Source organism: Butyricicoccus sp. AF18-9LB (assembly GCF_027684505.1).
In the GTDB taxonomy this organism is placed as follows: Bacteria; Bacillota; Clostridia; order Oscillospirales; family Butyricicoccaceae; genus Agathobaculum; species Agathobaculum butyriciproducens.
Map to the genome: position 1 here is coordinate 173,015 of NZ_JAQCWA010000002.1, position 57,671 is coordinate 230,685.

52 protein-coding genes, 1 tRNA gene and 2 riboswitches (2 of these 55 running past the window's edge) are annotated in these 57,671 nt (G+C 55.9%); of the genes, 31 read left to right on the forward strand and 22 right to left on the reverse strand.

The features are described from left to right. Positions 1–2,296 carry the 3' portion of a pyruvate, phosphate dikinase gene (ppdK, locus tag PGY33_RS02735; protein ID WP_118478090.1) on the forward strand. 338 nt of this gene lie to the left of the window's left edge, so only the last 2,296 of its 2,634 coding nucleotides appear in the window; its start codon lies off the left edge, out of view; it ends in the stop codon at positions 2,294–2,296. A 286-nt stretch (positions 2,297–2,582) separates the two neighbouring features. Here the strand turns inward: ppdK and PGY33_RS02740 are convergent, their stop codons facing one another. The 4 genes from PGY33_RS02740 to sigK all read right to left on the reverse strand — a co-directional run bounded on the left by PGY33_RS02740 (position 2,583) and on the right by sigK (position 6,125). Beyond that, the gene (locus PGY33_RS02740) at positions 2,583–4,337 is read right to left on the reverse strand and encodes a 1-deoxy-D-xylulose-5-phosphate synthase (RefSeq protein WP_118753484.1); all 1,755 of its coding nucleotides are present in this window, start codon (positions 4,335–4,337) and stop codon (positions 2,583–2,585) included. 285 nt (positions 4,338–4,622) lie between these two features. Further along, on the reverse strand, positions 4,623–5,087 hold the full coding sequence (locus PGY33_RS02745; protein WP_199667344.1) for a zinc ribbon domain-containing protein: 465 nt from the start codon (positions 5,085–5,087) through the stop codon (positions 4,623–4,625). A gap of 123 nt (positions 5,088–5,210) precedes the next feature. Further along, a tRNA-Gln gene (locus tag PGY33_RS02750) sits at positions 5,211–5,284 on the reverse strand. A gap of 133 nt (positions 5,285–5,417) precedes the next feature. Continuing rightward, positions 5,418–6,125, reverse strand: coding sequence for an RNA polymerase sporulation sigma factor SigK (sigK, locus tag PGY33_RS02755; protein ID WP_110435350.1), 708 nt, complete (start codon positions 6,123–6,125; stop codon positions 5,418–5,420). Positions 6,126–6,470: 345 nt separating this feature from the next. Here sigK and yajC point away from each other — a divergent pair, with 345 nt between their 5' ends. The 11 genes from yajC to PGY33_RS02810 all read left to right on the forward strand — a co-directional run bounded on the left by yajC (position 6,471) and on the right by PGY33_RS02810 (position 15,573). Further along, positions 6,471–6,824 (forward strand): preprotein translocase subunit YajC, encoded by a 354-nt coding sequence (gene yajC, locus PGY33_RS02760; RefSeq protein WP_242988051.1) that lies wholly within the window; start codon positions 6,471–6,473, stop codon positions 6,822–6,824. Positions 6,825–6,884: 60 nt separating this feature from the next. After that, positions 6,885–7,301 (forward strand): TIGR04086 family membrane protein, encoded by a 417-nt coding sequence (locus PGY33_RS02765; protein ID WP_118284649.1) that lies wholly within the window; start codon positions 6,885–6,887, stop codon positions 7,299–7,301. 12 nt (positions 7,302–7,313) lie between these two features. Then, positions 7,314–7,457, forward strand: a complete 144-nt coding sequence (gene scfA, locus PGY33_RS02770) for a six-cysteine ranthipeptide SCIFF (RefSeq protein WP_110435348.1) — start codon at positions 7,314–7,316, stop codon at positions 7,455–7,457. Positions 7,458–7,527: 70 nt separating this feature from the next. Further along, on the forward strand, positions 7,528–8,907 hold the full coding sequence (gene scfB, locus PGY33_RS02775; RefSeq protein ID WP_117751057.1) for a thioether cross-link-forming SCIFF peptide maturase: 1,380 nt from the start codon (positions 7,528–7,530) through the stop codon (positions 8,905–8,907). Positions 8,908–9,005: 98 nt separating this feature from the next. After that, positions 9,006–9,500, forward strand: coding sequence for an NAD(P)-binding domain-containing protein (locus tag PGY33_RS02780; protein ID WP_270477236.1), 495 nt, complete (start codon positions 9,006–9,008; stop codon positions 9,498–9,500). Positions 9,501–9,571: 71 nt separating this feature from the next. After that, entirely contained in the window at positions 9,572–10,105 is a 534-nt protein-coding gene (locus PGY33_RS02785; RefSeq protein WP_270477238.1) for a hypothetical protein, read from the forward strand. Positions 10,106–10,454: 349 nt separating this feature from the next. After that, a complete protein-coding gene (locus PGY33_RS02790; RefSeq protein WP_110435344.1) occupies positions 10,455–10,919 on the forward strand; it encodes a MarR family winged helix-turn-helix transcriptional regulator in 465 nt (154 codons plus the stop codon). Next, positions 10,912–11,862: an AEC family transporter gene (locus PGY33_RS02795; protein WP_270477240.1), complete on the forward strand. Its 951-nt coding sequence runs from the start codon at positions 10,912–10,914 to the stop codon at positions 11,860–11,862. Before PGY33_RS02790 ends, PGY33_RS02795 begins: the two co-directional genes overlap by 8 nt. Before the next feature lie 710 nt (positions 11,863–12,572). Further along, entirely contained in the window at positions 12,573–13,979 is a 1,407-nt protein-coding gene (gene pdxR / locus PGY33_RS02800) for a MocR-like pyridoxine biosynthesis transcription factor PdxR (protein WP_270477241.1), read from the forward strand. A gap of 87 nt (positions 13,980–14,066) precedes the next feature. Next, positions 14,067–14,567 carry an RNA polymerase sigma factor gene (locus PGY33_RS02805; RefSeq protein WP_270477243.1) on the forward strand — a complete coding sequence of 167 codons (501 nt, stop codon included), beginning with the start codon at positions 14,067–14,069 and terminating at the stop codon, positions 14,565–14,567. Next, positions 14,533–15,573, forward strand: a complete 1,041-nt coding sequence (locus tag PGY33_RS02810) for a hypothetical protein (RefSeq protein ID WP_270477244.1) — start codon at positions 14,533–14,535, stop codon at positions 15,571–15,573. The genes PGY33_RS02805 and PGY33_RS02810 overlap by 35 nt, the downstream gene beginning before the upstream one ends. Positions 15,574–15,607: 34 nt before the next feature. On the opposite strand, the gene dinB is transcribed toward PGY33_RS02810, so the two are convergent. Next, on the reverse strand, positions 15,608–16,822 hold the full coding sequence (gene dinB / locus PGY33_RS02815; RefSeq protein ID WP_270477246.1) for a DNA polymerase IV: 1,215 nt from the start codon (positions 16,820–16,822) through the stop codon (positions 15,608–15,610). A 98-nt stretch (positions 16,823–16,920) separates the two neighbouring features. After that, a riboswitch (TPP riboswitch) is annotated at positions 16,921–17,023 on the forward strand. 72 nt (positions 17,024–17,095) lie between these two features. Here dinB and thiS point away from each other — a divergent pair. Beyond that, positions 17,096–17,290 carry a sulfur carrier protein ThiS gene (gene thiS, locus PGY33_RS02820; RefSeq protein WP_199667346.1) on the forward strand — a complete coding sequence of 65 codons (195 nt, stop codon included), beginning with the start codon at positions 17,096–17,098 and terminating at the stop codon, positions 17,288–17,290. Between the two features lie 206 nt (positions 17,291–17,496). After that, positions 17,497–18,132, forward strand: coding sequence for a sulfur carrier protein ThiS adenylyltransferase ThiF (gene thiF, locus PGY33_RS02825; RefSeq protein WP_117751049.1), 636 nt, complete (start codon positions 17,497–17,499; stop codon positions 18,130–18,132). Between the two features lie 47 nt (positions 18,133–18,179). Here the strand turns inward: thiF and mscL are convergent, their stop codons facing one another. Beyond that, complete coding sequence (gene mscL / locus PGY33_RS02830) at positions 18,180–18,593, reverse strand: large conductance mechanosensitive channel protein MscL (RefSeq protein WP_270477249.1); 414 nt, start codon at positions 18,591–18,593, stop codon at positions 18,180–18,182. A 78-nt stretch (positions 18,594–18,671) separates the two neighbouring features. Here mscL and PGY33_RS02835 point away from each other — a divergent pair, with 78 nt between their 5' ends. The 3 genes from PGY33_RS02835 (at position 18,672) to thiC (ending at position 22,499) form a co-directional block, all read left to right on the forward strand. After that, positions 18,672–19,436 (forward strand): thiazole synthase, encoded by a 765-nt coding sequence (locus PGY33_RS02835; protein ID WP_116704713.1) that lies wholly within the window; start codon positions 18,672–18,674, stop codon positions 19,434–19,436. A 211-nt stretch (positions 19,437–19,647) separates the two neighbouring features. Then, positions 19,648–20,838, forward strand: a complete 1,191-nt coding sequence (thiH, locus tag PGY33_RS02840; RefSeq protein WP_442865558.1) for a 2-iminoacetate synthase ThiH — start codon at positions 19,648–19,650, stop codon at positions 20,836–20,838. A 338-nt stretch (positions 20,839–21,176) separates the two neighbouring features. After that, entirely contained in the window at positions 21,177–22,499 is a 1,323-nt protein-coding gene (thiC, locus tag PGY33_RS02845) for a phosphomethylpyrimidine synthase ThiC (RefSeq protein ID WP_270477251.1), read from the forward strand. 241 nt (positions 22,500–22,740) lie between these two features. Here thiC and PGY33_RS02850 read toward each other — a convergent pair whose 3' ends face one another. Together PGY33_RS02850 and PGY33_RS02855 are read right to left on the reverse strand one after the other, a co-directional pair. Continuing rightward, positions 22,741–23,058: an RNA polymerase sigma factor gene (locus PGY33_RS02850; RefSeq protein WP_110435333.1), complete on the reverse strand. Its 318-nt coding sequence runs from the start codon at positions 23,056–23,058 to the stop codon at positions 22,741–22,743. Further along, on the reverse strand, positions 23,036–23,278 hold the full coding sequence (locus PGY33_RS02855) for a hypothetical protein (RefSeq protein ID WP_116704711.1): 243 nt from the start codon (positions 23,276–23,278) through the stop codon (positions 23,036–23,038). The genes PGY33_RS02850 and PGY33_RS02855 overlap by 23 nt, the downstream gene beginning before the upstream one ends. 156 nt (positions 23,279–23,434) lie before the next feature. Between PGY33_RS02855 and spoIID the strand changes: the two genes are divergently transcribed. Next, a complete protein-coding gene (spoIID, locus tag PGY33_RS02860; protein ID WP_270477254.1) occupies positions 23,435–24,394 on the forward strand; it encodes a stage II sporulation protein D in 960 nt (319 codons plus the stop codon). Positions 24,395–24,621: 227 nt separating this feature from the next. Here spoIID and PGY33_RS02865 read toward each other — a convergent pair whose 3' ends face one another. The 10 genes from PGY33_RS02865 to PGY33_RS02910 all read right to left on the reverse strand — a co-directional run bounded on the left by PGY33_RS02865 (position 24,622) and on the right by PGY33_RS02910 (position 38,724). Beyond that, positions 24,622–27,069: a glycogen/starch/alpha-glucan phosphorylase gene (locus tag PGY33_RS02865; protein WP_270477256.1), complete on the reverse strand. Its 2,448-nt coding sequence runs from the start codon at positions 27,067–27,069 to the stop codon at positions 24,622–24,624. Between the two features lie 343 nt (positions 27,070–27,412). Next, entirely contained in the window at positions 27,413–28,849 is a 1,437-nt protein-coding gene (gene glgA, locus PGY33_RS02870; protein ID WP_118478118.1) for a glycogen synthase GlgA, read from the reverse strand. 192 nt (positions 28,850–29,041) lie between these two features. Next, positions 29,042–30,169, reverse strand: a complete 1,128-nt coding sequence (glgD, locus tag PGY33_RS02875) for a glucose-1-phosphate adenylyltransferase subunit GlgD (protein ID WP_118478120.1) — start codon at positions 30,167–30,169, stop codon at positions 29,042–29,044. 15 nt (positions 30,170–30,184) lie between these two features. Beyond that, positions 30,185–31,393: a glucose-1-phosphate adenylyltransferase gene (locus PGY33_RS02880; RefSeq protein ID WP_118478122.1), complete on the reverse strand. Its 1,209-nt coding sequence runs from the start codon at positions 31,391–31,393 to the stop codon at positions 30,185–30,187. A gap of 95 nt (positions 31,394–31,488) precedes the next feature. After that, a complete protein-coding gene (glgB, locus tag PGY33_RS02885) occupies positions 31,489–33,708 on the reverse strand; it encodes a 1,4-alpha-glucan branching protein GlgB (protein ID WP_118478124.1) in 2,220 nt (739 codons plus the stop codon). A gap of 243 nt (positions 33,709–33,951) precedes the next feature. Next, on the reverse strand, positions 33,952–35,181 hold the full coding sequence (locus PGY33_RS02890; protein ID WP_270477259.1) for a competence/damage-inducible protein A: 1,230 nt from the start codon (positions 35,179–35,181) through the stop codon (positions 33,952–33,954). Positions 35,182–35,296: 115 nt separating this feature from the next. Next, positions 35,297–36,466 carry a tRNA uracil 4-sulfurtransferase ThiI gene (gene thiI / locus PGY33_RS02895; RefSeq protein ID WP_117751042.1) on the reverse strand — a complete coding sequence of 390 codons (1,170 nt, stop codon included), beginning with the start codon at positions 36,464–36,466 and terminating at the stop codon, positions 35,297–35,299. Between the two features lie 23 nt (positions 36,467–36,489). Further along, positions 36,490–36,876 (reverse strand): hypothetical protein, encoded by a 387-nt coding sequence (locus PGY33_RS02900; protein WP_117751041.1) that lies wholly within the window; start codon positions 36,874–36,876, stop codon positions 36,490–36,492. 5 nt (positions 36,877–36,881) lie between these two features. Next, positions 36,882–37,556, reverse strand: a complete 675-nt coding sequence (locus tag PGY33_RS02905; protein ID WP_117751040.1) for a hypothetical protein — start codon at positions 37,554–37,556, stop codon at positions 36,882–36,884. Between the two features lie 40 nt (positions 37,557–37,596). Further along, complete coding sequence (locus tag PGY33_RS02910; protein WP_117751039.1) at positions 37,597–38,724, reverse strand: cysteine desulfurase family protein; 1,128 nt, start codon at positions 38,722–38,724, stop codon at positions 37,597–37,599. Between the two features lie 223 nt (positions 38,725–38,947). Between PGY33_RS02910 and PGY33_RS02915 the strand changes: the two genes are divergently transcribed. Next, on the forward strand, positions 38,948–40,231 hold the full coding sequence (locus PGY33_RS02915; RefSeq protein ID WP_118478134.1) for an adenylosuccinate synthase: 1,284 nt from the start codon (positions 38,948–38,950) through the stop codon (positions 40,229–40,231). 421 nt (positions 40,232–40,652) lie between these two features. On the opposite strand, the gene PGY33_RS02920 is transcribed toward PGY33_RS02915, so the two are convergent. After that, on the reverse strand, positions 40,653–41,732 hold the full coding sequence (locus PGY33_RS02920) for a 6-phosphofructokinase (protein ID WP_118478136.1): 1,080 nt from the start codon (positions 41,730–41,732) through the stop codon (positions 40,653–40,655). Positions 41,733–41,924: 192 nt separating this feature from the next. Then, positions 41,925–42,039: riboswitch (ZMP/ZTP riboswitch) on the forward strand. A 76-nt stretch (positions 42,040–42,115) separates the two neighbouring features. Here PGY33_RS02920 and pflB point away from each other — a divergent pair. From pflB to PGY33_RS02960, 8 genes are all read left to right on the forward strand, one after another. Then, on the forward strand, positions 42,116–44,344 hold the full coding sequence (gene pflB / locus PGY33_RS02925) for a formate C-acetyltransferase (protein ID WP_118478762.1): 2,229 nt from the start codon (positions 42,116–42,118) through the stop codon (positions 44,342–44,344). A gap of 182 nt (positions 44,345–44,526) precedes the next feature. Next, entirely contained in the window at positions 44,527–45,225 is a 699-nt protein-coding gene (gene pflA / locus PGY33_RS02930; RefSeq protein ID WP_270477263.1) for a pyruvate formate-lyase-activating protein, read from the forward strand. A 1,090-nt stretch (positions 45,226–46,315) separates the two neighbouring features. Beyond that, entirely contained in the window at positions 46,316–47,134 is an 819-nt protein-coding gene (locus tag PGY33_RS02935; RefSeq protein ID WP_117751035.1) for a P-loop NTPase, read from the forward strand. Beyond that, the gene (locus tag PGY33_RS02940) at positions 47,131–47,571 is read left to right on the forward strand and encodes a NifB/NifX family molybdenum-iron cluster-binding protein (protein WP_110435316.1); all 441 of its coding nucleotides are present in this window, start codon (positions 47,131–47,133) and stop codon (positions 47,569–47,571) included. The genes PGY33_RS02935 and PGY33_RS02940 overlap by 4 nt, the downstream gene beginning before the upstream one ends. Positions 47,572–47,774: 203 nt before the next feature. Then, entirely contained in the window at positions 47,775–49,079 is a 1,305-nt protein-coding gene (locus tag PGY33_RS02945) for a bifunctional folylpolyglutamate synthase/dihydrofolate synthase (protein ID WP_270477266.1), read from the forward strand. A 157-nt stretch (positions 49,080–49,236) separates the two neighbouring features. After that, positions 49,237–49,557 (forward strand): anti-sigma factor antagonist, encoded by a 321-nt coding sequence (locus PGY33_RS02950; RefSeq protein WP_110435314.1) that lies wholly within the window; start codon positions 49,237–49,239, stop codon positions 49,555–49,557. Beyond that, entirely contained in the window at positions 49,557–49,994 is a 438-nt protein-coding gene (spoIIAB, locus tag PGY33_RS02955; RefSeq protein ID WP_118478142.1) for an anti-sigma F factor, read from the forward strand. Before PGY33_RS02950 ends, spoIIAB begins: the two co-directional genes overlap by 1 nt. After that, on the forward strand, positions 49,991–50,698 hold the full coding sequence (locus PGY33_RS02960) for a sigma-70 family RNA polymerase sigma factor (protein ID WP_243022852.1): 708 nt from the start codon (positions 49,991–49,993) through the stop codon (positions 50,696–50,698). The genes spoIIAB and PGY33_RS02960 overlap by 4 nt, the downstream gene beginning before the upstream one ends. A 211-nt stretch (positions 50,699–50,909) precedes the next feature. Here the strand turns inward: PGY33_RS02960 and PGY33_RS02965 are convergent, their stop codons facing one another. Together PGY33_RS02965 and PGY33_RS02970 are read right to left on the reverse strand one after the other, a co-directional pair. Continuing rightward, positions 50,910–51,320: a hypothetical protein gene (locus tag PGY33_RS02965; RefSeq protein ID WP_118478144.1), complete on the reverse strand. Its 411-nt coding sequence runs from the start codon at positions 51,318–51,320 to the stop codon at positions 50,910–50,912. Beyond that, positions 51,317–53,731, reverse strand: a complete 2,415-nt coding sequence (locus tag PGY33_RS02970) for an ATP-dependent helicase (RefSeq protein WP_118478146.1) — start codon at positions 53,729–53,731, stop codon at positions 51,317–51,319. Before PGY33_RS02970 ends, PGY33_RS02965 begins: the two co-directional genes overlap by 4 nt. Positions 53,732–53,856: 125 nt before the next feature. Here PGY33_RS02970 and PGY33_RS02975 point away from each other — a divergent pair, with 125 nt between their 5' ends. Then, positions 53,857–54,231 carry a DUF4186 domain-containing protein gene (locus PGY33_RS02975; protein ID WP_270477269.1) on the forward strand — a complete coding sequence of 125 codons (375 nt, stop codon included), beginning with the start codon at positions 53,857–53,859 and terminating at the stop codon, positions 54,229–54,231. Between the two features lie 81 nt (positions 54,232–54,312). Here the strand turns inward: PGY33_RS02975 and PGY33_RS02980 are convergent, their stop codons facing one another. Next, a complete protein-coding gene (locus PGY33_RS02980; protein ID WP_117489659.1) occupies positions 54,313–54,507 on the reverse strand; it encodes a hypothetical protein in 195 nt (64 codons plus the stop codon). 440 nt (positions 54,508–54,947) lie between these two features. Here PGY33_RS02980 and PGY33_RS02985 point away from each other — a divergent pair, with 440 nt between their 5' ends. From PGY33_RS02985 to PGY33_RS02995, 3 genes are all read left to right on the forward strand, one after another. Continuing rightward, complete coding sequence (locus PGY33_RS02985) at positions 54,948–55,472, forward strand: adenine phosphoribosyltransferase (RefSeq protein ID WP_118753490.1); 525 nt, start codon at positions 54,948–54,950, stop codon at positions 55,470–55,472. Between the two features lie 62 nt (positions 55,473–55,534). Further along, positions 55,535–56,896, forward strand: coding sequence for an NCS2 family permease (locus tag PGY33_RS02990; protein ID WP_227109318.1), 1,362 nt, complete (start codon positions 55,535–55,537; stop codon positions 56,894–56,896). A gap of 229 nt (positions 56,897–57,125) precedes the next feature. Beyond that, on the forward strand, positions 57,126–57,671 hold the 5' end (the start) of the coding sequence (locus tag PGY33_RS02995; protein ID WP_270477272.1) for a prepilin-type N-terminal cleavage/methylation domain-containing protein. Its footprint extends 8,784 nt past the window's final position; 546 of the gene's 9,330 nt are visible here — the first part of the coding sequence; the start codon lies at positions 57,126–57,128; the stop codon falls past the right edge of the window.

Below are 57,671 nucleotides of genomic sequence, written 5' to 3' on the forward strand. Positions count from 1 at the left end.
CGAGATCTGCGAAGCAGTTGCCAAGCTGACCAATAACCCGCGTTTCGCACGCGATTCCTACCGCCGTTTCATTCAGATGTTCTCTGACGTTGTTATGGAGCTGCCTAAGTCCACCTTCGAGCAGTTTATCGACCAGGTAAAGGACAAAAAGGGCGTTAAGATGGATAATGAACTGGACGCGGACGATATGTCCGAGCTGATCGTTCTGTTCAAGGATCACTACAAGAAGTCCCTCGGCGAAGATTTCCCGCAGGACCCGAAGAAGCAGCTGATGGAGGCTGTCCGCGCGGTATTCCGCTCGTGGGATAATCCGCGTGCGAACACCTACCGCCGTATGAACGACATCCCGCACAGCTGGGGCACTGCTGTAAACGTACAGTCCATGGTATTCGGCAATATGGGCGAGACCTCGGGCACCGGCGTAGCCTTCACCCGCAACCCGGCCACCGGCGAAAAGAAGCTGTACGGCGAGTTCCTGATGAATGCACAGGGCGAGGACGTTGTAGCCGGCATCCGCACCCCGCAGCCGATCTCTGCGCTGGCAGATACCATGCCGGAGGTTTATCAGCAGTTTGTTGACATTTCCAGCCGTCTTGAGAAGCATTACGGCGATATGCAGGATATGGAGTTCACCATCGAAAACGGCAAGCTCTACATGCTGCAGACCCGTAACGGCAAGCGCACCGCACAGGCAGCGCTCAAGGTAGCGGTTGATCTGGTGGACGAAGGCGTCTGCACCAAGGAGCAGGCGGTTATGAAGGTCGAGGCAAAGCAGCTTGACGCACTTCTGCACCCGACGTTCGATCCGGCAGCTCTCAAGGCAGCTACGCCGATCACCACCGGTCTGCCGGCATCGCCCGGTGCAGCCTGCGGCGCGGTTTACTTCACCGCAGATGATGCAGCTAAGGCCCACAAGACCGGCATCAAGGCTGTCCTTGTCCGTCAGGAGACCTCTCCGGAGGATATCGACGGCATGGCCGTATCCGAAGGCATCATGACCGCCCGCGGCGGCATGACCTCGCACGCAGCCGTAGTAGCCCGCGGCATGGGCACCTGCTGTGTAGCAGGCGTAAACGGCATCAAGGTTTCCGAAGAGGATAAGACCCTGACCTTTGCCGACGGCACGGTAGTGCACGAGGGTGACGTTATTTCGCTCGACGGCTCCACCGGCAACGTATACCTCGGCGCGATCGCAACGCAGGAGGCTGAGCTGACCGGCGACTTCGGCCGCTTCATGGGCTGGGCTGACGAGATTCGCACCCTGCACGTTCGCACCAACGGCGATACCCCGCGTGATGCAACGCAGGCCCGCAAGTTCGGCGCAGAAGGCATCGGCCTCTGCCGTACCGAGCATATGTTCTTCGAGCCGGCCCGCATCAAGGCGGTTCGTGAGATGATTATTTCCGATACGCTCGAGCAGCGCAAGGCGGCTCTGGCCAAGATCCTGCCTATGCAGCGCGGCGACTTTGAGGCAATTTACCGCGCGATGGGCGGCCTGCCGGTTACCATCCGTCTGCTTGACCCGCCGCTTCATGAGTTCCTCCCGCACGAGGATGACGAGATCAAGGAGCTGGCCGATGAGATGGGCGTATCCTTCGACAAGCTCAAGGGCAAGGTAGAAAGCCTGCACGAGTTCAACCCGATGCTGGGTACCCGCGGCTGCCGTCTGGACGTTCTCTATCCGGAGATCGCCGAGATGCAGACCGAGGCTATCGTATCCGCAGCTATCAACGTCTGGAAGGAAGACGACCTGCATATCACGCCGGAGATCATGGTTCCGCTGGTATCCGAGGTCAATGAGCTGCGCTTTGTAAAGAAGGTTATCAAGGCTAAGGCTGACGAGCTGATCGAGCAGTCCGGTCTGAAGATGAAGTATATGGTCGGCACGATGATCGAGACGCCGCGTGCCGCAGTCACCGCAGGCGATGTGGCCAAGGAAGCGGAGTTCTTCTCCTTCGGCACCAACGACCTCACCCAGATGACCTACGGCTTCTCCCGTGATGACGTGGGCCGCATTCTGGAGACTTACTTCGACAAGAAGATCCTCGAGTCCGATCCGTTCGCTCGTCTGGACCAGAACGGCGTAGGCCGCTTGATCCGCTTCGCTGTTGCAGAAGGCAAGCGCACCCGTCCGGACATCAAGCTCGGCATCTGCGGCGAGCACGGCGGCGACCTGTCCTCCGTCGAGTTCTGCCACAATGTTGGTCTGAATTACGTTTCCTGCTCGCCGTTCCGCGTGCCGATCGCACGTCTGGCAGCGGCACAGGCTCGCGTAAAGGAGCTTGGACTGGCATAAACCTCCCCAAACTTGACATACAGCGCGAAAGGCTTCGGAGCATTGCTCCGAAGCCTTTCACGTTTGGGCTGTCGCGGAACCACGGTTCCGCCGACAAGCAGGAACGGACCGTGAGCCGTTCCAAAGTCGTCCGAAAGTTCCTATTCAGAAACTTTCTCCCTCCAGATGTAAAAAAACCGAACGCTATCCTTGCGCGGCTTTTTTTGGCCGCGCTGCGTGGCGCATGTCCTCGGTTTTCTTGCATTTGCAGAGCAAATGCTATTTTATGCGCGCTTACGCGCGATTTTTAGAGAACCTTCTCCACATCCTCCGCAATCTGTTCTGCGGTGAGGTGATTGTCCTTCAGTACCTCGTCTGCGTCATAGCGGTCGAGGAACTCCTTCTTGAGACCAAAGTTCAGTACCTTCATGTCAGAGTCACCGTAGAAACGCGCAATCTTCTCACCGAAGCCGCCGTCGAGTACGCCGTCCTCGAGGGTGATGACCACATCGTGCTCCGCCTTGAGGCTCTCGAGCAGGTCAGTATCCACGCCGGTGATATAGTACGGGTTGATAAGGGTCGGCTGTACGCCGGTCTTTTTCTTGATGAGCGCCGCCGCCTGCTCGCCGAGCGGGTAGAACGAACCCAGACCGATTACGGCAACCTGGGTACCTTTCTCTTTAACCTCGTAGGTGTTCAGCCTGCCGAAGTCCTTGGTAACAGCCTTTCCGTCCGAAACCAGTGCGCCGCCCGGCATGCGGATAACGACCGGGTGCTCGTTCTGCTCAATGCTCCAGTCGAGCATCGCCAGATATTCTTCCTTGGTAGTCGGCGCCAGATAAACCAGATTGGGGATGTTCGCCAACATCGGAATGTCGTACAGACCGAGATGCGTTACATCGTTCATGCCGTAAACCGAGCCCCACGCAACGGTAATGGTAGCTGCGTTGCTGTTGATGCACAGGTCCTGCGAAATCTGGTCATAAGCGCGCTGAATGAACGTGCTGTACACGCCGTAGACCGGCTTGCCGCCGTTTGCTGCGATACCGGACGCCAGTGCAACCGCGTTCTCCTCGGCAATGCCTACGTCGATGAACTGCCTGCCGGCCTTCTTACGCATCACCTCGGTGAAGCCGAGCACGGTCGGCGTACCCGAGGTGATCATGCACACAGACGGGTCATCCTGCATCTTCTTCATCATAAAGTCGAGCGTAATGCTCTCATAGCACTCGCCGCTCATGTCCATCAGCGGCTCGCCGGTCTCCGGATGGAACGGCGCACAGTAGTGCCATGCCTCCTTGTGCTGCTCGGCAGGCGCGTAGCCCTTGCCCTTCTGGGTGACGATATGCACAATAACCGGCTGCCTGCTGTCCTTTACGGCCTTAAATACCTCGATCAGCGAAGCAATATCGTTGCCGTCGGCTACAAAGCGGTAATCCAGACCCATCGCACGGAACAGGTTGCACTCGGCCTTGCCGCCCGTCTCGCGCAGCAGGCGCAGGTTCTGATACAGACCGCCATGATTCTCCGCGATGGACATATCGTTGTCGTTGACGAGGATGATCAGGTTGCCGTCCAGTTCTGCCGCATAGTTGAGTGCTTCGAGCGCTTCGCCGCCGCTGAGCGAACCGTCGCCGATGATAGCGACCACGTTGCCGTCCTCACCCTTGAGGTCGCGGCCCTTGGCCAGACCGCAGGCCAGACTGACCGAGGTGGAGGTGTGGCCGATGGTGAAATGGTCGTGCTCGCTCTCGTGCGGGTTGCTGTAGCCGGAAACGTCGTCGTAGTGCTCCTCGTAGAGAAAAGCGTCCTTGCGGCCGGTCAGCATCTTGTGCGGATAGGACTGGTGGGAAACGTCGAATACAAACTTGTCCTTCGGGGACTCGAAGACATAGTGCAGTGCGATGGTTGCCTCTACCATACCGAAATTCGGGCCGAAATGGCCGCCGTGACGGCTCAGCTTGGTCAGCAGTGCATCACGTATTTCGGACGCAAGCACGGTCATCTGCTTAATGTTCAGCTTCTTCACGTCAGCGGGACCGTTGATGTTCTCGATATACATAGTTTTCCTCCTGAATATTTTTTCTAGACTCACTCTATCACTTGGAGTGTGCTCCAAGTCAAGCGGTTTTACGAAAAATTATGCAAAAATAAAAGCACCTGATCCCAGGTGCCCTAAGGCAACACCGCACAATTAAAGCGGCGGTGCTTTGCGGAAATTTTGTGTCCTGACTTTGTTGCAGTTTCACGGTAATACATCAAGTATTACCGCAAAACTGGGCCTCGTCAGTACGCAAAATTTACTCGCAAATCACTCTTGTTCAATTATGCGGTATTGCCTTAATGCTCAAATAGATGCGGAAAACGCTTCTCCATTCACCGTCCAGTGCGCTTTTCCGTCCTGCACATACAGCTCGGCGCCGCCGCGTTTGCAGCCGGCGTTCAGAAAAACAGCTGTGCCGTCCGGATTCAGGCGATAGAGATTGTAGCCGAAGTCCTCGGCAGCGCGGTAACGCGCGGTGTGCCCGAACACAAAGCCGACCATCGTGCCGTCGTCCAGAGAAACATAGTTGGTAAAATCAAAGCCCGCATACGGCGTCGCGCCAAGCTCGGACTGCTTCATCAGACCGCGCTCGCGCTGATAGGCAGGGGACTCGAGATAAGCCATACTGTTCGGATACAGCATCGCGTACGAGGGATATTTTTTGCCGGAGGGGACAGCACCTGCGCCGACCTCACCGACCTTTGTGCCGCAGTTCATGCAGAATTTTGCGCCGTCCGGCAGCTGCGTGCCGCAGTTCATGCAAAACATGGTAATCGCTCCTTTACATATACTTTAGTATATCGGGAGAGAGACCGTCTGTCAAATAGCCGTCACAGGAAAACCACGAAAAGGAAAAAGAAAAACCGTCTTTTCAAAAAAGACGGTTTTCGGTGGCAGCCGAAGAAGGATTCGAACCCTCACAAACAGAGTCAGAGTCTGTCGTGCTACCTTTACACAATTCGGCTATTTGTTAAGTTTTGCTGTCGTTTTGATGACTCATCGCTGACGACTTGTTTAGTATATATCAGAATCCGGGATTCGTCAACCCTTTTTTCGAAAAAAATTAAAAATTTTTTCGGAAGGGGACAACCGTCGCTTTTACGGCGGCCGTCCCTCGCGTTCGAGAGCCTCCCGCAGCTTTTCGAGCGCACGCTTTTCAATGCGCGAAACATAGCTGCGCGAAATACCCAGCCGTGCGGCAATCTCACGCTGCGGCAGGGGAGAGGCCAGACCGATGCCGTACCGCAGGCGGATGATCTCGCGTTCCCGCGGAGAGAGACAGCCTGCCAGCGCGCGGTGCATGGCATGGTACCGGTCCTGCTCCTCAACGGCGGACAGACCGCTGTCCTCGCAGCAGATGATATCCTGCAGGGCAAGCGCATTGCCGTCGCCGTCCGATTCGAGCGTGTCCGAGAGCGAAAGCTCGCCCGCACTCTTGCGCTTCTGCCGGAAATACATCAGCAGCTCGTTCTGGATGCATTTGGAGGCGTATGTCGCCAGCCGGATATTCTTATCCGCCTTAAAGGTGTTCACGGCTTTAATCAGCCCGATCGTGCCGATGGACAGCAGATCGTCCTGCTCCGTACTTACAGCGTAATACTTTTTTACAATATGCGCTACCAGTCTGAGATTGTGCTCGATCAGCTTTTCCCGTGCCTCGGCGTCCCCGTCCTGCTGCATGCGGCGCAGCAGAACCGCCTCCTCATCGGGCGTGAGCGGCTTGGGAAACGATCCGTCCGCGCCCTGTACACGCAGCACAAAGAAGAAAAATGCACCGCCGAGCGCAAATAAAGCAGGGAAAAGCATGGTCAGCACCTCGTTTCGATAAGATACTGCTATTTTATGCTGTGAATAGCTTAAGTAGCACAAATAAAGAGGCAGTACCGCATAATACAGCAAGAGCGATTTACGAGTAAATTTTGCGTACTGATTAGGCGCGGTTTCGCAGCAATGTTTTGTGTATTGCAAGAAATCGCGGCAGCGCGGATGGAACTCGCGCAAGGAATCGAGGCCGATATCAGGATACAAAATTTCCGTAAAGCGCCGCAGCTGAATTATGTGGTATTGCCTCCAAAAAGGACTTGTAATTTGACAGAATATCCAGTATAATATAGTGAGTATTTACAGCAAATTGCATAGGGAGGTGTAACCATGGTTATGGCATTGGACAAAATGCCGGCTCTGTCGGATTATGGCGCGATTATCGCGCAGTTTTTGCCGTTTGTAGTTCTGATCGTCGTATTCTACTTTTTCCTGATCCGTCCGCAGCGCAAGCGCGACAAGCAGGAGCGCGATATGCGTAACTCCATCGAGATCGGTGATGAGATTTCCACCATCGGTGGTTTTATCGGCCGCGTAGTCAGCATCAAGGACGACGTTCTGGTCATCGAGTCTTCGAGCGACCGCACGAAGCTCAAGATTTACCGCTGGGCGATCCGCGGTAAGGAGGCTCCGGCGACCGAGACGGTCGAGGCGCCCAAGGAAGCAAAGAAGGACGCAAAGTAATAACCCCATTTCTTGCCGAATAGCATGACATATAAATAAAATTCGGCGGGAGGCTATGAAATGATGAGAAAAACCAATGAGGGTCAGTCACCGGTCGGTATCCTTTTACCGTCGGTGCTTGCCGGATTGCTCGGTACTCTGCTGCTGATGCTGCTCGGTGCGGTGCTCGTTCACCGCGGCACATTGGCAGAGGGTGCAATAGCGCCTTGTGCACTGGTGTTCCTTGCACTCGGCAGTGCGCTTGCCGCACTGGTCGCTGCAAAGCGCGCAGGCGAAAACCAGTTTTTCTGGTCGCTCGGCGCAGGTTTTGCGGTTTTTCTGATCCTGCTGATCGTTGCGGTGCTGCCGCTCGGTCAATCCATTCATTTTGTACGCACGGTGATCAGCCTGCTCTGCTCGTTGATCGCCTCGGCACTGGGCGGTTACGCCGGTGCCAATATGCGGAAAAAGAAGCGTTACAGCCACATCAAAAAATAGGAGGGAAATCAAATGAAGCATATTTCTACCCTGACTTCTGCAACCCTGAAGCAGACTGCAGCACACGGCGGCTGCGGCGAGTGCCAGACTTCCTGCCAGTCCGCATGCAAGACCTCTTGCACCGTGGCAAACCAGAAGTGCGAGCACGCAAAGTAATCACGCTTAAAAGGAATATGCAAGGCGCGCCTGCGGGTGCGCCTTGTTCCTGTATATCGGAGGAAAATAAATGATTCATCGTTATCAGAAAAAAGGGCTGAATTTCGTGCTCGATGTCAACTCGGGCGCGGTACATCTGCTCGATGATATCAGCTATGCAGTGTCCGGACTGCTGGATGAAAACATGGGTGATACCTGTCCGCAGAGCATCATTGACGCCCTGCCGGACTACACCGCGGACGAGATCCGCGAGGCATACGACGAGCTGTACGAGCTGAAAAAGGCCGGTCAGCTGTTCGCGCAGGATGATTACATCGACGTAAGCCGCTACATTCCGGTGAATGCACCGGTCAAGGCCCTGTGCCTGCATGTAGCGCACGACTGCAACCTGCGCTGCCAGTACTGCTTCGCATCCACCGGCGACTTTGGTCAGGGCCGCAAGATCATGCCGCCCGAGATCGCCAAGAAGGCCATCGACTTTGTTATCGCGCGTTCCGGCGTGCGTCACAACATCGAGGTCGATTTCTTCGGCGGCGAGCCGCTCATGGCGTGGGATACCGTTACCCAGACGGTCGATTATGCCCGCAGCCTGGAGGAGAAGTATAACAAGAAGTTCCGCTTCACCATCACCACCAACGGTCTGCTGCTCGATGAGGACAAGCGCAAGTACATCAACGAGAACATGGACAACTGCGTGCTGTCGCTCGACGGCCGCCGTGAGGTCAACGACGAGTTCCGCAAGACGGTAGCCGGTACGGGCAGCTATGACACCATCGTGCCCAAGTTCAAGGCGCTGGTGGACGAGCGCGACCCGAACCTCGATTACTACGCGCGCGGCACGTTCACCTCGCACAACCTCGATTTTGCTGAGGATGTGCTGAGCATCGCGGATGCAGGCTTTGACCGCCTTTCCGTCGAGCCGGTAACGGCTGACCCGGGCTGCGGCTACGACTTGACCGAGGACGATCTGCCGAAGATCGAGGCCGAGTACGACCGTCTGACCGATATCATGCTCGAGCGTAAGAAGGAAGGCAAGCCGTTTACCTTCTTCCACTTCATGGTCGATCTGGATCAGGGTCCGTGCGTTGTCAAGCGTCTGCGCGGCTGCGGCGCGGGCTACGAGTATGTAGCCGTAACGCCGGACGGCGACATCTATCCCTGCCACCAGTTTGTCGGCAAGGATGAGTTCAAGCAGGGCAGTGTGCTCGACCAGTCCTTCAATATGGACATCGCGCAGAAGTTTGCCGGCATGAACATCTATTCTCGTCCGAAGTGCCAGAAGTGCTGGGCGAAGTTCTACTGCTCGGGTGGCTGCTCGGCAGCAAACTACAACATGAACCACGACATGAACGACTCCTACGACCTCGGCTGCGAGATGGAGCGTAAGCGTCTGGAATGTGCAATTTACCTAAAGGCAATGGATAAAATTTGTGCAAATCAGTCGAAGTGATGAATTGTAAAAAGAATCCGTAAAATCCGTTGCGAAACGGACTGTTTGTGCGTATAATTGCTCTTGTATTTGTACTGCCCTGTGAAGGAGATGATATTATGCCGCAGAATGTACTGGTTTCCGTGCTTGGTGAAGGTGAATATCTTCAGAAGCTGATCCGCGCCATCCTGGAGAAGAAGGTCGTACCGCAGCGCAATCTGTTCCTGTCCGCGAAGAATGCGGCGGCCTGCAAGGCTGCAGAGGGCTACGACGAGGTTCGTATCTGCGAGGACGAACTTGCTGCCATGATCAAGAGCGAGATCGTGCTGCTCACCGCTTCCAAGCGTGAAATGCCGACCGAGCTTGCCAAGATTTCCAGCAGTTCGCAGAAGCGCGTGGTAGTTTCCGTGTGCGACAGCGAAAAGGTGGATCTTGCGTACCTGGCTGACCGCATCGCCGCTGCAACCGAGTTGATCGCGGCCGTGCTGCACCGTGACGAGGAAGGCAAGCTGTATGCAACCTACGAGATCAGCAAAAAGGTACGTCCGTTCCTGCGCAAGCCCTGCGAGGATCTTGTGAACGCGATGTGCGAGACGATCAACGAGGAAGGCTAAGTCCGTCTGTTGTTCTAAAAAGATAAAACCGGGAATATGCTGTTCTATGACTTTTCCAAGGGGGAAGACGTATGAACAAACAGCATATTCTCGGTTTTTTTGACGATTTGGTGCGGACGCCGGTGTTCCTGTTCCTGTGTGCGATGTTCCTGTGCGGTGCAGCGGCGGGCGGTCTGACCGGTCTGCGGGCCGGCGAAGGGGACGGCGCGGCAGTGCTTTCCGGTCTGCTGGCTGAATTGCCCGCGCATGTGGTGCAGAGCACGCTGTGCGCGCTCATCTGGGTGCTGCTGCCGCTCGGGTGCGCCTTTCTGCGCCCGAGAGAGCTGCTGCTGAGTGCGGTTGCCGCAGCACGCGGCTTCGTGCTTGCCATGACCGTCGCGGTCAGCGTGGGAGAAGGAAACGCCCTCATCATCGGAGCAGCCGGCGTACCCGCCGTGCTGAGCGTCTCCGCGCTGCTTGCCGCATGCTCTATGGTCTGGCAGGGCGGCGAAGCCACCGGACGGTATTCGCTTCGAACGTGCAGGATGCCGTATTTCCTGTGTATTACGCTCGCCGCGCTGAGTGCCCTCCTGAGGGCCGCGATAGCGGCACTGTGCAATGTGTAAGTCTGTATAAAAATGCACAAATGCACAGTGAAATGATGCAGAATTGAAAATGGCCTATCCTTGCGCGAGTTTCGTTTGTGCTGCGTATGTGACGGTAGCATTTGTTCATTATCAATGGTGCCAATCCGATAGACGGCGGGGTGAGGGCGGGCTGCCCTCACCCCGCCGTTTTCCAAACTATTTGCACACTGATTCACGACCACGTCGATTTTCCATTCTTCATTATTTAGCTCGAAAAATCCTATATCCATTGACGCAATCATTCGATTGCGCCTTTTTTGTTGCAAGCTCGACAATTTTATGCTAATATTTAGTTAGATTAACGAACTAACGGAGGGACAGCGCGAACATGGAAGACGCAGAGCAACTCAATTCCTTTCTGGTCGATGTGTTCGGCCGGATCAACAAAATCGAAGAACGCGCCATGGCGGGCGGACTGGGCAGCGCGGTGTCCATCACCGAAATCCACATCATCGAGAAGATCGGTGACAGGGAACCTGTGCGTATGAGCGAGGTTGCCAGGTCAATCGGCGTAACACTGGCTACGCTGACGGTTGCGTGCGACAAGCTGGTCGCCAAGGGACTGGTGCGCCGTGTGCGCAGCCAGGAGGACCGCCGCGTTGTCAATATCATGCTCACCGACAAGGGTAGGGCCGCCTACGAGTACCACAAGGACTTTCACGAGCGTATGATCGCGTCTTTGGTGGACACGCTCTCGCCCGAGCAGACCGCGCTTCTGGCGCAGAGCTTAGAGAAACTGCAGGACTTCTTCCGCCACGAGGAAGCAGCCGTGGAGGGAGAAACCAATGGATAACCTGATATTCTGTCTGAATGCCACCGTGCCGATTTTTGCGATCATCGTGCTTGGCCGCTGGCTGCGCAGCAAAAACTTTTTCACCAAGCAGACGCTGACCGACATTGACCGTCTGTCGTTCAAGGTGCTGCTGCCGATCCTGCTGTTCCGCGATATCGCACAGGGACGCATCACCGAGCAGTTCGACCCCGTGTTTTTCTTTTTCTGTGCGGGTGCGACAACGGTGTATTTTTTTGCCGTCTGGATCGGCGCGTCCCTCTTTCTTAAAGATAAGAGTATGGTGGGCGCGTTTACACAGGGCGCTTTCCGCGGCTCGCAGGCGATACTGGGTGTGGCCTTTGTGCAGAATCTGTACGGCAATGCCGGTCTTGTGCCGCTGATGATCGTGGCAAGCGTGCCGCTGTACAACATCTTTTCGGTGCTGGTGCTGACTGTCACCGCTCCGGACGCACAGCAGGCGGACCACCGCGGCCTGGTCGGCAAAACGCTGCGCGGCATCATCACCAACCCGATCATACTGGGTATTTTCGCGGGTCTGCCGTTCTCGCTACGGGCAATCGACTTTCCGCCGATGCTGGACAAGGGTCTGTCCATGCTGGGCAACTGCGCAACGCCGATGGCGCTGCTGAGCATCGGCGCGGGTTTTGAGGGCGCAAAGGCAATCAAAAAGCTGGGCCCGACCTGTGCAGCCGTGTTTATCAAGCTGGTGCTGCTGAGTGCTATCTTTCTGCCGATGGGCGTGGCGCTCGGCTTCCGCGAGCAGACACTGGTGGCTATCGTCATCCTGTGCGGTGCGCCGAGCACAGCGTCCGGTTATGTTATGGCGAAAAATATGGGCGGTGATCATGTGCTGTCATCGTCGATCATTGTGCTCAGCACGGCGTTGAGTGCGGTTACGCTGACATTGACGCTGTTCATTCTGCGTTCGATGGCGCTTATTTAACGTAAGTTTTTCGCCTTCGAGGCGAGGGGAACGCCGGCGGTTTCCCCGGCGGTTTCGCCGGGGAAACCAAAAGGGTAGACACCTGCGGTTTCTACCCTCTTGGGACTCCCGTTTCCCTTTGGGAGAGCACGGCGAAATTTGCAGAGCTGAGACTATGGGGGAACGGCCGTACTGTTCATCTTCCGTAGGGGCGGCCAATGGCCGCCCATTTCTCAACCGCAGATGCTCAAGCTGTTTTCTGACTGCTACACAGATCGGCGGCTCTACGCTGGGTGCGGCATAACAGTGCCGCACGAATCGTTAGTCTGGAGATTGTAGACAGCACCTGCGAATATAGACACTTGGTAACATTTATCTTCGTAGGTGCCGTCTGTGATAACACGCTAACGAATTGCGCGACACGGGTATGTCGCGCCTGCTGGAAGTAGCCGGTCTGTGTAGCAGTAAGCTATCCGGGAACTGCGAATATTTTACGAAACAAACGCAAGAGTAACCCGACTGCCGTACCCCTATTTTCGCAGCGGTCGCCGGTCTCTGGTCTGCGCCAGACTATGACAGGAAACGGGTGATTCACAAGAGGGTAGAAACCTTGGTGTCTACCCTCTTGTGCGCCCGCGCGGCGTCAGCGCAGATTTCGTTCGCTTCGCAAGCGATAACTCATAAAATCAGCACAGATTTTGCAAAAGACGCAAAGAAAGGAGCATCCGGCCATGCTGACTTACCATCTCAAACCGTACGACCAACAGCCGCTCTACGAGCAGCTCTACCACGCTGTCCGCGCGGACATCATGTCCGGCGCCTTGCCCGGCGGCACGCGCCTGCCGAGCAAACGCCAGCTGGCGGCCAATCTGCGCGTCAGCCAGATCACCGTGGAAACCGCTTACGGTCAGCTTGCCGCCGAAGGCTACATCGCCTCTGCGCCAAGGCGCGGCTACTTTGTGCAGGAGCAGCTTGCCGTGCCAGTCTCCGAGCCGCAGGAGCCATTTACACCGCCTTTGTCGCCGATTTTCGCCTCTGAGGAGACCTATCCTTACGATTTTCGCACGGATTTTGTCGATAACGGCTGCTTTCCGTTCTCCACATGGGCGCGGCTGTCGCGCAGTGTGCTGAGCGAATACTCGAGTGCACTGCTCCGTGCGACCGACCCATGTGGCGCGGCGGAACTTCGAGAGGAGATCGTGCGCTACCTGCACGACTTCCGCGGCATCAATGTCTCGCCGGACAACATCCTCATCGGCGCAGGCTCGGAGTATCTGATGCACCTTGTCATTCAGCTGCTCGGCCGCGACCGTGTGTACGCGCTCGAGAACCCCGGCTACCGCAAGCTGTATCAGATTTTCGCAGTGAACGGTGTGACCGTGCGTCCGACACCGCTGGACAAGCACGGTCTGCGTGCTGACGCGCTGGCCGCGAGTGACGCATCGGTGGTATACCTTACGCCGTCGCACCATTTCCCACTGGGCACGGTTATGACGGCTGCCCGCCGACTGGAAATCCTTCGCTGGGCGTCGGAAGCGCCCGACCGCTACATCATCGAGGATGATTACGACAGCGAATTCCGCTACGCCTCTCGCCCGATTCCGGCGTTAGGCGAGCTAGATCGGACAGGCCGTGTCGTGTACGTCAACACCTTTGCGAAAAGCCTTGCCCCCGGACTGCGCATCGGCTATCTGGTGCTGCCGAATGCGTTGATGGCGCGCTATCGTGAACGGTTTTCGCGGTACTCATCTACCGTGCCGAGCTTTGACCAGCACACGCTGGCGGCCTTCATGCACACCGGCGGCTTCGAGCGGCACATCAGCCGCAGCCGCAAGATCTATCAGGCACGCCGCGACGCGCTCATGGCCGCACTTGACCGCGAGCTGGCCGACCTGCCGCATGAGGTCTCGCGCTCGGAAGCCGGTCTGCACCTGCTGCTGCACATGCGCAACGGCATGCTCGAGCACGAACTTATTGAGCGCGCAAAGACGGTCGGTGTGCGCGTTTACCCGCTTTCGGCGTACTATACGCCGCCGGTCAAGCCGCCGCGAGCAACACTCGTGCTCGGCTATGCCGGTCTGACCGAACAGCAGATCGACGAGGCGGCAAAGCTGCTCAAGCAAGCGTGGACAAAATAAATGCAACCCGAAGTGCGATAAATTTCTGCGAAAATTTGTAGCACTTCGGGTTTTTATTTCGTATTACCGGTGAAAGGAGGATGGAGCATGACCGCAAAAACACCCGAACAACTCGTCAGCGTCTACGGTGACATGGTATACCGATTGGCGTATGCGCAGACGCGCAGCCGTCACGATGCGGACGATATTTTTCAGGAGGTCTTTCTCCAGACCGTGCGTAAACGACCGGTTTTCGACAGCGTGGAGCACGAAAAGGCATGGCTGCTGCGGGTGACGCTCAATTGCCTGAAAAGCCACTGGCGCATGGCATGGCGGCGGCACGACACACCGCTCGATGATCGCATTCCGTTTCCTGAGCCGGAGGACAGCGCACTGGATGAAGCCCTGCGGCGGCTGACGCCTAAGTACCGCGCGGCAGTGCATTTATTCTACTACGAGGGTTACACCGCAGAGGAGATTGCGCGCATGAGCGGGGAAAAACCGTCCGCGATACGTACACGGCTGACGCGCGCACGGACACAGCTGCGCGAATTGATGAAAGGAGAGTTGGACGATGGATTTTCACAAGCAGTACCGCGGCATGAATGAGAATATCACGCCGAGCGACGCACTGGTGCAGCAGACAATCGCCAAAATGGAGAGCGGCAGGCCGCACAGAGCGCGAAAACCGCTCAAGATCATCCTTGCGGTTGCGGCGGCACTGGCCTGCGTGAGCACCGCCGTAGCCGCCAATCAGGAGGCGGTTCTGCGGGTGCTGTACCAAATCGCACCCGGCATGGCGGAGTACCTGCAGCCGGTCGGGCAGGTCTGTGAGGACCGGGGCGTCAAGCTGGAGGTCGTTTCGGCGGACGTGGAAGGCAGCACGGCAAAGGTTTATTTGTCGCTGACCGACACCACCGGCAGCATGTTCGGCGATGCCGCGCCGGATATGTACGACAGCTGGCATTTGGATTATCCGCGCTTGGGCAGAACTGCACCGCTGTCCTGCGGCTGCTCGACGGTTGACTACGATCCAAGTACCCGCACGGCAACATATTTTCTTCAAATTGACGATTTGGGAGGAGATGTTCCGGCAGGCGCGTTCGAGTTTTCGTTTAACAAGCTGCTGATTGGAAAAGTAGAGCAGGAAGATGTTCCGGTAACGGCGGATTTGTCCGCAGTGATGCAGAATGCACCGACCGAGAACCACGATATCAACGGTCTGAGTGCGTCGGATATCTCGCTGTACGAAACCATGCACGACTATGATTTTCTTGTTCCGCAGGGCACTTTGTGGCAGAGTGAGAATGGGGTATGCGCACTGATTGCTGCCGGATGGCAAAATGGAGAACTGCATTTGCATTATCGCACAGATGGTTCGCTGACGCTGGATAATCACGCAGATTTTTCGACCTTGCACCTTGCGGACGGCACGGAACGGATGTGCGAATACACGGTATCCTACAAGGATTTTGACAATGATATTGATTACACAGAGTACGTTTTTCCGATGGCATACGAGGATGTTGCCGGCTGTACACTTACCGGTGATATCTACACCGCAAGCGACCTGATGGACGGCAGCTGGGCGGTATCCTTCCGGCTGACGCAGTAACGCAAAAATGAGGACATATCCGGCAGATATGTCCTCATTTTTTATCCGTTTTATCCTTTTTCTTTACCGAATGCGCGAACACAACTGATTTATCACCGAATTTCTGCCGCAGCGCGTCAACCGTCTGGTCGAGCTTATGCTGACGGTCGCGCTTCTGGATATCCTCGGCGGCGTCAAACAGCGAAAGCTGCTCGCACGACTGATTTTCCGGCAGCAGATTGGCTGCCGTGACCGACAGCAGGCGCACCGGCTTGTCCATCGGCCAGTGCCCGAGCAGCAGCTGCATGGACAGGTCGATGAGCGCACGCGTGGAATTGGTCGGCCGCTCAAGCGTTACCTGCCGTGAGCGGTTGTGAAATTCCGGGTCGCGGATGCCGAGCTGCACGGTCTGGCACACCATGCCGCGCTTTCGCAAACGTCTGCCGACATTGTCGCACAGCGCCGTGATGCCCATGCGGCATTCGTCCGCGCCGAGCAGATTGTGCGCGAACGTCATGCTGTTGCCGACCGATTTGACCTCTCGTTCCGCGTAAAACGAGCGCACAGGCTCATCGTCCTCGCCTCTGGCGTAACGCAGCAGAAGATCGCCGTTTTTGCCCAGAATGCTGTGGATAAACGCCGGATCGCAGGCGGCAAGTTCGCCGATCGTGCGCACGCCCAGTCGGTTCAGCCGGTCGCTGGCGCGTTTGCCGACATACAGGAGTGTGCTCGCGGGCAAGGCCCATACGCGCTGCTTGAAATTTTCGCGCGAAAAGACCGTCGTGCCATCCGGCTTTTTGTAATCGCTGCCGAGCTTGGCGAACGCGCGGTTGAACGATACGCCGACCGAAATGGTCAGCCCGACCTCCTCGCGCATGCGGCGGCGCAGCTCGTCCGCGATATGCTCGCCGGAGCCGAACAGGTGTATCGAGCCGGTGACATCAAGGAAGGATTCGTCAATGCCGAACGGATCGACAAGATCGGTGTACTGCAGGTACAGCTCGTTGCATTTGCGCGAAAACTTCACATATTCGCTCCGATGCGGTGCTACCAGCCGTAAATCCGGGCATTTTCGTTTCGCCTGCCAGATGGTCTCGGCGGTCTGTACGCCGAAGGCTTTGGCCTTCTCGTTCTTGGCGAGAATGATGCCGTGACGGCTCTCCGGATCACCGCAGACGGCGGTCGGTCCGTCGGCAAGCGACGGGTCGAGCAGCGTTTCCACACTCGCGAAAAACGAGTTGCAGTCGCAGTGCAGAATGGTTCGGTCCATCGGTCATCATCTCCTCCCGAACGAATGTTTGCATCGTATAACTGCATTATATCCGAAAAAAATGTGCTTGACAAGTGGGAGAATGAGGTGCATACTGTATTTGCAAGCAAGGGTGCCGTGATGAGCGGCTGAGAGGGCGAGAGCCTAACCTTTTGAACCTGTTGGTTAGCACCATCGTAGGGAAGCTGTCGCATACACTTGAAATTTTAATGCTCCGGTTTTACCGCATGGTGAGACCGGAGCATTTTTTCTTGCGGAAAAGAGGATATTTGCATGAAAGTAAACGGTAAAGAACGTGCCGTTCCCGCAGAGGGCACGGTTCTGGCACTGCTGAAGGAGTTGGGTCACGACCCGCAGCGTGTGGCTGTCGAGAAGAACGGCACCATCATTCCGCGTGCGCAGTTCGCGGAAGAGCAGCTGACCGATGCCGACCATCTGGAAGTCGTATGCTTTGTGGGCGGCGGCTGATACCGCTTCGCGCCAAACTGCAGTTTGGTGCAAGAGGGGACATGTTGCGTAAAACGCGGATATGTCCCAAAGAAATTTGCGCGCTGCGAGCGGTACACAAATTTCTTACTGGTGTGAAAACCGAGATATATGCTCCCGGTTTTCATGGAAATTGCAATGCAATTTCCGATTAAATGCACGCTGCGCGTGATTACAGGAGAATTCCCATGATTTTAACCAAAGAACAACTGCATGACGCACTGGTGGAACGCCACGGCGCGGATATTCAGGCTAAGCTGGACAAGGCGTGTGTCGGCATTGCGGGTCTGGGCGGGCTTGGCTCCAACCTTGCGATTTTTCTGGCGCGGCTGGGTGTCGGTCATCTCATCCTCGTGGATTTCGATGTGGTGGACATCACCAACCTCAACCGACAGCATTACACGATGAAAGATCTCGGCATTCCGAAAACGCTCGCGCTTGTCGAGCAGCTTGAGGCCATCAATCCCTATCTCACCTACGAGACTTACACCGAGCGGGTCGTTCCGTCCAACGTGGAGCGGCTGTTCTCCGGCTGTGATGTGGTCGTAGAGGCGTTCGACAAGCCGGACCAGAAGGCCATGCTGCTCGAGAATCTGCTTACCAGACTGCCGGAAAAGCCGGTCGTGTCGGGCAGCGGCATGGCAGGCTACGGCTCAGCGAACCTGATCAAGACCGAAAAACGCTTCGGCCATGTGTATCTCTGCGGCGACGGTACAAGCGATGTAGCCGACGGTCTCGGCTTGATGGCGCCGCGCGTAGCGGTCTGCTCGGCACACGAGGGAACCATGGTGCTGCGTCTGCTCATTGGCGAAACGGAGCCGTAAATAGAAAACGGAGAACAGAAGCCGCAGCTTTCATTCTCCACTCTCCATTATTCTTTCGGCTGATCGGAACCGCAGTGTGCACACTTGACAGCTTTGATCGGAATCTCGCTGCAGCAGAACGGGCAGACCTTGGTGGTCGGCTCTGCGGGTGCTTCCGGCTTTTTGCCGAGCGCGGTCAGCTTATTGACTGCCTTGAGCAGACAGAACAGCACGAACGCCATGATCAAAAAGTTGATGATCGAGGTGATGAATGCACCGTAGCGCAGCTCCACACCGCCAATCTTGAGCACGAACGCGCTCAGGTCGGTGCTCCCGGCCGCACCGAGGATCGGGTTAATGAGGTTATCGGTCAGTGAAGTCACGATGCTGGTGAACGCACCGCCGATGATAACACCGATTGCCATGTCCATCACGTTGCCGCGCAGCGCGAAGGCTTTGAATTCTTCGATAAACTTTTTCACTTTTACGTTCCCCTTTCTTATTTATACTATCAGTTTATACGTTTCCCTTAAATGGGTCAAGAAAAAGGAGTTTTTCACATGAAAGATACGCTTGTAATCGGCGGACACGAGTTCCAGTCCCGCTTTATCCTTGGTTCCGGCAAGTATTCGCTCGACCTGATCAACGCTGCTGTGCAGAACGCAGGCGCACAGATCATCACGCTGGCGCTGCGCCGCGCAAATGAGGGCGGCACGGCTAACATCCTCGACTATATTCCGGAAGGCGTAACGCTGCTGCCGAACACCTCGGGTGCCCGCAATGCCGACGAGGCAGTTCGCATTGCGCGTCTGTCGCGTGCGTGCGGCTGCGGCGATTTCGTCAAGATCGAAATCATGCGCGACAGCAAGTACCTGCTGCCGGACAATCAGGAGACTATCCGCGCGACCGAGATTCTCGCAAACGAAGGCTTTGTTGTCATGCCGTATATGTATCCCGATCTGAACGTTGCGCGTGATCTGGTCAACGCGGGCGCGGCCTCCATCATGCCGCTGGCGGCTCCCATCGGTACGAACAAGGGTCTTGCTACCCGCGAGTTCATCAAAATCCTGATCGACGAAATCGACCTGCCGATCATCGTAGACGCAGGCATCGGTCGTCCGTCGCAGGCTTGCGAGGCAATGGAAATGGGTGCGGCAGCCATCATGGCGAACACCGCGATTGCCACCGCAGGCGATATTCCGGCGATGGCTGAGGCGTTCAAGCAGGCGATTGAGGCAGGCCGCACGGCATACCTTGCCGGTCTGGGCCGTGTCCGTGAGACGGCTTCGGCATCCTCTCCGCTGACCGGTTTCCTGCAGGATTAAAGTTCTCGATTGAAACCACGCTTTCAATCGAAAAAGGATATGCCGGGCAAAGCCCGGACATATCCGGCAAGAAAATTTGCGCGTCGTTACACGGCACACAAATTTTCTTCCTTGTATAAAAACGCAGGTACACGCCCCGCGTTTTTATGAAAATTGCGCCGCAATTTTCGATTAAATGCGCGCTTTGCGCGAAAACAGAAAGGTATTTGTCATGGAAAACGAAAAAACGGAGATCATCTCCGCAAAATATATCACTGAACAAACCAATCACATGGAGTACCAGCCGGGTATGGACAACATCGGCTCCGAGGTGCAGGACGAGGTCATTTCCCGCATGAACGCCTATGACGCGGATGCCTATACGGCGGCTGACGTACTGCGTGCGCTTCGCAAGGACGTTCTCTCGCCGGAGGACTTCGGCGCGCTGCTGTCTCCCGCGGCGCTGCCGTTCCTTGAGCAGATGGCACAGCGCGCACAGGCGGAAACGCGCAAGCATTTCGGCAACTCAGTGCAGATGTTCACGCCGCTGTATATCGCCAATTACTGCGAAAATTACTGCATTTACTGCGGTTTCAACTGTCATAACAAGATTCGCCGTGCCAAGCTGGATATGGACGAGATCGAACAGGAGCTGAAGGCCATCGCGGAGACCGGTCTGCAGGAAATCCTCATTCTGACCGGTGAGAGCCGTGCCATGTCGCCGGTATCCTACATCGGTGAGGCCGTTAAGCTGGCGCGCAAGTATTTCCGTGTCATCGGCATCGAGATTTATCCGCTCAACGTGGATGAGTACGCTTATCTGCATGAGTGCGGTGTGGACTACGTTACCGTATTTCAGGAGACCTATGACGACCAGAAGTACAAAACCCTGCACCTCGGCGGTCACAAGCGCATTTTCCCGTACCGCCTGAACGCACAGGAGCGTGCCTTAATGGGCGGCATGCGCGGTGTCGGCTTTGCGGCGCTGCTCGGTCTGTCCGACTTCCGAAAGGACGCGTTTGCGACCGGTTTGCACGCGTATCTGCTGCAGCGCAAGTATCCGCACGCAGAGATCGCGTTCTCGTGTCCGCGCCTGCGCCCGATCATCAATAACGATAAGATCAATCCGAAGGACGTACACGAGCCGCAGCTGCTGCAGGTGGTCTGCGCCTACCGCATCTTCATGCCGTTCGCGTCCATCACTATCTCGACCCGCGAGCGGGCAGGCTTCCGCGATAACATCATCGGCATCGCCGCCACCAAGATTTCCGCCGGCGTAGACGTCGGTATTGGCGGTCACTCCGGCGAGGATAAGGGCGATGAGCAGTTCGAGATCTCGGACGGCCGCTCGGTCGATGAGGTGTATAACGCAATCGTAGAGCATAATCTGCAGCCTGTAATGGCAGATTATCTGTACGTTTAACGACTTCTAAGGGGGACTCTGTCCCCCTTAGATACCGAAAAAGTTCCATAGAAACTTTTTCGGATAACCCCCTCACCTTTGCACGGCAAAGGTGGTTCGGGACACGCGTCCCAAAGTATAGGGAACAAAGTCCGGCAAAGCTGGACTTTGTTGAAGTATTGTAACGGCGCATTGCGATGCGCCGAGGGGGACGGAGTCCCCCTTAGAACAAGGCTTGTCAGCCGCCGAAGTGCGGCAATCTGCTGAGGACAGAGCGCACCGCATGCCACTGCAGATTTATATGAAAACCGCACTCCGGAAGCAATATAAATTTTATTCCGAAGGAGTATCAGTAAGCCATGAGAGATTATGCAACGCAGATGGATGCCGCAAAGCGCGGTATCGTCACGCCGGAGATCGAAACGGTCGCCAAAAAGGAAAACCGTCCGGTCGAGTTCATCATGGAACGAGTCGCAAAGGGTACGATTGCGATTCCGGCGAACATCAATCACAAAAGCCTGTCCGCAGAGGCGGTCGGCGACGGCACCCGCGTAAAGATCAATGTCAATCTCGGCATTTCGGGTGACTGCAAGGACTACGAGATGGAGCTGCGCAAGGTGCGCATGGCCGTTGACATGGGGGCGGAGTCCATCATGGACCTGTCCAACTACGGCAAGACCAACACCTTCCGCAAGCAGCTGATCGACATGTCGCCGGCGATGATCGGCACCGTGCCGATGTACGACGCGATCGGGTATCTGGAAAAGGATCTGCTCGAGATCACCGCACAGGATTTCCTCAAGGTTGTTGAGGCGCACGCCAAGGAGGGTGTGGACTTCATGACCATTCATGCGGGTATCAATCGCCGTGCGGTCGAAGCCTTTATGCGTGAGGGCCGCAAAATGAATATCGTCTCCCGAGGCGGCTCGCTGCTGTTCGCGTGGATGAAGATGACCGGCAATGAGAATCCGTTCTTCGAGTATTACGACGAGGTGCTGGACATTCTCCGCCGCTACGACGTTACCATTTCGTTGGGTGACGCACTGCGTCCGGGCTGCATTGATGATGCGTCCGACGCGGGTCAGATCAGCGAGCTGATCGAGCTGGGCAATCTTGCACAGCGTGCGTGGGCGAAGGATGTGCAGGTTATGATCGAGGGCCCCGGCCATATGGCGATGAATGAGATCGCGGCCAATATGCAGATGGAAAAGCGCCTTTGCCATGGAGCGCCTTTCTATGTCCTCGGGCCGCTCGTCACCGATATTGCACCGGGTTACGACCATATCACCTCGGCCATCGGCGGCGCCATCGCCGCACAGGCCGGCGCGAACTTCCTGTGCTACGTTACACCGGCGGAGCACCTGCGCCTGCCGGATGAAAATGACGTGCGCGAGGGCATCGTTGCCAGCAAGATCGCGGCCCATGCCGCCGATATCGCACTCGGTCTGCCCGGTGCGCGTGACCGCGATAACGCAATGGCGGACGCGCGTCATAAGCTGGACTGGCCCGCGCAGTTCGCGCTGGCACTCGACCCGGAAAAGGCCGAGCGCTTCTATAATCAGGTTCCGCCGACCGAGCGTCATACTTGCTCGATGTGTGGTAAAATGTGCGCCGTGCGTACCACAAATATGATTCTTGAGGGCAAAGAAGTCAAATTCTGCTCGGAAAAGGGCGCATGCTGATGCTTCGGAATGAAAAAGAGCGGTCGGGAGACCGCTCTTTTTTGAAGCTGTCGAAAAACTAACGTTTTTCGAGCCGCCTCTCGATCAAAACCACGCTTTCGGTCGAATTCTGAAGAAAAATCGCGCCTTGCAGGCAGGATTCCGTTTGCTTCGCAAGTGTTCGATCTCGATTCGGCAATCAAACAAACAAAACCGGCACATAAGGAGAAAAAACTCTGTATGTGCCGGTTTTCGCTTGCAGCTAAGAAAAATACTGATGTCTCAGCTCCAGATTGTACGCAAGCAGCGTCCGCAGCCGCTTTTTGCCGCGGGAGCAGTGCCGCGATACCGCCGATGGACTGATCCCGAGCCGTTCGGCGCACTGCTTGCAGGATAATCCCTCCACCTCGATCATCCACAGCACCTCGTACTGCCGCGGTGTCAGCTGCTCGCGCATGGCCCGGAAGAAGGCCGTGCGGAATGCCTGCCGGAAGCCGCGGTCGTCCTCCGCGAGCAGACCGAGATACTGTCGGTAGGCCAGCCGTGTCGCTGTGTGCTCAGACAGCGCGACAGTCCGCATGCGCGTCACCTTCTTCACTGTGGTCGTGGTAGTGCTCCATCAGAAATACGGTCTGGCGGCTTTCGTTGATCAGCGTCTGCAGGAATTTCGCGCGCTGTTTGAGTCGGTAGCGCACCTCCGGCTGACGCGCACGCTTCTGCGCCGCCTGAAGCTGCTTGATACGCAGCTCCAGCAGAGCGACATTTACACGGTATTCCTGCGCCATCTCACATAATTTCATGGCGGCCCCTCCTTACGATATACGAACAAATGTTCGATTCTTTATGTCCCTTATAATACAACATAAAGTATGAGTTGTCAATGAAAAACTATATTTTGTGTTATATTCCCCAAATCTGCATCATACACTGTGGTAGAGAGGGAAGGAGGAGATACCATGCACAGACTGCTGCTGACCGGTGTCGGACTGGTGCTGGTGCTGTATTTGCTGCCGGTATTTTACCCATCGGAAACGGACAAGACGGAGCCGCAGGCACCCACAGAAAGCGTCACAGCGGCAGCAACAGACGGCTTAACCATCACGGTTCTGGTGAACGGCAAGGCGCAGGAAATGCCGCTGGAGACCTATGTGGAAGGCGTGACGGCGGCAGAGATTGCGGACGATTTTCCGGTTGAAGCCATCCGCGCACAGGCGGTCGCAGCGCGGACGTACGCAGTGTATAAGCAGTCGAGAGGACGGCCGGCAGAGCATCCGGATGCGGATGTCTGCGACGATTACAGCCATTGTGCGGCATATCAGCCGGACGCGGTCAAGACGTTCAGCACAGGCTATTCGCGGATACGCAAGGCCGTCAAGGACACGGCAGGGCAGATCCTGACCTGCGACGGTGCACCGATTGCGGCCGTGTTCCACTGCGTCAGCGGTCCGAAGACCGAGTCTGCCGCCGATGTCTGGGGCGAGGATATTCCGTATCTGCAGAGCGTGGTCAGTCCGGGCGGCACGCAGTACGCTGGATACGAGAGCGAGGTGACGCTAACGGCGGATGCGTTCCGCGAAAAGGTCGCGCAGACGCTGCCAAAAGCGGATGTGAGCGGTACGCCCGACCGCTGGTTTGCGTCCTCGGTGCGTTCGGCGGCTGGCGGTGTGAAAACCGTGAAGCTCGGCGGCGTGACCGTCGAGGGAACCGCAGTGCGGGCGCTGTTCGGACTGCAGTCCACGAATTTCACCATCACAACCACCGAGGACAGTATTACGTTTCACACCATCGGATACGGACACGGTGTTGGTCTGTCGCAGTACGGTGCGAAATATATGGCGGAGCAGGGATATGATTATACCGAAATACTTGCGCATTACTACCCGAATACAGAGTTGAGATTGGAGATTGGAGAGTGAGGAGAAGGGAAAATGGGAAGATTGCGAACTATGTTCGCATATAAAATGGAGCGCGCAGCGCGACAAAAAGTCAGGACATGTGCCTGACTTTTTTAACAAACAGAGAAATCCCCCGAAAACCAAGAAGTTTTCGGGGGATTTCTCTGCAATAGCCCTTACAGGCTTGCCTGGCAAGGGCGTTTCTCGATAGAAAGGACGGTTACGTCCTTTCTATCGAAGGCGAAGCCTTAGAAAGCAAAGTTGGTCTTAACTCTCCAGATATTCTGTGCATACTCAGCGATCGAGCGGTCCGCTGCAAAGCGGCCGGAGTTTGCAATGTTGATCAGAGCCATGCGGTTCCACTGATCCTGATCGCGGTAAGTCTGGCTTACGCGCTCCTGTGCTTCAGCGTAGGATGCGAAGTCCTTCAGGCTCATATAGCGGTCAGCCGGGCCGCCGTTGCCGCCGTGCAGCAGCAGGTTGGCAATATCGGTGTAGTCCACGCCGTCACCGAAGCCGTGGATCATCTGATCGAGCACACGGCGGATCACCGGATCGTTCTGGTAGATGACCATCGGCTCATAGCTGCCGGAAGCGGCCAGTGCCTCAGCCTCGGGCGTCTCCATGCCGAAGATGAAGATGTTCTCCTTGCCGACTGCCTCGCAAATCTCGACGTTTGCGCCGTCCATCGTGCCGATGGTCAGAGCACCGTTCATCATGAACTTCATGTTGCCGGTACCGGATGCTTCCTTGCCGGCGATGGAAATCTGCTCGGAAACCTCGGCAGCGGGCATGATGATCTCAGCCAGCGATACCTTGTAGTCCTCGAGGAATACGACCTTCAGCTTGTCGCGTACTGCCGGATCGTTGTCGATCATGCGGGAGATGGAGTTGATCAGCTGAATGGTCTTTTTCGCAACTGCATAGCCCGGTGCGGCCTTGGAGCCGAAAATGAAGGTGCGCGGAACGAAATCCATATCCGGATTGTCCTTCAGCTTGTGGTACAGGCTGATAATGTGCAGAATGTTCAGCATCTGGCGCTTGTACTCGTGCAGACGCTTAACCTGTACGTCGAAGATGGAGTCCATGTTGACTTCGATGCCGTTGTGCTCCTTGATATAGTCCGCCAGACGCTGCTTGTTGTGGCGCTTGATCTCGCCCAGCTTGTCGAGCAGCTCCTTGTCGTCCGCATAGTTGTTCAGAACCTGCAGTTCGGACGGATGGGTGCGGTAGCCGGTGCCGATCTTGCTCTCAATCAGCTCAGCCAGCTCCGGGTTGGCCTCACACAGCCAGCGGCGGTGTGCAATGCCGTTGGTGACGTTGCAGAACTTGGAGGAGTAGATCTTGTAGAAATCGGTGAATACACGCTCCTTGAGGATCTCGGAGTGCAGCGCGGATACGCCGTTGATGGAGAACGAGCCTGCGATAGCCAGATGCGCCATGCGGACGGTATCGTCGGCAACGATAGCCAGCTTGGAGATCTTCTGGAAGTCGTTCGGGAAGTAGTTCCACAGCTCCTTGCAGAAGCGTTCGTTGATTTCGTAGATGATCTGCATAACACGCGGCATCAGCTCCTGAACGAGCGATACCGGCCAGCACTCGAGGGCCTCAGGCATAACGGTGTGGTTGGTGTAAGCAACAGACTGGCTGGTGATGTTCCAGGCCTGCTCCCAGCTCATGTCGTTCTCGTCCATCAGGATGCGCATCAGCTCCGGAATAACCAGAGTCGGATGGGTATCGTTGATGTGCAGGACGTGCTTGTGCGCGAAGTTTTCGAGCGTACCGTACTTGGCCTTGTGCTTTGCGCAGATGTCCTGCAGGGTTGCGGAAACCAGGAAATACTGCTGCTTGAGACGCAGAGACTGACCCTCGCGGTGGTTATCCTCCGGATAGAGGACCATGGAGATGGTCTCCGCCAGCGCGTGCTTCTCCAGTGCCTTCAGATACTCACCGGAGGAGAACAGCTTCATGTCCAGTGCGATCGGGCTCTGTGCTTTCCACAGGCGCAGACGCGCGATGTTGTTGGTGCCGTAGCCGGAGATCGGCATATCATACGGAACTGCCAGAACCGGCGTGTAATCGTGGTAGTTGACAACCAGCTTGCCGTTATCGTCGAAGTAGGTGTCAACCGTGCCGCCGATTTTGACCTCGCGGGTCTCATCCATTGCCGGAATCTGCCAAACCTCGCCGGTAGACAGCCAGGAATCCGGCAGCTCGACCTGCTGGCCTTCTACGATCTTCTGCTTGAAGATGCCGTGCTCGTAGCGGATGGAGTAGCCGGTGCCGCGCACGCCGTCGGTCGCCATGCCGTCCATGTAGCAGGCAGCCAGACGGCCGAGGCCGCCGTTGCCCAGACCGGGATCGGCTTCTTCCTCGAAGATGTCTGCCATCTCGAAGCCCATATCCTTGAGGGCTGCGGTCAGTGCATCCAGCATACCGAGGTTGTAGGCGTTGTTGCGCAGGCTGCGGCCGACAAGAAATTCCATGCACAGATAATGCACCTGACGCTCTCCGTCGCGCTCTACCTCATTCTGGGTTTCGATCATGTGCTCTGTCAGTGCATCGCGCACTACGAGGGCACAAGCCTCGTATACCTGATCCTTGGTAGCGTCCTCTACCTCGCAGGCGAAATGTCGCTGCAGTTTACCTGCAATGGCTTCTTTCAAAGCGGTCTTTGTGTACTGGGTCTTTGGCATGGTCTTTCTTATCTCCTCACATAATTTTGGTAGGCAGTCCCACGCGGTTGCATCGGCGGTGCTTGTCGGAAATTTTGTGCCCTGATTTCGTTGCGGCTTTTTGCAATACACAAAGTATTGCTGCAAACCCGCGCCTCGTCAGGACGCAAAATTTGCTCGACAATCCCTCGCCGCTGAACCGCGCGGGACTGCCTTGGAGGTACTGCTGAGCGATGCGGCTGCCGCATTACTCGTCAGCACCTCTAAGGGTGCCGTAGATTTCAATGGGATGAAAATTACGGAATCACCGGTTACCGTCACCGTACTCCCTCAAATCGGGTGACGGGTCGGGCTGACAGGTCGGTTACTGACCCATCGCGGTCTTGTAAACCTCGATATATTTATCGGCAGAGCTGCCCCAGCTGAAGTCGCTCTGCATACCCTGCATAATCAGCTTGCTCCACGCAGGCTTGTTAAAGCGGAATACGCCGCAGGCCTCGCGGATAACGTGCAGCATGTCGTGCGCGTTGTAGCTTGCAAAGGTGAAGCCGTTGCCCGTGCCGGCGTAATCGACAAAGGCGTGAACGGTGTCCTTGAGGCCGCCGGTCTCGCGGACGATCGGAATAGTGCCGTAGCGCAGTGCGATCATCTGTGCCAGGCCGCACGGCTCAAACTTGGACGGCATCAGGAACATATCGGCGCCTGCATAAATGCGGTTTGCCAGATCGCCGGAGAACATGATGGACGCGGAAACCTTATCCGGCCAGCGGCGCTTGGCCTCGATGAACATCTGCTCATAGCGGTAGTCGCCGGTGCCGAGCACGATCAGACGAACATCATCCGCCAGAATATCCGGCAGGACTGCTTCGACGAGGTCAAGTCCCTTCTGGTCAACAAAGCGGGTAACGATGCCGATGACAGGCGTGTTTGCATCGCCCTCGAGGCCGCAGAGCTTGAGCAGTTCGGCCTTATTGACCTGCTTATCCTGCGGATTGTTCGGGCCGTATTTCTTGAAGATCTTGCTGTCGGTCTCCGGATTGAAGGCATCCATGTTGATGCCGTTCAGGATGCCGTGCAGCTTGTAGCTGTTCATGCGCAGCACGGAATCCAGACGGTAGCCGTAGTATTCGGTCTGAATTTCGTTGGCATAGGTCGGTGAAACCGTGGTGACAGCCGTGGAAGCTACAATAGCAGCCTTCATCAGGTTGACGTCGCCGTCCATCGCCATAAAGCCGGAGCGGAAGTGTGCATCGTCAATGCCGAGCACATACTCCAGGATCTCACGGCCGTAGCGGCCCTGATACTGGATGTTGTGGATGGTGAACACGGTCTTGATGTTCTCGTAGAACGGACGGGAAGCGAACATCAGGTTGTAGTAAACCGGAACGAGGGCGGTCTGCCAGTCGTTGCAGTTGATCACATCCGGCTTCCACTCCAGATCGGGCAGTACCTCGAGTACCGCCTTGGAGTAGTACGCGAAGCGCTCTGCGTCGTCGTACTCGCCGTAGATCTGGCCGCGTGCGAAGTAATACTCATTATCGATGAAATAATAGGTAACGCCGTCTGCCTCATAGCGGAAGATACCGCAGTACTGGTTGCGCCAGCCCAGACGGACGTAAGCGTTTTTGATGTAATAGAACTTTTCGCGCATACTCTGGTCGATCGCAGAATACAGCGGGCAGAATACACGCACGTCATGTCCCTTGGCAGCGAGTGCCTGCGGGAGCGAACCTGCTACATCGCCCAATCCGCCGGTTTTGATGAACGGAGCGCATTCGCTGGTAACATACATGATTTTCATAAAGCCGAGCCTCCCCAACAGAGAGTGCGGAAACAGCGCTGACCGTTTCCGCACCCGTTGTAATTTTATTATACTCGTTTCTGTCTGAATGTAATATAGCAATATTTCACGAACATTTGCGCTGCGGAAAATGCGTTTTTGCTGTGATAGAAACTTCTAAACAGAAGTTTATGCGGATTTAACAGAAAAGGATCAAACGGTTGCGTTTTTTGCGATGGTGATCGGATAATTTTCGTGTCCCATCATGGTGCGGCCATCACGGATAATAACATTGCGGTCGGTGATGACATGACGGAGCGAAGCCTCGGTCATAATGCGTCCGCCTTCCATGATGATGCAGTTATTGACCTCGGCGCCCTTTTCAATCACAACGTCGCGGAACAGAACGGAGTTCTTTACCTTGCCCTCGATGCGGCAGCCGTCGGCGATGAGGCAGTCCTCTACGTCGGCTTCATCGCCGTAGTAGGTCGGAGCCTCGTCCTTGATGCGGGTCAGGATCGGACGGGTGCGCTTGAATACCTCGTTGCGGACATCCTTGTCGAGCATGTCCATGTTGGAGCGGTAGTAGTCGAAGGTGTCCTCGACCTTGACGGCGTACTCGTTGAACAGGTAGCCGGCTACCGTGCCGTCCATCAGGGCACGGGTGAGGAACTCGCGCTCGAAGTGGATGCAGTTATGGGTTACGCAGTCGGACAGCATGTGGATAAGGTACTGGCGGCTCATGACGTAAATGCCGAGTGCCGCATGCTTGCACTTGCCCTCGTTGCAGTCTCCAACGCGGATGTCAACGGCTTCCTTCTTGCGGTTCAGCTCCACATAGGTGGTAAATGGGGAATCCTTCTGCTTCTTGGTGCATACCATGGTCAGGTCTGCGCCGGACTTGATGTGGCGGTCGATAACGTCGTCGAGCGGTACATTGGCAACAATGTCGCCGTCCGCTACGACTACATAGTCTGCACGGTTCTTCTGCAGGAAGTCAACCGCACCGGCCAGTGCGTCGATCTTGCCGCGGTACTCGCCGGTTACCAGCGGAGACGCCTTCTTGGAGTAGGAATACGGCGGCAGCATGGTTACGCCGCCGTTCTTACGGGAAAGATCCCAGTCCTTGGCGTTGCCGATGTGGTCGATAAGGGACTGGTACTTGTCCTTCATCAGTACGCCCACGCGGTAAATGCCGCTGTTTACCATATTGGAAAGCATAAAGTCGATAATGCGATACCGACCGCCCCACTGTACCGCACCGACCGTGCGGTGCTCGGTGATCTCACGGAGATCGCTGTCGGTATCAAATGCAATGATCATGCCTAAAACGCTGTTCATGTTTGTGCCGCCCCCTTACTTTACGTCCGGCAGATCCTTGTCTGCCATTTCCTTAGCGGCCAGCTTTGCGCCGCTGCCGATGCGAACGCCTTCGGCTACTACCGCAACGCCCCAGTTGTCTACGTCGCTGTCGGACGGGCTGCCGCCGACTTCCGCGCCCTTGGCGATAACGGCCTTTTCGGCTACGATGGAGTAGCGCACGGTCGCGCCTTCCTCAACCACAGCACCCGGCATCAGGATGGAATATTCCACCTTGGCACCCTTGCCAATCTTAACATCCGAGAACAGGACGGACTCGGAAACGTCGCCGTAGATCTCACAGCCCTCGGAGAGCAGGGTATGGGTAACCTTAGCCTGCTTGGAGGTGAAATGCGGAGGCGAACCGGTGGTGCGGCCGTAGATCTTCCAGCTGTCATCGGAAAGCTGCAGGCCGGAGTTCGGAGAGAGCAGATCCATGTTTGCTTCCCACAGGCTCTCGATGGTGCCTACGTCCTTCCAGTAGCCCTTGAAGCGGTAGGAAACCAGCTTTTCGCCGTTATTCAGCATCGCCGGAATGATGTCCTTGCCGAAGTCGTTGGAGGACTGTTCGTTGGCCTCATCATTGATGAGGTATTCCTTCAGCTTCTTCCAGGTGAAGATGTAGATGCCCATGGAAGCCAGCGTGGACTTCGGCTCCTTCGGCTTCTCCTCGAATTCGTAGATGGTGCCGTCCGGCTTGCAGTTCATGATGCCGAAACGGGAAGCCTCGGAAAGCGGAACGTCCAGCACCGCGATGGTCGCGTCAGCGCCGGTCTCCTTGTGCTGCTGGAGCATCTTGTTGTAGTCCATCTTGTAGATGTGGTCGCCCGAGAGAATGAGGACGTACTCGGGATCGTAATCCTCCAGGAACTGAATGTTCTGGTAGATGGCGTTTGCGGTGCCCTTGTACCACTCGGTCTTTTTGCTCTCGTACGGCGGCAGAACATAGACGCCGCCGCGCAGGCGGTCGAGGTCCCACGTCTGGCCGGAACCAATGTAAGCGTTGAGCACATGCGGCTCGTACTGGGTCAGCACGCCGACAGTATCAATGCCGGAGTTGACGCAGTTGGAAAGCGGGAAGTCGATAATACGGTACTTACCGCCGAACGGTACGGCAGGCTTAGCGACCTTTTTGGTCAGCACATACAAACGGCTGCCGCGGCCACCTGCGAGCAGCATGGCTACGCATTCTTTTTTCCGATACATGTAAATTCTCCTTTTCACAGTTTGCATCGCTGCAATCTATACGCCGTCTGGCGTATCCCCTCTGTGTATCTCTTTTGCAGCAAACTTGCGCTTGCTTATTTAGAACCGCCGGTTGCGGTTACTGCCTTGTCTGTCGGTACGGAAACCGCCTTTTCGGTGGTTTTCGCAACTGCCTTGGTTCCGGTGCGTGCCACCGCTTTTTCGGTGGTTTTCGCAACTGCCTTGGTGCCGGTGCGTGCCACCGCCTTTTCAGTGGTCTTTGCAACGGATTTGGAGCCGGTCTTGGCTACGGCCTTCTCGGTTGTGCGGGCAACGGCCTTGGTGCCGGATTTCGCAACCGCCTTAGTCGAGCGGGTGCGCTTTACCGGTTTCTTGGCAGCCGCGGCTTTTGCGGCCTCGATCTCTGCCTTGGTGCGGCGCTTGGCTCTTGCCTTGCCCTTGAGGAACAGCACGCCGAAGCGCGGAATCTTCAGAACAATGGACTGTTCCTGACCGTGCATGGGCTTGTTTTCGGTCTTGAGCTTGCCGTTTGCCATGCCGCTGCCGCCGAACTCGGTCTTGTCCGAGGTGAATATCTCTTCATAAGTGCCGGTGATCGGAACGCCGATGCGGTATTCCTGCTGCTCCTCCGGAGAGAAGTTGACAACGACTACGATATCCGAGCCGTCCTTCGCCATACGGCGGAAGGCGATGATATTGTTGCGGTTGTCCTCATGGCTGATCCACTCAAAGCCGCGCCAGTCGGTATCCTGCTCCCACAGTTGCGGAGTAGCAAGGTAGAAGTGATTGAGCGCCTTGACGTACGCCTGCATCTGGCGGTGCGCCGGATAATCCAGCAGCATCCAGTCCAGTCCGCGCTGGTACGCCCATTCGGAGAACTGTGCAAACTCGCCGCCCATGAACAGCATCTTCTTGCCCGGGTGTGCGGCCATATAGCCGTACAGCGCGCGCAGACCGCCGAACTGATTTTCATACGGAGGCGGCATCTTGCTGATGAGCGAGCACTTGCCGTGCACGACCTCATCGTGCGAGAGCGGCAGAATGTAGTTTTCGGAAAAGGCGTACATGAACGAGAAGGTGATCTTGTCGTGCATGTCCTTGCGGAAGAACGGGTCCGCCGAGCAGTAGCACAGCATGTCGTTCATCCAGCCCATGTTCCACTTGAAGTTGAAGCCCAGACCGCCGTCATAACCCGGCTTGGTCACCATCGGCCATGCGGTGGACTCCTCGGCGATCATCATAACGTCCGGATGATCGGTCAGAATGTACTCGTTGAGCAGCCGCAGGAAGTCAACGGCCTCGAGGTTCTCACGGCCGCCGTGGACGTTCGGCCGCCATTCGCCCTGCCGGTTGTAGTCCAGATACAGCATGGAAGCGACCGCGTCCACACGCAGGCCGTCCATGTGGAATTTCTCGATCCAGAACATCGCGGAGGAGAACAGCAGGTTTCTCGTGGAGACCTTGCCGTAGTCGAATACGCGCGTGCCCCATTCCTTGTGCTCCATCTTGAGCGGATCGGCGTATTCGTACAGGTGCGAGCCGTCAAACTCGACCAGTCCGCAGCCGTCCTTCGGGAAGTGCGCCGGAACCCAGTCCATGATAATGCCCAGACCGGCCTGATGCGCCTTGTCGATCAGGTACATCAGATCCTTCGGCGTGCCGTAGCGGCTGGTGGCGGCAAAGTAGCCGATTACCTGATAGCCCCACGAGCCGTCGAACGGATACTCGGTCAGCGGCATAAACTCGATGTGGGTGTAGCCCATTTCCTTGACATACGGCACAAGCTCGTCCGCCAGCTGGCGGTAGGAGTAGAAGTTGCCGTCCTCGTGCATCTTCCACGAGCCGAGGTGGCATTCGTAGATGTTGACCGGATTGGAATACGGCAGGTGCTTTTTGCGCCAGTCCAGCCACGAGGCGTCGCCCCATTCGTAGCCGTCGAGGTCATACGCCTTGGTGGCGTTGCCCGGACGGGTCTCGAAATGGAAGCCGTACGGGTCGGACTTGTCAAACACATCGCCGGACTTGGCCCATACACTATACTTGTATGCGGCATATTCCGGAATATTCGGAATAAATTTCTCCCAGATACCCTGTTCATCACGCGTCATATAATCGGCGTTGCGGTTCCAGTCGTTGAACTCACCCATGACGGAAACCTTTTCGGCCTCCGGTGCATAAACACGGAACAGATAACCCTGTTCACCATCCTGCACGAAAGGGTGGGCTCCCATGTAATCGAATGCGCGACAATCCCGGCCGGAATAGAAAAGCTCGCTTCGCTTTTCCACGGCGGGTGCTGCGGATTTTTTCTTCATACAGCATCTCTCCCTTTACAGCCGCCAAATGAAGGAAAATACGAATATTTTCCAACAGTTTGTGTACTTCGACAGAATTTTGGCGGAATACCCTCACTTTAGTTAGATATAGTATACATCACATAAATAGAAAAGTCCAGCAATTTAGCACAATTACTGGACTTTCTTTACAGAAATTTTGTTTGCTTTCCACATCATTTGAGTGGAAATGACAAAATAACGTACAATTCGATATAAATTTGTTCAGAAAATGTGGCGGCGGATGAGATCAAGCGCCGTAGAAGCGGCCTGCATGCGCACACGGTCGCGGCCGAGCGAGGACTGCATTTTGCGGGTAAAGAACTTGCCGTCGTACCAAACGCTGATATAGACCAGACCGGTCGGCTTGTCCTCGGTGCCGCCGCCCGGGCCGGCAATGCCGGTGATGCCGACGCCGATGTCTGAGCCAAGCGCATTTGCAACGCCGACAGCCATCTGCTCTGCGGTTTCGGGAGATACCGCGCCGACCGTGTCGAGGGTCTCCTTCTTCACGCCGAGCACCTTTTCCTTGACACTGTTGCTGTACGAGCACACACCGCCGAGGTAGTAATCGGATGCGCCTGGGATGTCGGTCAGACGCTTGGACAGCAGACCGCCGGTGCAGCTTTCGGCTACTGCGAGGGTCAGCTTGCGCTCGCGCAGGCCGTCGCCGACTACCTGCTCGAGAGAGTCAACATCTACGCCGTAAACATCGTCTCCGAGCAGCTTCAGGATTTCGTCAACGACCGGATCGAGCATCTTCTCGCATTCTGCCGGGGTGTCCGCCTTGGCGGTAACGCGCGCGAAGCACTCCGAGGTACGGGCATACGGCGCGATGGTCGGGTTTGCGCTTTTTTCCATCATGTCATGCAGGATATTCTCCATGTTGCTCTCACCGAGACCAAATACGCGGATGTTGCGGGATACGATGCAGCCGCCTGCCAGCTTGTACAGATACGGCATTGCACATTCCTGCCACATCGGGTTGCACTCGCGCGGAGGGCCGGGCAGCATGAGAACGTGCTTGCCGTCGGCCTCAAACGCACAGCCGGGCGCCGTGCCCCACAGGTTGGTGAATACGGTGCAGCCCTCGGGCAGCCATGCCTGCTTTTCGTTGTTCTTGGTCATTTCGCGGCCGATGGTCTTGAAAAAGTCGGTCAGACGGTCCATGGACGGCTGATGCAGCACCATCTTTTTGCCGAAAACGGTCGCCAGCGTCTCCTTGGTCAGATCATCAAGGGTTGGGCCAAGGCCGCCGGTGGTGATGATGATGTCAGCACGGTCCTTTGCCTCGCGGACTACGCGCTCGAGACGCGCCGGATTGTCACCGACAACGGTCTGGTAGAATACATTGATGCCCAGCTCGGACAGACCCTGCGAGATCAACTGTGCATCGGTGTTCACGATGTCGCCCAGCAGGATCTCTGTGCCGACTGCGATAAGTTCTGCGTTCAATGAAAGTTCCTCCTTAAATCAAGGGAATTGCTATTTTAATTAGTAATTATGGTGCGGCCGCTGGCCGATATTGGATTATCGCGTAAGCGATACCGCAATTACTCATTCCTAATTATTACGGAAGGTGGATGATCTCCACACCCTTAACCGCCTCGTCCACGAGTGCTTCAACGTCGAGGTGGCTCTCTGCCTCGAGGATCTTCGGCATCTTCGGCTTGGTATTCGGGTGCTTCGGGGTGAATACGGTGCAGCAGTCCTCGTAGGGGAGGATAGAGGTCTCAAAGGTATCGATCTTACGGGCGATCGTGACAATTTCCTCCTTGTCCATGCCGATGCAGGGACGGAATACCGGCAGGTCGCACACCGCGCCGGTAACGGCCATGGCGGGCATGGTCTGGCTGGCAACCTGACCGAGCGACTCACCGGTGATGAGCGCACCGCAGCCGTACTCAACAGCTATGCGCTCGGCAATGCGCATCATAAAGCGGCGCATGATGAGCGTGAACAGCTCCTCGTGGCACTTGTCGCGGATTTCCTCCTGAATGTGGGTGAACGGCACGACCATAACGCTCATGCGGCCGCACCATGCGGTCAGCTTACGGCCCAGCTCAAGCACCTTCTCTTTGGCGCGCTCGGACGTATACGGATAGCTGAAAAAGTGGATGCCGCACAGCTCCAGACCGCGCTTGGCCATCATCCAGCCGGCAACAGGGGAGTCAATGCCGCCGGAGAGCAACAGCGCTGCACGGCCGTTCGAGCCGATCGGCATGCCGCCTGCACCCGGAACCGGACCGGCGTGAACGAAGGCGTACTTCTCGCGCATCTCAACGTGCACGGTCAGGTCGGGATGGTGCATATCCGGACGAACATCCGGGAACAGATCAGCAAGCTCGCCGCCGACGTGCTGGCTGATTTCGGTGGAGGTCATCGGGAATTTCTTGTCGCCGCGCTTGGACTCGACCTTAAAGGTCTTAGCCGCCGCAAAATTGGGTGCCAGATAGTCCTTTGCGGTCGCAATGACACTCTCGAGCGTCTTTTCCGGGCAGACCGCTGCACGGGAGATGGTCGCAAAGCCGAACACACGGCTTGCGCACTCCATAACCGCATCTGCGTCCGCATCGTCCGGAATCTCCACATAAACGACCGACTGGCGCATAGTGATCTCGCAGTCTGCAACGTGCGCCATGCGGCGCTTGAGGTTTTTCAGCAGACGATCCTCAAAGGTTTTGCGGTTGAGTCCCTTGAGGACGATCTCACCGCACTTGAGCAGTAATACTTCTTTCATTTATTGTCTCCTTGATGGTAAATTTATTCGTTTGCGCTGATGATTTCCTTCTCCTCAGCGGTCATCAGGCTGTCGCGGTCGGCGCTGTCCGAGCCGAACTCCAAGCGGGTCTTGACGTAATCATCATCCGGCAGGTTGAACACCTGTGCCAGATAGTTTAAGTAAACGTCCGCCATGATTTCCAGTTTGCCGTAATCGGTCTCCCACGGTACGAGCGACTGCGTGCCGACGCTGACCGTGCCGTCCTCCCGGCGGTCAATTTTGACCGGCAGACTGCATTCCTCCGCACGCTTTTCGGCAGTGTCCGGCAGGCTGTCGTAAAGGCCCTCCATCCAGAAGCGGCATTTGCCGTCATATACGGCGAGCTTGTGCTCCGAGCCGTCCGGTTTGGTGATGGTTTTGTATTCCATATAGATTAAACTCCTTGTTTTTGTTCCTCGTCAATGGTTCCGCGAAAATAAGAAACAAGAACACCGTATTTTTCGCCATCCTTGTTTGCGGAAAAGGCGTAACAGTCGGACTTGTCAGCCGGTTCGGGCGCAGTAAAGTAGAGAGCCTCGCTGTCCCGACCGTCTTTATACGCGGTATTGTTATTGGGATTGACTTTGTAGTAAACACAGTTTGTGTAGCCTGCCTGCTCAACGATATTCTGCGCCTGTGATGCGGTAATCGGGTGGGTAATCAGCAGAAATGCGCCGGTAACACACAGAGCGACTGCCATAGTAACCGTATAAGCAGTGGAATTTTGCTCTCGATATCTTAGCTCGATAATGCTCAACGTAGCCCAAAGCGGCAGGAAAATCCAGTTGTCGAGAGAATACGGTTCCGTGAACAGTATGTACGGAATGGTGCAGAGGATACCGCAGAATATCAGCTGACAAAGCCGTGTAACGATATGATTAGGCGGAAACCATGGTTCTCGTTCCTCGCCTGTACGCCCTGCGGCTGATGCAATAAAAACAGCGCAGGTAGCGCCAACCAGCACAGGATTGTCCAGCAGCATCCGGCCGTACACGAAGAAGTGCAGACCGAAAATCACGGCCGTGCAGATACAGCAGATACCGGCGTTCATAATATGTTTTTTGCTCATAACCCTACCTCCTCGCAATAATTCCTAATTACGAATTAGCTTATCTGCGGAACATTTTCGCGCCCTTTTTGACCGCTGCAACAAACGCATCCACATCTTCCTTTGTGTTGAACGGTGCAAACGAAACGCGCAGCGCGCTGTCCGTGCGCGCCTTCGGCAGACCGAGTGCCTTGAGCACACCGCTCTGCTTGCCCTTGGAGCAGGCTGAGCCGCTGGAAATGTAAACCTCGTCCCCCTCGAGTACATGCAGCATGACCTCGCTCTTGCAGCCGGGCATGGAAAGATTGACCACATGCGGGATATCGCCTTCGCCGTTGAACTGTGCATCGGGCAGCTCGGCGCTGACCTGCTGCTTGAGGTAGTCGGCGAGCTCCTGCACATGGGCGTAATCCTCGTCGAAATGCGCCATGCGAATCTCGCACGCCTTGGCAAATGCTGCGATATTCGGCACGGCCTCGGTGCCTGGACGCATGCCGCGCTCCTGACCGCCGCCGAACGTCAGCGGAGGCAGGCGCAGGCCCTTTTTCACATACAGCGCACCGATGCCCTTGGGTGCGCCGATTTTGTGGCCGGAAACGCTCATCAGGTCGCAGTTCCATTTTTTCGGCGTCAGGCGTACACGGCAAAGACCCTGTACGGCATCAATATGGAACAGCGCCTTGGGTGCCTTGGCCTTGAGCAGCTTTCCGAGCTGTTCGACCGGCTGTACCGTGCCGATCTCGTTGTTGACCAGCTGGCAGGAGAGAAGAATGGTGTCCTCGGTCAGTGCATCGCTCAGCACCTCGGGCGTGATGTGACCGGTTGCGTCCGGCGCAAGGAAAACTACGTCGAAGCCGTCCGCAGCAAGCTGCTTTGCGGTGTTGACGGTTGCCGCGTGTTCGATCTCGGTCGTGATGATACGGCCCTTTTTATGTCGGTTGAGGTGAGCGGTACCGCGCAGGCTAATGTTGGTGCTCTCCGTGCCGCAGGCGGTGAAATATACTTCCTCGGGCAGACAGCCGAGCGCAGACGCGACCGTCCTGCGGCTGTCCTCGAGCAGATGCGAGGCCTCCAGCCCCATGCGGTGCAGGCTGGACGGGTTGCCGAACTCCTCGCACATCGCGTGAACGGCCGCTTCGGCCGCTTCGGGCAGCACGCGGGTCGTCGCCGCGTTATCAAGATAATGCATAGAAAAACGAACTCCTTCATCGGGGCAGACCGCCGTGCGGCCATACTTCCCGCTATTATAAAATATTTTACAACGGCGGGCCGCCTTTTACAAGACAAAAACGTGCAAAACGGCATTGAAAAGTAGAAAAGGGTATGCTATAATTTTAAGGGTATGGCTGTTACCTATTATAAGTATACTGCGTGACAAGAGCACGTTGCAGATAGAAAGGGAGGAAATCCTAATGCCAGGTAAGGTAATTCTCGGCGCCCAGTGGGGCGACGAAGGCAAGGGTAAGTTTATTGATATTTTCGCAGGCAAGGCGGATCTGGTTGTCCGCAGCCAGGGCGGCAACAATGCCGGTCACACCGTTGTAGCCGGCGGTGAGAAGTACAAGCTGCAGCTGATTCCGTCCGGCATCCTGTATCCGGAGTGCGTCAACGTCATCGGCCCGGGTGTTGTTGTCAATCCGAAGGCTGTCCTCGGCGAGATCGACGGCCTGCACGAGAAAGGCGTTTCCACCGACAAGCTGTTCATCGATGCACGCTGCCACTGCATCATGCCGTGGCACCTTGAGCTGGATGCGCTCAGCGAGGCAGAGAAAGCCAAGGAAGGCACCGCGATCGGCACCACCAAGAAGGGCATCGGCCCGACCTACATGGACAAGTCCGAGCGCAGCGGCATCCGCATGCACGATTTTGTAGACGCAGAGCGTTTCGAGGAGGTTATCCGCGAGACCTGTGCCCGCAAGAACCGCGTGATCACCGGCGTTTACGGCGGCGAGCCGATCGACGCGGACGCTGTTATCGCAGAGTACAAGGTTTACGCAGACCGTCTGCGTCCGATGGTGCGCGACACCACCGTTATGACCTATGATGCTATCAAGTCCGGCAAGGAAGTGCTGTTCGAGGGTGCACAGGGCACGCTGCTCGACCTCGACATGGGCACCTATCCGTATGTTACCTCGTCTCATCCGGTAGCAGGCGGCTGCTGCATCGGTTCCGGTGTCGGCCCGACTGCCATCAACGAGATTATGGGTATCTTCAAGTCCTACACCACCCGTGTGGGCGAGGGTCCGTTCCCGACCGAGCTGTTCGATGAAACCGGTGACTACATCCGCAATGCAGGCGGCGAGTTCGGTACCGTTACCGGCCGTCCGCGCCGTACCGGTTGGTTCGACGCAGTCGTTGCACGCTATGCGGTTCGTGTAAACGGTCTGACCGATGTTGTCATCAACAAGATCGACCCGCTGCGCGGCCTGCCGAAGCTCAAGGTCTGCGTTGCATACAAGCTGAAGAACGGCGAGACCGTTACCGAGTTCCCGGCAAACTTCATGGATCTGGTAGGCTGTGAGCCGGTTTACGAGGAGTTCGACGGCTTTACCGAGGATATCACGGACTGCCGTTCCTTCGAGGAACTGCCGGCAACCGTGCAGTCCTACATCAAGGAACTGGAGCGCATCATCGAGTGCCCGATTACCATGCTTGGCGTAGGCCCTGCTCGTGATCAGGTTATGACCATCAAATAATTCGTCCGAAACCACGCTTTCGGACGAGAGGGACGTACCGAGCCAATGGCTCGGATACGTCCTATAAGGGATTTTGCGCGTCCGCCTTGGCGGGCACACAAAATCCCTTTTTTCTTGTAAAAAAACGCAGGCGCTATCCTTGCGCGGCTATGTCCGCGCTGCGCGCGCATGTCCTGCGTTTTTTTGCATTTGCACGGCAAACGCGATTGAATGCCGCCGTGAAACGGCGGTCGTGCACGGCACGGGACAATGACTCAGATTTCTGAACGAAATCCTGTCATGTAGTTGCGGTTTGCAAGCAAACCGGAATTTTATATGTGCTTTCGCACGAAAAAAGGACGCATATTATGCGTCCTTTTTGGAACGGATTAAATAGCTGCGTTCATTCTCCATTCTCCATTTTCAATTCTCAATTCGGCAATCAGTCGCCCATCGACAGTCCGAGCGCTCTTGCCTGCTTAACCAGTTCGCCATCGGGCGGAACGGTTTTCAGCTTGCCTGCGACCTCGGTCAGCGGAACCGGCACGATATGGTTATCCTGCAGCGCGACCATATAGCCGAATTTTTTCTGCGTGATAAGCTGCGCTGCCGCTACGCCGAACCGGCTTGTCAGCACACGGTCGGCCGGGCAGGGAGCGCCGCCGCGCTGGTAATGGCCCGGAATGGTAACGCGAATTTCCTGACCGGTCAGCTCCTTGAGTTCGTCCGCAATGCGGTAGGAGATGGACGGATAGGTCATCGCCTCGCGCGCCGCCTTGAATTCCTTTTTGCTCATTTTCGCCTCGTCTTGACTGATGGCACCCTCCGCGACCGCGATGATCGAGAATCGTTTGCCCGCCTTGGCACGCTTTTCGATCGCTGCGGCAATCTTTTTTGCGGAGTAGGGAATCTCCGGAATGACGATGACATCCGCGCCGGAGGCAATGCCTGCGTACAGCGTCAGCCAGCCGGCTTTATGTCCCATAACCTCTACGATGAACACACGCGAGTGCGAAAATGCGGTGGAATGGATGGAATCAATAACCGTGGACGCAATATCAATCGCGGACTGGAAACCGAACGTCAACTCGGTGCCCCACAGATCGTTGTCGATCGTCTTGGGCAGCGTTACTACGTTGACACCCTTCATGCTCAGCAGGTTTGCGGTCTTGTGCGTGCCGTTGCCGCCGAGGATGACAAGGCAGTCAAAGCCCGCCTTTTTCACCGTGTGCAGCATTTTATCCAGCTTGGTCTCCTCGCTGTCCTCGATGGTCTTGCGCATTTCCTTGAACGGCTGGCGCGATGTACCGAGAATGGTGCCGCCGACGGTTAGAATATCCGAAAAATCCTCGGGCAGCATTTCGTGGTAATCGCCCTCGATCAAACCGCGGTAGCCGTCCCGAATACCATAGATGGTTACTTTATCTCCCAGTTCGTTATACAGTGTTTTCGCTACACCGCGCAGTGCCGCGTTCAGACCCTGACAGTCGCCGCCGCTGGTCAGCATACCAATCTTCAACATACTCGTCTGCCTCCTGACTCTGTTTTCCGCACTCTATATGTGTACAATGCGCAGTATCATATTTTTTACTATACCCTATTTTGTGTAAATTGAAAAGATACTTTACACAGATTCCACCGTTTTTTCACATGGATTTTTTGTGACTTTCGGCAGTTGCATATTGAGCGGCAGATGTGTTATGCTAATGCCAGACAGATTCCCTGCAACTGACGGACACAGGTGGAGCGCAAACCACCGGGGAGCAGGGAGTTCCGTAATCAGATGCACCGTGAAGTGTATCTCAATGCCGACCGTCTGGGCAGTGTCGCAAGTAATACGCGATGCTGTCCTTTTTTGTTACCATAAAAAAGGACAGCAGACAGCACAAACAGGAGGAAAAGAACATGAACGCATGGAACAACTTTAATGGCGGCAACTGGGAAAACGAGATCAACGTCCGCGATTTTATCCAGAAGAATTACACCCCGTATGATGGTGACGGCGCTTTTCTGGCTCCGGCTACCGCACGCACGACTGCGCTGCGTGAGAAGTTCGATGCACTGCTCGCGGAGGAGCGCGAAAAGGGCGGTGTCCGCAATATCGACACCGAGACCGTTATCACCATCACGGCGTTCGGCCCGGGCTATCTCGACAAGGACAACGAGGTAATTGTCGGCCTGCAGACCGATGAGCCGCTCAAGCGTGCATGCAATCCGTTCGGCGGCATGCGCATGGTCCGTGATGCGTGCAAGCAGTACGGCTATGAGGTTTCTCCCAAGATCGAAGAGGAGTTCAAGTACCACAAGACCCACAACGACGGCGTATTCTCCGCATACACCAAGGACGTTCGTGAAGCGCGTCACGTTGGTCTGCTGACCGGCCTGCCGGATGCTTACGGCCGCGGCCGCATCATCGGTGACTACCGCCGCGTGGCACTGTACGGCGTGAACCGTCTGATCGAGGAGAAGCAGAAAGACAAGGATGCGCTTGGCGATGTGCCGACCACCGAGAAGGAAATCCGCTGCGCTGAGGAGCTGAGCGACCAGATCAAGGCCCTCAAGGACATGATCGCAATGGCGGCGTCCTACGGCTTTGATATCACCCGTCCGGCGGAGAACGCAAAGGAGGCCGTTCAGTGGCTGTACTTCGGCTATCTGGCCGGCATCAAGGAGCAGAACGGCGCCGCAATGAGCCTTGGCCGCACCTCCACCTTCCTCGATATCTACTTTGAGCGCGATATCAAGGCAGGTCTCATGACCGAGTCCGAGGCGCAGGAGATCATGGACGACTTCGTTCTGCACCTGCGTATGGCGCGTCACCTGCGTACGCCGGAGTACAACGAGCTGTTCGGCGGCGACCCGATGTGGATTACCGAGGCAGTCGGCGGCATCGGTGAGGACGGCCGTCACATGGTTACGAAGAACAGCTACCGCATGCTCAACACCCTGTACAACCTGAACGCTGCCGCAGAGCCGAATCTGACCGTTCTGTGGAGCGAAAACCTGCCGGAGAACTGGAAGAAGTTCATCGCAAAGGTATCCATCGACACGGATGCCCTGCAGTACGAGAATGACGACGTTATGCGTCCGTACTACGGCGATGATTACGCCATCGCGTGCTGCGTATCCGCGATGCGCGTCGGCAAGGACATGCAGTTCTTCGGTGCGCGTGCCAACATCGCAAAGCTGATGATGATGGCGATCAATGGCGGCCGTGACGAGAACAAGTTCGAGCAGGTCGGCCCGGAGATGCCGGTCATGGACGGCGATGTGCTGGATTATGAGGAGGTTCTGCGCCGCATGGACTTCTACCGTCCGTGGCTGGCTAAGACCTACGTTTCCGCGATGAACACCATCCACTATATGCACGACAAGTATGCCTACGAGAAGAGCCAGATGGCGCTGCATGACACCGAGGTTCGCCGCCTGATGGCGTTCGGCATTGCGGGCATGAGCTGCATGGCAGATTCGCTTTCCGCGATCAAGTATGCCAAGGTAAAGCCCATCCGTAATCCGGAGAACGGCATTATCGTGGATTTTGAGATCGAGGGCGATTTCCCGAAGTTCGGCAACGATGATGACCGCGTGGACAGCATCGCGTGTGAGCAGGTCGAGAAGTTCTATCAGGCACTGACGCAGTTCCCGCTGTACCGCGGCGCAATTCATACGCTGTCCATCCTGACCATCACCTCCAACGTAATGTACGGCAAAAAGACCGGCAACACGCCGGACGGTCGCCGTCACGGCGAACCGCTGGCACCGGGCGCAAACCCGATGAGCGGCCGTGATGTTTCCGGCGCACTGGCATCGCTCAACTCGGTTGCAAAGCTGAGCTACACCTACTGCCGCGATGGTATCTCCAACACGTTCTCCATCACGCCGGGTGCGCTCGGCAAGACCGATGAGGAGCAGGTGAACAACCTTGTTGCCATCATGGGCGGCTACTTCGCGCAGAACGCGCATCACCTGAACGTAAACGTGCTCAATCGTGAAACCCTGATGGCGGCTTACGAGCATCCGGAGCAGTACCCGAACCTGACCATTCGTGTTTCCGGCTACGCGGTCAACTTCTACAAGCTGAGCCGCGAGCAGCAGCGTGAGGTTATTTCGCGTACCTTCCACGAGGCGATTTAACCTCTAAGGGGGACGCTGTCCCCCTTAGATACCCAACCGGTTCCTTGCGAAACCGTTTGGGATAACCCCCTCTCGCCCGCACAGCGGACGAGGACGCGCCGCCGCGGCGCGGGCAGAGGTATGGTTCCGCGGCAAAGCCACGGAGCCATTTATTTTTCCCGAATAGAAAGGAAAGTGGCAATATGATCGGAAACATTCATTCCATTCAGTCCCTCGGCGCGGTGGACGGCCCCGGCGTGCGATACGTCGTATTTATGCAGGGCTGCCCGCTGCGGTGCGTCTATTGCCATAATCCCGATACTTGGCTGACCGAAGGCGGCACACCGACCGACGTGGACGAGCTGGTCCGCAAGGCTCTCCGGTTTCGTCCGTACTGGAAGAATGGCGGCGGCGTAACCGTCACCGGCGGCGAACCGCTCCTGCAGGCCGAATTTGTTGAGGAGTTTTTCGCCAAGCTGCATGAGCACGGCGTACACACCGCGCTCGATACCTCCGGCGTGGGCAATCTCTCCAAAGCGGAAAAGGTGCTCGCGCACACGGATTTAGTCCTGTGCGACCTGAAATTTCTCACTAAAGCGGATTATCTCAAGAACTGCCGCGCGGATTTCGACCAGATTGAGCGTTTTCTGCAGCTGACCGCGATGAAAAACGTGCCGCTGTGGATTCGGCATGTGGTCGTGCCCGGTCTGACCGATGGTATGGACCATTTGCGCCGTGTCAAGGCCAAGGCGGAAAGCTATCCCAACTTTGAAAAGCTGGAGTTTCTGCCGTTCCACAAGCTGTGCATGGAAAAATATGAACGGCTCGGTCTGGAATTTCCGCTGAAGGACACGCCTGCCATGAACCCGGATGCCCTGAAAACCATGGTCGAACAGCTGTAACACGCAAAATTTACTCGCAAATCTCTCTTGTTCAATTATGCGGTGTTGCTTTGAAACAAACCTTTCAAATTCTGTTCAAAATTCGTTCACACATTTTGCGGCAAAGTGGGGTATACTAACATTGTCGATGAGGGAAGCCGCAATCCCGAACGACACAGCCTACTGATTTTTTTATTTCTCTTTTACCCCCTTTATTTTGTGAAATGACCGAAAACACCCTGTTTCCGTTCCCCCTCGGAGGCAGGGTGTTTTCCTGTACGAAACCGGGTTTTCGGCAGTACACAAACCTTTCAAATTCTGTTCAAAATTCGTTCACACATTTTGAAGCAAAGTGCGGTATACTAACATTGTCGATAAGGGAAGCCGCAATCCCCAATCGATAGTCATCTACAATCTTTTATTTCTCTTTTACCCCCTTTATTTTGTGAAATGATCGAAAATACCTCGGTTCCGTTTCCCCCACGGAGCCGGGGTGTTTTCCTGCCTCGGAGTATCTTTGAAATGGTTAAGCAGGGTACTTGTTTACATTGTAAAAAATATTTCAAGGTCTGTTCATGATTTGTTCACAATTAAAGGGCGCCTGCGCGATATACTATAGGTGTCAGTAAGAGTTACCCCTTTTCTCAAGCTGACAACCTCTTTTCTTTGATTTTATCACCTTTTCTTAAACTCTTTTCATTTGCATCAACGAGAAACGCCCTGTTTCCTTCCCCCGGGAAACAGGGCGTTTCTCTTGATTTATCGCCAGACTGCAGTTTGGACGATAAGCCGTTTTCTTTGCAGATCCTTCACAGCATATTCAAATTTTGTTCACACATTCGGCATAAAAAGACAGTATACTGTACTTGTCAGTGAGGGAGAGCCGCAAATCCCGCATTGACGTCATCCGATTTTTTTCATTTCTCTTTTTTCCCTTTTTTCAATTTGTGTTATTAACCGAAAGCACCGTTGTTTCGTTCCCCCGCGAAACAGCGGTGCTTTCCCGTTTTTGGCATTTGTCAATAAATAAGCCGGTGCGATGCTTGCGGAAAGTTTCTTTTTAGGGTATACTGTATTTTATGCAAGATATATAGGTAAGGAGTTGTTTTTTATGGGTTGCTCGCATAATTGCGATAGCTGCTCGTCTAACTGCGGCGGCGAAAAGAGCCTCAAGGTTGCAGCCAATCCGGCGGCCTCTGTTAAAAAAGTCATCGGCGTTGTTTCCGGCAAGGGCGGCGTAGGCAAGAGCCTGCTCACCTCGATGATGGCGGTCGGCATGACGCGCAAGGGTTATTCCTGCGGTGTGCTGGATGCCGACATCACCGGTCCGTCTATCCCCAAGACCTTCGGCGTACACGGTCAGCTCGAGGGCTGCGAGGAAGGCATTCTTCCGGCACGCAGCGAAGGCGGTGTACAGATGATCTCGATCAATCTGGTACTGCCGCATGAGGACGATCCGGTTATTTACCGCGGTCCGATCATCGCGGAGACCGTCAAGCAGTTCTGGTCGGACGTTGTATGGGACGACGTGGACTTCCTGTTTGTCGATATGCCTCCCGGAACGGGCGATGTACCGCTGACGGTATTCCAGTCCCTGCCGGTGGACGGCATCATCGTTGTCACCTCGCCGCAGGATCTGGTCTCCATGATCGTCGGCAAGGCGGTTAAGATGGCGAAGATGATGAACATTCCGGTGCTCGGCATCGTGGAGAACTACAGCTATCTGGCGTGCCCGGACTGCGGCAAGCACATTTCGGTGTTCGGTGAGAGCCACATTGACGAGGTAGCCGCGCACTACGAGCTGCCGGTTCTGGCCAAGCTGCCGATCGACCCGAAGCTGGCTGCGGCGGTTGACGCAGGCAAGATCGAGGATGCAAAGCTGCCGGACGAGCTTTCCGGTGCGCTTAAGACCGTGGAGGGTCTGTTATGAACATTGGCGTAGCATATGAAAACGGCCGGATCGCCAAGAATCTGGGCGACTGTCGTGAGGTGCTCATTATCACCACCGAGGGCCGGGAACCGGTCGGCAAGCGCATTGCCGGGATTGCCGGCACATCCGCGACCGACCTGATCAAGTTCGCCGGTCTGGAGCAGATCGACGTGCTCATCTGCGGTTCGCTCGGTTTGGCAACGCGCAACGCACTCGAGATGCTCGGCGTGCTGCTCGTGCCCGGCTGTGAAGGCTCGGCGGAGGAATCCGTAGCGAAATTCCTCGTCGGTGAAAAGCAGGGTGACCCGACCATCCTCGAGATCGGCCGTGAGGAAGATCCAGATGATCCGATGGCATGCATGCACGACTGTGCAAAGTGCTCCGGCTGCGGCCCGAGCGAGCTGCTCAAGCAGATTCCGGTCGAGGAGATCAAGTAAAACCATAAAAACCACCGAATTTCGGTGGTTTTTATGGTTTTAATGGAGAATTGAGGATGGAGAATGGAAAATGATTGTTAAGATGAAGCGAGTGCCGCTCCTTTTGCGGAAAGGTAATTCTCCATTTTCCATTCTCCATTCTCAATTTGATGAAACTGTGTTATAATCAAATGTATCATTATAATATAAGGAAAGAAGCTATTATGGATACCGAAAATCCGAAAACGGCAATCGAATACATACACTCTCTCGGCAGATTTTCCGGCAAGCCGGGTCTGCACCGCATCAAGGCGCTGTGCGAGGCGCTGGGAAACCCGCAGGACAGGCTGAAGTTTGTTCATCTTGCGGGCACGAACGGCAAGGGCTCGACCGCGTGCATGATCGCCTCGGCACTGCAGGCGGCCGGACTGCGCACCGGACTGTATACCTCGCCGTATCTGGTGCAGTTTTACGAGCGCATCCGCGTGGACGGTGTGATGATCTCGGACGACGATCTGACGCGCCTGTGCGAACGGGTAACGGTGGCGTGTGAATCGCTCACACTGCCAGAGGGTGAGACCATCGGCGAGTTTGAATTCACGACCGCACTGGCATTCCTCTGTTTTGTTGAGCAGGAATGCGATATTGTGGTTCTCGAAACCGGTCTGGGCGGCCGCTGTGACGCGACAAATGTCATCAAAAATGCGGAGGTCTGCGTTATTACGCCGATTTCGCTCGACCATATGGCGGTGCTCGGCAACACAACGGCGGTCATTGCGGCCGAGAAGGCAGGCATTTTCAAGCCGGGTACGGCGGTTGTCTGCGCGGACGGTCAGCCGAACGATGTACAGCGGGTGCTGCGCCGTGCCTGCGATGCGGCGGGCGCTGTCTGGTTCGGCGGAGCGGAGGACTGCCGCGTACTGCGGTGTGACATCGGCGGTTCGGCGTTCGTGTACGAGGCGCAGGGCTACACCATTGCCATGCCCGGACGGCATCAGCTGCAGAATGCGCGGACGGCTCTGCGGGCGCTGAACGCACTGCGTGAGCGCGGCTGGAGCATTCCGACCGAAGCCGCCGTGCGCGGTCTGGCGCGGGCGCGTATCGCAGGCCGGCTGGAACGCGTGGTCGATCAGCCGCTCATCCTGCTCGACGGCGCACACAATGCTGCAGGCGCGGATGCCCTGTGTCACGCGGTGGATGAGCTGTTCAAGATGAAGCGGCTGCACGTTGTGATGGGCATGGTGCGCGACAAGGACTACGAAACCTGTGTTCACGAGGTCGCCAGCCGCGCGGATGACTTTTACGCTTGTGCGCCGGATGCGGGTGAGCGTTCGCTGGATGTACACACGATTGCAGAGCTGGCGCGGCAGTCGTGCAAGCGCGTGTACGAGTGTGAATCCGCCGAGCACGCCATCGAGCTTGCACTGGAGCATGCGAAGATGAACGACTGCATTCTTATCTGCGGTTCGCTGTACCTCATCGGTGAGTGCGAGAAGATTTTGCGCGGCCGACCGAAAGCGACAGATTAAAATGGAATAAACAGGTAAAATAAGGCTTGTACTTTGAAAGTACAAGCCTTTTATTTTTGTGTCAGTTGTTTTCAATAGGTATATTGTTTGGTATATCGCAGGGCGGGGTGCCCTGCGAAATAAGAGGTAATATTTTGCTGATTTCGAGGTGACATATATGCTGCAAATCACGCAGAGAAGGCAGGAGGGCACGTTGATCGCGGTGTACACCGGTGAACTGGACCATCATGCAGCACGGGCGGCGATCGAGCAGACCGAGGATCTGCTGGTGCTGTTTCCATGCGAAAAGCTGGTGCTCGACCTGTCCGAGCTGACGTTTATGGACAGCTCCGGTCTGGCGGTCGTCCTGCACCTGTACCGCACCTGTGCCCGCAGCGGACGCGAATTTGCGGTGCGCGGCACACCGCCGCAGCCGATGCGGGTGTTTGAGGCGGCCGGTCTGCCGCAGGTGATGGTTTTTGAAAGGGGGAAGGAATAATGCGGGCGGTCATCAACAAAATGAGCCTGAAATTCGAGAGCCATTCGGTCAACGAGGCGTTTGCGCGGCAGGCGGTCGGCGCGTTTGTTGCGCAGCTGGACCCAACGATGGAGGAACTTGGCGACATCAAAACCGTGGTCTCCGAGGCGGTGACGAATGCCATTGTGCACGGCTACGCGGACAAATGTGGATTTATCACGGTCACGGTGCGGCTGTTCGAGGGACGAGCCCTAGAACTGAAAGTAAAGGACGCCGGATGCGGCATTGAGAATGTCGAGCAGGCGCGCCAGCCCATGTTCACCACGGGCGACGACACGCGCAGCGGCATGGGATTTACCATCATGGAGACATTCACGGACAAAATGCGCGTGCGCTCCACGCCGGGGAAGGGAACGCTGGTTGCGATGGTCAAGGTGCTGAAGGAGCGGCAGACGTGACCGGAGAAATGCGCACGCTGCTCGAGCAGGCGGCTTCGGGCGACAGGGATGCGGAAGCGCGGCTGATCGAGGACAACAGCGGTTTAATCTGGTCGATCACGCGGCGGTATTACGGGCGTGGCACCGAGCCGGACGATCTGTATCAGCTGGCGTGTGTCGGCTTCATCAAGGCCGTGCGCGGTTTCGATGTGTCGCTCGGCAACGAGTTTTCTACCTATGCGGTGCCCAAAATCGCGGGTGAGATTCGGCGGTTTCTGCGGGACGACGGTGCGGTCAAGGTCAGCCGGGCGGTCAAGGAACGCGCGGTTCGTGTGCGCCGCCTGCAAAGCGACTGGGAGAGCCGGAACGGACGGTCACCGACTGTATCAGAACTGGCACAGGCCGCCGGATTGACGGTCGAGGAAGTAGCGGCCTGCGAGCAGGCGGACGTGTCGGTGGACTCGTTCGAGCGGGAGCTGTCCGGCGGCGGACGCTTAGGTGATCTGGTCGGTGACGAGGGAATGGAGGAGAGAACCTGCCTGCATCTGTCGCTGCATGACGCACTGCAGGACTTGCCCGAGCGCGACCGGCAGGTGCTCAGTCTGCGCTATTCGCGTGATTTGACGCAGCAGCAAGTCAGCCGCATCGTCGGTGTGTCGCAGGTGCAGGTCTCGCGCATCGAAAAACGCGCCATAGAGAAGCTGAGGGAAATGCTGAGAGAGTGAAAAAGGAGTTCTCGTGAGAGAACTCCTTTTTGCATGTGCATATCGGTATGATAAATGGAGAATTGAAAATGGAGGATGGAGAATGGATGTAATCGTAGGGGAGCACAGTGTGCTCCCGCGCTCGGTTGACAATGCTGTGGGCGCACACTGTGCGCCCCTACGGTTACACATCTGCAAATGATTTACAAACGGCGGGCTGAGGGCAGCCTTATCAACCTGCTTTCGCCAGTAAAATCTGCCCCATCATCACACAGATTTCAACCAGATACGCTGTATAAACCGCAAGTATCACTCGGCCGAGCCGTAATTCAGCTGCAATCGAGCAGTACAGCAGAAACGGAAAGCTGACGAGTGTCAGAAGCACGATCAGCGCCGCAATCTGAAATTTACTGCGCGGCAGTCGCCCCAATCGGAATACAATCATACCGATAAGAAAAATAACGGTAAATACCGCAAACAGAATCGCGAGCTGGCGGCGGCCTGCATGCAGTGCGCCTGCACTGACATCCGGTGGAACATCGGATAAAATCCCCGTGAGATACCACAGCGGGAGCGCACATATCACGAAAAACGTGAGCGCGAGATGGTGCAGCGCCAGGCAGAATTCCTGTCGTTTGGTCATAATTTGTGCATAAACTGTCCGGCCGACTTGGCCATCAGCCGCTTGGTGCCTTTCTGGTCGAAGGCGATTTCGAGCAGGGCATCGCCGCCCATCGGCTTTACCGATACGATCAGTCCATCGCCGAAGGCCTTATGGAACACGCGGTCACCGGCGGCAAAGTTCGGCAGCGGCTTGCTTTTAGCTGCCGAGGCCAGCGACGCGCTCGGCGCAGTATTTGCAGCAGAGACATACCGCGCGCGCGCCACCTGCGGACGGGAAAGCGTTGGATCGGGTGCAGTTGCGTTTGAGAACCGGCGGCTTTCGGTGATATTGCTCTCAAGCAGCTCCTCCGGCATCTCATCAACAAAGCGCGACGGATGCGAATACTGCGTGCGGCCATACAGCAGGCGGCGCTCCGCACAGGTGAGATACAGCTGCTCCTTTGCGCGGGTGACGGCAACGTAGCACAGGCGGCGTTCCTCCTCCATGTCCTCGTCCTTCTCCATTGCGCGGAAGCCGGGGAACAGCCCGTCTTCCATGCCCGCGAGGAACACGACAGGGAACTCCAGACCCTTGGCGGCATGCATGGTCATCATGATAACCGCGTCATCGTCCTCGCCGGACTGGTCGGCATCCGTGTACAGCGCCATGTTCTCGAGAAAATCACCGAGCGACGGCGTTTCGGTCTTGTCCTCGTAATCGACAATATAAGATTTTAACTCTTCGATATGCTCAATGCGGTTTTCCTCTTCTACACCGCCCTTGAGCTGCAGCGCACGGATGTAGCCGCTTTTGTCCATCAGTTCATCGTACAGCTCGGAAAGCGAAACAAATTCCCGCAGCTTGCGAAGATTTTCGATCATCTCGCCGAACTTCTCCATTGCCGCGGCGCCGCGGGACAGGGCTGGGTACTGAGAGGCATGGCATACCACATCATACAGCGTCGTGCCGTACTCAACGGCAAGCTGCATGGCGGTTTCGACCGATTTATCGCCAATCTTGCGGGCAGGCGTGTTGATAATACGGCGCAGACGCAGCTCGTCCGCCGGATTTTCGATCACCCACAGGTAGGCGAACATGTCCTTGACCTCGGCGCGCGAGAAGAAGTCGCGGCCCTTGTACACGCGGTACGGAATGCCCGCGCGGATGAATGCTGCGGCAATGTTGTCTGAAAGCACGTTGTTGCGGTACAGAACGGCAAAATCTCCCCATTTCCGGCCCTGCTCCACGCCATCGCGGATAGTATCCGCGATGTAGGCGGCTTCGCCCTCCTGGCTGTCCGAGCGATGCAGACGAATCTTTGCACCGTCACCGTGGTCGGTCCACAACTCCTTGCCCTTGCGGCCGACGTTGTTGCGGATAACCTCGTTTGCGGCATTCAGAATGTTGCCGGTCGAGCGGTAATTCTGTTCCAGACGGATGGTTTTCGCGTCCTTGAACTGCTTTTCAAACTCCAGAATATTCGTGATCGTTGCACCGCGGAACTTGTAGATACTCTGGTCGTCATCACCGACCACGCAGATGTTCTCATAATAACCTGCCAGCAGGCTGGTGAGCACATACTGCGCGTAGTTGGTATCCTGATACTCGTCCACGAGAACATAGCGGAACTGGCGCTGATAGTATTCCAGCACCTCGGGGTTGTTCTGCAGCAGCAGCACGGTTTTCATGATAATATCGTCGAAATCCAGTGCACAGGCCTTTTTCATGGCCTTTTCGTAATCGCGGTAGACGTCTGCGACCTTTTCACGGAAGTAGTCACCGGCAGCATCCGCGCTGAACTGACGCGGGGTCATCAGCTTGTCCTTCGCGCGGGAGATCATGCCCATCACGGTTCGCGGATCGAAATCCTTGGGGTCGAGATCGAGCTTTTTCATTACGTTGAGAATGACGCGCTTCTTGTCGTCCTCATCGTAGATGGTGAACGCGCTCTCAAAGCCGAGCAGATCAACATGCTTGCGCAGAATGCGCAGGCAGGCGGTATGGAAGGTGTACGCCCAGACAGCGGACGCGGCTTCCTCGTCACCGAGGGCAAATTCCAGACGCTCGCGCAGCTCACGCGCGGCCTTGTTGGTGAACGTGATCGCAATCACCTGCCACGGGCGGGCGGGATTCATCGCGCACAGGTGCTCCGCGCGGGCGCGGTTTTCCGGCTTGGGATCGGTCAGGTATTCGGTCAGGAACAGAAGATCGTCTTCGGTCGCCCAGTCGGGCGCAAATTCACTTTCCAGTCCGTCGCCGAACTTGAGAATGTTGATGATGCGGTTGATGAGCACGGTCGTCTTGCCGCTGCCTGCACCCGCCAGGATGAGCAGCGGACCCTCGGTCTGATAGACAGCCTCGCGCTGCTTGTCGTTTAACTTGGAAAAGCGCTGTTCGATGATCGCACGCCGGACAGCGGCATATTTCATATCAAATTTGGTCGGTTCCATAGTTTTCCTCGTTTCGTTTGAAGATACACAGATAGTATACCATATTATATGGAGCGGAACAAATGTTCTTTTTTCGTTGACTAAGACAGGGGATCGTGTGTAAAATAAGAGCGAGGTGAACCGTTATGACCGAACAACAGCGGCAGGAAACCTATGCACAGATGCTCGTGCGGCTTTCGCGCTCGAATTTCCGCAGCCGATTTCACTTAAAGGCGCAGGACAAGCAGTACATCCGCGATAAGGGATGGAACACGGTTGCCGACCACGCGGCAGATTTCGTTTCCAAGCGGCTTGCACCGGCCGAGCCGAAAAACGACGGCAAGCAGACACCCATGCGGGGACATCCGGTGTTCATCGCGCAGCACGCGACCGCCTGCTGCTGCCGCGGCTGTCTGGCAAAATGGCATGGCATCCCGCAGGGGGTGCCGCTTTCAGCGGAGCAGCAGGTCTATATCGTTGGAATGCTGATGAGCTGGATGAGGAGAGAAATGGAAAATTGAGAATTAGAGTGAGAGTGAAGAGAGACTTGCGGGTTACCGCTCTCCATAGAATAAAAAAGAGACGCAGTTGCGTCTCTTCTGCTATTTTGGCATATAGCTGCGGATAATACATAGTATGAGTGCGATTCCGCTGGAAACACCAATCAGGTATTGATGGTTGATATAATCGTCCATCGTGTGCGGTGTGTGGGCAGTCAGAGTGATCCAAACCGCAATTCCGACAGCAATCATGGCCGACAGGGCACAGAGAATATTGATAACGCTTTTTCGATTCATCACAGTAGCCTCCCATCATAAACGAGGTTAGTCGGTATATACACAGCATAGCACAGCGATAGGAAGAACGCAATAAATGTGATGCAGATGGTTACAGTAAATAGCGGTTATATAAAAGGTAAGAGGTACTAAAGATGAAACTCTCAGATGCCGTCCGTAACCACCGGGCCAACGAGTTGCCCGCCGCCGCGGGTGCGGCGAACCACCGAACCAAGGGCTGGCGCCCGCTCCATATCCGATAGTGAACAATTTGATGAGGATTTGTATAGCTGTAATAATCTTCATGTTAAAAATTCTGCATTTCGTACAATCAATCTCTTGTCACAAACGACACGATTTGATAATATATAAGGTGTGTTGCTGTTTTACGCGCTAAATGGTAAAAACAGCATAATTGATTCTCTGCCGGGCGGCAGGGATAAGGAGGAAATTGAGGTTTCATGAGTAAGGTTGAGCAGTATATCACCAGCATTCCGGATTTTCCGAAGGAGGGCATCATCTTCCGCGATATTACCACCGTGCTCGGTGACGCGGACGGCTTCCATCTGGCGGTGGACGAGATGACTGCGCTGCTGGACGGCGTGGAGTTTGACGCAATCGCAGGTCTGGAATCCCGCGGATTCCTGTTCGGTGCACCGATGGCGTATAATCTGCATAAGGCATTCATTCCGATCCGCAAGCAGGGCAAGCTGCCGCGTGCAACGTCCCGCATGTCCTACGAGCTGGAGTACGGCATGGAGACCATCGAGGTACACCGCGATGACATCAAGCCGGGGATGAAGATCGTCGTTGTCGATGACCTGATCGCTACCGGCGGCACGCTTGAGGCGGCTGTCCACCTGTTGGAGCAGCTCGGCGCGAAGGTCGTCAAGGTTGTCTGCCTGCTGGAGCTCAAGGGTCTGCACGGACGCGACCGCATCACCACCTGTCCGGCGGAGACGGTTGTCGCTTACGAGGGGAAGTAAGTAAAAGTATCATTTCACAGTAATCAAGGCGAAAGCCTGAAAATTAAAAAGGGGGTTATTCGATGTTTGAACGTGTTTTCAAGCTATCGGAACACAAAACCACAGTCAAGACCGAGGTCATGGCCGGTATCACTACCTTTATGACCATGGCGTACATCCTTGCCGTAAACCCGAGCGTACTCGGCTCCACCGGTATGGATACCACCGCGGTATTGCTGGCAACCGCCCTGGCATCCTGCCTGGGCACGCTGTGCATGGCGTTTATGGCAAACCTGCCGTTCGCGCTCTCTGCCGGCATGGGTCTGAACGCCTTCATGGCGTACACCGTTGTTGCAGGCTATGGCTACAGCTGGCAGGTTGCGCTGCTGGCCGTATTCATTGAGGGCCTGATCTTTATCGTCCTGTCGCTGACCAATGTGCGTGAGGCCATCTTCAATGCCATTCCGCTGACGCTCAAAAAGGGTGTTTCGGTTGGTATCGGTCTGTTCATCGCCTTCATCGGCCTGCAGAACTCCGGTCTGTGCGTGGACTCCGCTACGCTGGTCGGCATCATCAGCTTCCCGGAGAATTTCCACACCGCAGGCATCTGCGCACTGCTGACGCTGATCGGCCTGTTCTTCACCGCAGTGTTCTATACCCGCAAGATGAAGGGCGCCATCCTGTACGGCATCCTGCTGACCTGGATCCTCGGCATGCTCTGTCAGGTGACCGGCCTTTACGTTCCGACGCCGGACGCAGGCTTCTATTCCCTGTTCCCGAGCTGGGGCATGACCGACTTCTCCAAGCTGGGTCTGACCTTCGGCCAGTGCTTCAACGTGGATTTCAGCGCAGTCGGCATCGTAAACTTCATCGTTGTCATCTTCTCGTTCCTGTTCGTTGATATTTTCGATACTCTGGGCACGCTGATCGGTGTTGCCACCAAGGCGAAGATGCTCGATAAGGACGGCAAGCTGCCGGGCATCAAGCCCGCTCTGCTGGCAGACTCGATTGCAACCTCCGCAGGTGCAATTCTGGGTACTTCCACCACCACCACCTTCGTTGAGTCCGCATCCGGCGTTGCAGTCGGCGGCCGTACCGGCCTGACCGCTCTGGTTACCGGCATCCTGTTCCTTGTATCCACGCTGTTTGCGCCGATCTTCACTGCCATCCCGTCCTTCGCAACCGCTCCGGCGCTGATCATGGTCGGCTTCCTGATGGTAGGCACCGTAACCGAGATCAACTTCGATCTGGACAACCTGACCGAGTCCATCCCGGCTTATCTCGCCATCATCGCTATGCCGCTGTTCTACAGCATCTCCGAGGGTATCTCTCTGGGCGTTATCTCCTACGTTCTGCTGAATGTTGCAGCCGGCAAGGGCAAGAAGGTTGCTCCGCTGATGTACGTTCTGGCAGTACTGTTCGTACTCAAGTACATCTTCCTTTAATTCAGAAATCGTAAAGATTGCAGAAGGCTGTCGAAGCTCGCTTCGACAGCCTTTTTTTGTGGCATGAAAATCATGGTAAATATCAGAGAAAATAAGCAAAAACAGCGGGGATTGCAGTTGAACGGTGTCGATACTTGACAGAAAACGTAGGAGTTGGTAAAATATAAAACGACTAAATTGGGGCAGTATACCCGTTTATCTTGTATCCAAAGGGAAGGAGGCAGCGAATATGACACAGCAGCGCAAAAAGTGCGGAAAAGGCGGCTTTACTCTTGTAGAGCTGGTGGTTACGCTGGTGATTCTGAGCATTCTGTTTGCCATCGCTGTACCGAGCCTTCTGGGGTATATCCATCTGTCGCAGTTCAGAAAGAATGAATCGTACGCTAAGACTATGTATCTGTCGGCAGAATCTGAGCTGACCTACCTTCGTACCGGCGGTGAATGGAAGTCATTCTGCAGCAAGGTGAAGAAGGAAGGCGTGCTGAATCAGTCGTTTGATGAGTCGGATGAGGACCGGAAAAAGCTGGTCGGTCGTATTTACGGCATTCGTCTGGATGCAGGCGAATACGCAGAAGGCGAGCTGTCGGGTGACGGTGCGCTCGTCGGTGCGCTTCTTTCGCAGGATACCTACGATAAAAGTGTGCTGAATGCTGCAATCTGCATCGAAATCGACGTGGAAAGCGGTCAGGTTTATTCGGTTTTCTACGGCACAAACTGCAAGGGACTGTACTACGGATCAAATGAGGACAGCAAACCGGCGGATACGTCCGGCAGC

Coding starts and splice junctions, on each gene's coding strand:
- PGY33_RS02740 (WP_118753484.1), bottom strand. CDS start 4,337: ATGTATATCGAGAACATCAACGGTCCCGCTGACGTGAAGAAGCTGAAC.
- PGY33_RS02745 (WP_199667344.1), bottom strand. CDS start 5,087: ATGTTTTGCATGAACTGCGGCACGCAGCTGCCGGACGGCGCAAAATTC.
- sigK (WP_110435350.1), bottom strand. CDS start 6,125: ATGCTTTTCCCTGCTTTATTTGCGCTCGGCGGTGCATTTTTCTTCTTT.
- yajC (WP_242988051.1), top strand. CDS start 6,471: ATGGTTATGGCATTGGACAAAATGCCGGCTCTGTCGGATTATGGCGCG.
- PGY33_RS02765 (WP_118284649.1), top strand. CDS start 6,885: ATGATGAGAAAAACCAATGAGGGTCAGTCACCGGTCGGTATCCTTTTA.
- scfA (WP_110435348.1), top strand. CDS start 7,314: ATGAAGCATATTTCTACCCTGACTTCTGCAACCCTGAAGCAGACTGCA.
- scfB (WP_117751057.1), top strand. CDS start 7,528: ATGATTCATCGTTATCAGAAAAAAGGGCTGAATTTCGTGCTCGATGTC.
- PGY33_RS02780 (WP_270477236.1), top strand. CDS start 9,006: ATGCCGCAGAATGTACTGGTTTCCGTGCTTGGTGAAGGTGAATATCTT.
- PGY33_RS02785 (WP_270477238.1), top strand. CDS start 9,572: ATGAACAAACAGCATATTCTCGGTTTTTTTGACGATTTGGTGCGGACG.
- PGY33_RS02790 (WP_110435344.1), top strand. CDS start 10,455: ATGGAAGACGCAGAGCAACTCAATTCCTTTCTGGTCGATGTGTTCGGC.
- PGY33_RS02795 (WP_270477240.1), top strand. CDS start 10,912: ATGGATAACCTGATATTCTGTCTGAATGCCACCGTGCCGATTTTTGCG.
- pdxR (WP_270477241.1), top strand. CDS start 12,573: ATGCTGACTTACCATCTCAAACCGTACGACCAACAGCCGCTCTACGAG.
- PGY33_RS02805 (WP_270477243.1), top strand. CDS start 14,067: ATGACCGCAAAAACACCCGAACAACTCGTCAGCGTCTACGGTGACATG.
- PGY33_RS02810 (WP_270477244.1), top strand. CDS start 14,533: ATGGATTTTCACAAGCAGTACCGCGGCATGAATGAGAATATCACGCCG.
- dinB (WP_270477246.1), bottom strand. CDS start 16,822: ATGGACCGAACCATTCTGCACTGCGACTGCAACTCGTTTTTCGCGAGT.
- thiS (WP_199667346.1), top strand. CDS start 17,096: ATGAAAGTAAACGGTAAAGAACGTGCCGTTCCCGCAGAGGGCACGGTT.
- thiF (WP_117751049.1), top strand. CDS start 17,497: ATGATTTTAACCAAAGAACAACTGCATGACGCACTGGTGGAACGCCAC.
- PGY33_RS02835 (WP_116704713.1), top strand. CDS start 18,672: ATGAAAGATACGCTTGTAATCGGCGGACACGAGTTCCAGTCCCGCTTT.
- thiH (WP_442865558.1), top strand. CDS start 19,648: ATGGAAAACGAAAAAACGGAGATCATCTCCGCAAAATATATCACTGAA.
- thiC (WP_270477251.1), top strand. CDS start 21,177: ATGAGAGATTATGCAACGCAGATGGATGCCGCAAAGCGCGGTATCGTC.
- PGY33_RS02850 (WP_110435333.1), bottom strand. CDS start 23,058: ATGCGGACTGTCGCGCTGTCTGAGCACACAGCGACACGGCTGGCCTAC.
- PGY33_RS02855 (WP_116704711.1), bottom strand. CDS start 23,278: ATGAAATTATGTGAGATGGCGCAGGAATACCGTGTAAATGTCGCTCTG.
- spoIID (WP_270477254.1), top strand. CDS start 23,435: ATGCACAGACTGCTGCTGACCGGTGTCGGACTGGTGCTGGTGCTGTAT.
- PGY33_RS02865 (WP_270477256.1), bottom strand. CDS start 27,069: ATGCCAAAGACCCAGTACACAAAGACCGCTTTGAAAGAAGCCATTGCA.
- glgA (WP_118478118.1), bottom strand. CDS start 28,849: ATGAAAATCATGTATGTTACCAGCGAATGCGCTCCGTTCATCAAAACC.
- glgD (WP_118478120.1), bottom strand. CDS start 30,169: ATGAACAGCGTTTTAGGCATGATCATTGCATTTGATACCGACAGCGAT.
- PGY33_RS02880 (WP_118478122.1), bottom strand. CDS start 31,393: ATGTATCGGAAAAAAGAATGCGTAGCCATGCTGCTCGCAGGTGGCCGC.
- glgB (WP_118478124.1), bottom strand. CDS start 33,708: ATGAAGAAAAAATCCGCAGCACCCGCCGTGGAAAAGCGAAGCGAGCTT.
- thiI (WP_117751042.1), bottom strand. CDS start 36,466: ATGAAAGAAGTATTACTGCTCAAGTGCGGTGAGATCGTCCTCAAGGGA.
- PGY33_RS02900 (WP_117751041.1), bottom strand. CDS start 36,876: ATGGAATACAAAACCATCACCAAACCGGACGGCTCGGAGCACAAGCTC.
- PGY33_RS02905 (WP_117751040.1), bottom strand. CDS start 37,556: ATGAGCAAAAAACATATTATGAACGCCGGTATCTGCTGTATCTGCACG.
- PGY33_RS02910 (WP_117751039.1), bottom strand. CDS start 38,724: ATGCATTATCTTGATAACGCGGCGACGACCCGCGTGCTGCCCGAAGCG.
- PGY33_RS02915 (WP_118478134.1), top strand. CDS start 38,948: ATGCCAGGTAAGGTAATTCTCGGCGCCCAGTGGGGCGACGAAGGCAAG.
- PGY33_RS02920 (WP_118478136.1), bottom strand. CDS start 41,732: ATGTTGAAGATTGGTATGCTGACCAGCGGCGGCGACTGTCAGGGTCTG.
- pflB (WP_118478762.1), top strand. CDS start 42,116: ATGAACGCATGGAACAACTTTAATGGCGGCAACTGGGAAAACGAGATC.
- pflA (WP_270477263.1), top strand. CDS start 44,527: ATGATCGGAAACATTCATTCCATTCAGTCCCTCGGCGCGGTGGACGGC.
- PGY33_RS02935 (WP_117751035.1), top strand. CDS start 46,316: ATGGGTTGCTCGCATAATTGCGATAGCTGCTCGTCTAACTGCGGCGGC.
- PGY33_RS02940 (WP_110435316.1), top strand. CDS start 47,131: ATGAACATTGGCGTAGCATATGAAAACGGCCGGATCGCCAAGAATCTG.
- PGY33_RS02945 (WP_270477266.1), top strand. CDS start 47,775: ATGGATACCGAAAATCCGAAAACGGCAATCGAATACATACACTCTCTC.
- PGY33_RS02950 (WP_110435314.1), top strand. CDS start 49,237: ATGCTGCAAATCACGCAGAGAAGGCAGGAGGGCACGTTGATCGCGGTG.
- spoIIAB (WP_118478142.1), top strand. CDS start 49,557: ATGCGGGCGGTCATCAACAAAATGAGCCTGAAATTCGAGAGCCATTCG.
- PGY33_RS02965 (WP_118478144.1), bottom strand. CDS start 51,320: ATGACCAAACGACAGGAATTCTGCCTGGCGCTGCACCATCTCGCGCTC.
- PGY33_RS02970 (WP_118478146.1), bottom strand. CDS start 53,731: ATGGAACCGACCAAATTTGATATGAAATATGCCGCTGTCCGGCGTGCG.
- PGY33_RS02975 (WP_270477269.1), top strand. CDS start 53,857: ATGACCGAACAACAGCGGCAGGAAACCTATGCACAGATGCTCGTGCGG.
- PGY33_RS02980 (WP_117489659.1), bottom strand. CDS start 54,507: ATGAATCGAAAAAGCGTTATCAATATTCTCTGTGCCCTGTCGGCCATG.
- PGY33_RS02985 (WP_118753490.1), top strand. CDS start 54,948: ATGAGTAAGGTTGAGCAGTATATCACCAGCATTCCGGATTTTCCGAAG.
- PGY33_RS02990 (WP_227109318.1), top strand. CDS start 55,535: ATGTTTGAACGTGTTTTCAAGCTATCGGAACACAAAACCACAGTCAAG.